We start from the raw sequence: 57,671 nt of genomic DNA, 5'->3' as shown, positions 1-57,671 counted from the left end.
ATTCAGCCTGCAAGCCAGTGAGTTCGATCGCGATACGGTTGAGTTGACGCTGCTCAGCGCGGTTGCCAGCACCTACGCGCAAGCGTTGTCATTGCAGGAACAGCACCGTATCGCGCAGCTCAATCTGGCGAATGCGCAGAAGGTTTTGAACCTGGTACAAACCCGCTTCGACTCAGGCTCTGCCACGGCGCTGGAACTGGCCCAGCAAAAAAGCCTGGTGGCCGCGCAACAACGGCAGCTGCCGCTGGTGCAGCAACAAGCCGAAGAAGCGCGGATCACCCTCGCCGCCCTCCTCGGCCGTCCGGTTCAGGAACTGAAGCTCGACGATCAGCGCTTCGACCAGCTCAGTTGGCCGGTCATCGGCGCGGGTGTGCCCAGCGAGTTGCTCAACCGTCGCCCGGACATCGCTCGCGCCGAAGCGCAACTGGCGGCCGCACGCGCCGATGTGACCGTGGCCCGGGCGAAAATGCTGCCCACCGTGACATTGAGTGCCCAGATCGGTTCTGGCGCCGACACCTTCAGCGATGTGCTGCGCAGCCCGTTCTACAACCTCACCGCCGGATTGGTCGCGCCGATTTTCAACAACGGTCGCCTGAGCGCCGAACGCGACAAGGCCACGGCGCGCCAGGAAGAACTGCTGGAAACCTACCGTGGCGCGATCATCAACGGCTTTGCCGACGTGGAAAAAGCCCTGACCGGCATTCGCGGACTGGACGCCCAGCGCCAGTGGCAAAGTGAAGAATTGAATCAGGCGCAAACGGCTTTCGACATTGCGCAAAGCCGCTATCAGGCCGGGGCCGAGGATTTGCTGACGGTGCTGGAGACCCAGCGCACGCTGTATGCCGCGCAGGATTTGAATGTGCAGCTGCGGTTGGCGAGGTTGCAGGCGAGTGTTGCGTTGTACAAGGCGCTTGGGGGTGGGTGGCAGGTGTTGTGATTGTATTGATAGCAATGGCCCCTTCGCGGGCAAGCCTCGCTCCTACAGGTTAAGTGTCATGCCCCAATCATGCGGCACACCTGAATCCTGTAGGAGCGAGGCTTGCCCGCGAAGAACGATAACGCGGTAATCAAACCGGACTCTGTTTAGCCTTCAAATTCCGCGCATACCAAGGCCGTTGCGGCACCTTGCGGAACAGATCCTCCAGCTTCTTCTCGTCTTCACCAAAGGTAATCCGCAGCGCCAGTTTCATGGTTTCCGGGTCCATTTCCACCGACTTGCCCGCCTGCAACCCCGGCGTGGTGTTGCAGCCGTGGGTGCTCGGGCCAAGCCACGGATCGTCGATCTCGACCCAGCGACCGGGCGCAAACCACGGCACACCATTGACCTCCAGCCGCCTGACTTCCCCCGGATGAAAGCGCTCGTGCGCACGGAACCAGTCTTCTAGACGGTCATCGATCCAGCCATGGAAATGCCAGAACACCGGGTTCACATGGGAGGAAAACGGGTCGCCAAGAAAGTCGTTTTCCGCCGCGAACCAACGGGCGGAAAAGTCTGCGGTGTCCCGCGCGAACGGCACTGGCTGACCGTTGGACGGATCACGGGGCACCGACGCCCAGCGCATGTGCAGCCAGTCATGCAGCCCGAGTTCGACCTCGGAACCGAACTGCCCCAAGGTCAATTTCGACAGGTAACGCGGGTCACGGTATCGCGACTCCCAGACCTGAAAATTGCTGTGATAGGTCTCGGCGGTCTTGAGATCGGCGACCCACTGCGAATACTCGTCATCGTCTTCGGCGCGCCAGGCCGGCGGCAAAGCGGTGCCGTCGTGGTTGTCGAAGTAACGGGCAAAGGCCTGGCGATCACGCACCAGCTCCGGTTGCGGCAACGGAAACTGCTGCCACGACGGCAAGTCTTGCAGGGAGCGCGCGGTGCCGAGCATGTGCCGGTGCATGAAGAAAAAGTCGATGCCCGAGCCATTGCGGTCCTTGCGCGGCCCGCGCGCATCGCGCTCCTTGTCCCGCAGCCCCGGCTGCCAGCCGATACCGCGCAAGGCGTTGCGCTTGTCTTCGGACAAGGTGTGCCATTTGTCGCGGGAGGCGTGCCAGAGCTGATGGAACAAGCGGTGCTCGGGCGAAATCAGCCACGCCAGCAACGCCGGCCCCAGGCCCGTGCGCTCACGCGCTTCAGGGAACACCTGTTTGACTGCGACGAAACGGTTGTCCTGGGCGGTCAAGGCCAACGGACGATCCAGGCGCAGTACACGCCCACTCAAAGTGCCGCTGCCGGCATTGCCGAACGCGGCCCAGACCTCGTCCAGCTTGAAGGTGAATTCGTAGTCCGGCGTCCCCGTTGGGGATCGGGAATCGATCAGGCGCCAGCTCAGCTCTTTGTTATCTACACCTGTCAGATCGCCGAGGACGCGATAGCGCGGTGGCGGTGCGGCACGCAGCGCCTCGAAAGTATCGAGAAAACCGTTGAGCCCACGGCCCTTGTGACCGACGTCGAGCAGCAGTTGCAAGCCCTCGCGAGGCAAGCCGTCGAGCCCCGCGTCACGCCCCTCGAAGCGAATGTCCCAGACGCCCTGCAAGGTGTTGGCCAAACGCTGACCGGCCACATCCGCGACGTCGAATGACGCTTCGCCGGGGGTAATGGTCGGGTCCGGTTTTGTCAGTTCGCGATGCCCGTAATACGCCGCAGGCAGGGCGGCACCGGTCAGTGCCAGCCCCGCCAGGAACCATCGTCGAGAAATCGTCATTGCCCTACCTGTGTCAGCCATGGAGCAGGCTTTATCCAAGCTAGAACGTTTGTTGCCTCGACAAATTTAAGAGCTTCGCGGGCAAGCCTCGCTCCTACAGAGGCAGCGCAGGACCTGTAGGAGCGAGGCTTGCCCGCGAAGGGGCCATCAGCCTCACTAAATTTCCCACTCGGCCACTCGTTCTTCCCAGATAGCAAAGGCCCCCGCGCCTGCACCCTCGACGGCGAACCTGACTGAGATGGCAATGACAAAACCTCGTTCGAAAAAGGCTCTTTTCATTGGCCTGCCCCTGGCGCTGGCCATCGCTGGCGCGGCAGGGTTTGCGGCCTGGGATTACTGGCTCAACGACAACCCCGGCTACCCGGTCGCGGTGATGAAACAGGCCGATGAACTGCAAGAACGCATCCTCTCGTTCGACAGCCACATCACCGTGCCCATGGATTTCGGCACCGCCGAAAACGAGGCCGACAAGGACGGCAGCGGCCAGTTCGACCTGGTCAAGACAGCGCGTGGTCGCCTGTCCGGCGCGGCGCTGACCATTTTCGGCTGGCCCGAAATCTGGAACGGCGACAACGCCCCGCACCGCCCGACCGCCGGGTTCATCGACGAAGCCCGTCACGAGCAGGAGACCCGCTACAAAATCATCACCACCCTGGTGCGCGACTTCCCCAATCAGGTGGCCATTGCCTACACCCCGGACGATTTCCGACGCCTGCACGGCGAGGGCAAGTTCGCCGTGTTCATCAGCATGCTCAACGCCTACCCGCTGGGCAACGACGTCAACGCCCTGGATAAATGGGCCGCACGCGGAATGCGCATGTTCGGTTTCAGTTACGTAGGCAACAACGCCTGGGCCGATTCGTCCCGGCCGCTGCCGTTTTTCAATGATTCCCGTGATGCGCTGGGCGGCCTGTCAGAGCTGGGCAAGCAAGCGGTGCATCGCCTGAACGACCTCGGGGTCATCATCGATGTGTCGCAAATGTCGACCAAAGCGCTTGAGCAAGTCAGCCAATTGAGCCGCGCACCGATGGTCGCCTCGCACTCGGCGCCACGGGCGCTGGTGGACATCCCGCGCAACCTCAGCGACAACGAAATGCAGCTGATCAAGAACAGCGGCGGCGTGGTGCAGATCGTCGGCTTCCCGACCTACATCAAGCCACTGAGCCAGGGCACCCAGGACAAACTCAACGCCCTGCGTGCGCGTTTCGACCTGCAACCGCTGCAAGGCCTGGAGATGGCACTGATGCCGGGCGACCCGGTGATCACCGTGTGGTCGGAACAGCGTTTCGGCGAATACGCCAGTCAGCTCTACGGCATTGTCGATGAAGAACCCAAGGCCACCCTCAAGGATTACGGCGACGCCATCGACTACGCCGTGAAAAAAATCGGCATCGATCACGTCGGCATCAGCTCCGACTTCAACGACGGTGGCGGCCTGAACGGCTGGAAAGACGTCAGCGAGGCACGCAACGTGACCGCCGAACTGATCAGCCGCGGCTACAGCGAAGCCGACATCGCCAAGCTCTGGGGCGGCAATTTCCTGCGCGTCTGGGATCAGGTGCAGAAGTCCTCCAGACCCGTCGCCAAACACTGACATTCACTTTGCCAAGCGAACCGAATTCATGACCAACCGTCGTACATTCCTCAAGCAGGCCGGCATTGTCGCGGCCGCCATTCCCCTGGGTTCAGCGGTCAGCCTGCCGGCACTGGCCGCCACGCCGGCGCCGCTGCCCAAAGACAAATGGGCGCAGTTTCGCCAGCTGTTCAATCAGGATCCCGATTACCTGCATTTCGCCAACTTCCTGGTGACCTCACACCCGCGTCCCGTGCGCGAAGCCATCGAGATGCACCGCGCCAACCTCGACCGCAACCCCGGCCTGGCGATGGACTGGCATCGCGGCGAAACCGAACGCCGTGAAGAAGACGTGCGCGTGTGGGCCGGCCATTACTTGAAGGCCAAGCCTTCGCAGATCGCCCTGACCGGCAGCACCACCGAAGGCCTGGCGATGATTTACGCCGGCATTCACGTGCGTCCGGATCAGGAAATCCTGACCAGCGAACATGAGCACTACGCCGCCAACAGCGTGTTTGAATTCCGTACGCAAAAGGACGGAACCAAGGTCCGTAAAATCAAATTGTTCGAAGACCCGTACAAGGTCTCGACGAAAGAAATACTGGCCTCCATTGCCCGCAACATTCGCCCCGAGACTCGCGTGCTCGGCATGACCTGGGTGCATTCCGGCAGCGGTGTGAAGCTGCCCATCGGCGAGATCGGCAAACTGGTCGCCGAGAAAAACCGCGACCGCCAGGAAAAGGATCGCATCCTGTATGTGGTCGATGGCGTCCACGGCTTCGGCGTGGAAAACCTCGATTTCCCGGACATGCATTGCGACTACTTCATCGCCGGCACCCACAAATGGATGTTCGGCCCACGGGGCACCGGGATCATCTGCGCGCGCTCCGATGACATGAAGGACCTCACACCGACCATCCCGACGTTCTCCGAAGCGACCACGTTTTCGACCGTGATGACCTACGGCGGCTATCACTCGTTTGAACACCGCTGGGCGCTGACCGAAGCCTTCAAGTTGCATCTGGACCTGGGCAAGGCCGAGGTTCAGGCACGCATCCATGAAATCAACAGCTACCTGAAAAAGCGCTTGCAGGAGCATCCGTCGGTGGAGCTCGTCACGCCGTTGTCGCCCGAGTATTCCGCCGGCTTCACGTTCTTCCGGATCAAGAACCGCGACTGCGAAGAAGTCGCCAATTTCCTGATGGACCAGCGCGTGGTCTGCGATGCCGTGGACCGCGATGTCGGCCCGATCATTCGCCTGTCGCCGGGCCTGCTCAACACCGAGGCGCACATCGATCGCGTCATGGCGCTGTTGGCCAGCAAGCTCTGAAACACCGATTTCCTTTAGCGAGAATGCATATGAAAAACATCCTGCACAGACTCGGATTGTCGCTCCCACAACTCGGGGCGCTGACCATCCTGGCATTGCTCGGCACCGCGTTGCCCGGCGCCGCCCAGGCCACCACCGCACCGCTGCCGGGCAAGGTGTTCAAGGATTGCCGCAACTGCCCGGAAATGGTGGTGCTGCCCGCCGGCACCTTCACCATGGGCACGCCGGAGGGTGAAGTCGGTCGCGAACCCGATGAAGGCCCGATGCACGAAGTGACGTTCGACAAGCCGTTCGCCATGAGCCGTTACCAGATCACCGCCGGCGAATGGGACCAGTACCTGAAAGAAACCGGGATCACCATTCCCGACGGCGACACTCGCCCCGGCCGCGAGTGCATCAACAGCAAGCCGCGTTATCCACAGAGCCCGCGCCAACCGGCGGTGTGCATGAACTTTGCCGAGGTCAGCGCGTATGTCGCGTGGCTGTCGCTCAAGACCGGCCAGCACTACCACATCGTCAGCGAGGCCCAGCGCGAATACGCCGCCCGTGCCGGTTCAACGGGGCCGTTCCCGTTCCCGTTCGATGAGGGCACCGAGTACAGCATCGCCACCCATGCCAATACTTACGGGCCAACCGACGGCTACAGCTACACCTCCCCGGCCGGCAGCTACCCGCCGAACGCCTTCGGCATGTACGACATGCACGGCAACGTCTACGAGTGGATCGCCGACTGCGAACACAGCGATTACGTAGGCGCCCCCACCGACGGCAGCGCGTGGGTCGAACCCAACTGCGAAGCCTTGCAGATTCGTGGCAATGACTGGGGCGAAGCGCCGGTGTTCTCGCGTTCCGGCAACCGCAACAACATCTACCCGCAAACCCGTGGCGACTGGATCGGTTTCCGCGTCGTGCGCGATCTGCCTTCCAAAGGCTGACACCCCTTCCCCCCGGCCGCCGCCAGTCGGCGGCCGTCTAAATTAAACGCCTGGCCACACGTTCTTCTGGGTATCTGCCTCACGACCCAAGAGACCTTCCTCACATGCATCTTCCCAAGACCCAGCCTGCGCGCGGTGCAATTCATGAATTGTTCACCCTCCTGAAACCGTTCCGGCTGGTGGTCAGCCTGTCGATCATTCTGGGCATGGTGGGCGGTCTGAGCGTGACGGTGTTGCTGGCCACGATCAACAATGCCCTGCATTCGGAAAGCGGCCTGACTCAAGGCGTGGTCGCACTGTTCGGCGGCCTTTGCCTGTTGGCGCTGGCGAGTTCGATCTGCTCGGACATCGGCACCAACTACGTCGGCCAGCACATCATCGCCAAGCTGCGCAAAGAGCTGGGGGAAAAGGTGCTGTCGGCGCCCATCGAACAGATCGAACGCTATCGCAGCCACCGTTTGATCCCGGTGCTGACCCATGACGTCGACACCATCAGCGACTTCGCGTTTGCCTTCGCGCCGCTGGCCATCTCCCTGACCGTGACCCTCGGCTGCATGGGCTACCTGGCGATGCTGTCGTGGCCGATGTTCCTGATGATGGTGCTGGCGATTGCCATCGGCACCGGCATCCAGTTCTACGCACAGGGCAAGGGCATCAAGGGCTTCATGGCCGCCCGTGACGCCGAAGACGAATTGCAAAAGCACTACAACGCCATCGCCGGCGGCGCCAAGGAACTGCGCATTCACCGTCCGCGCCGCCAGCGCATGTTCACCTCGGGCATTCAGGGCACGGCGGATTTCATCTGCAACACCCAGGTGCGTTCGATCAATACCTTCGTGATCGCCAAGACGCTGGGGTCGATGCTGTTCTTCGTGGTCATCGGCCTCGCGCTGGCCCTGCAATCGTTCTGGCCCAGCGCCGACAAGTCGGTGATGAGCGGCTTCGTCCTGGTGCTGCTGTACATGAAAGGCCCTATCGAGCATCTGGTCGGCACCTTGCCGGTGGTCAGCCGGGCGCGGATTGCCTTCCGCCGCATCGCTGAACTGTCGAGCCGGTTTTCCTCGCCCGAGCCGCACCTGCTGCTCAACGACACCGGCAAAAAACCGGCCGTGGTCAACAGCCTGCAACTGGACAACGTCAGCTATGCCTTCCCGGCTGCACCGGGCAGCGAAGCCTTCCGCCTGGGGCCGGTGAACCTGACCATCGAACAGGGCGACATCATTTTCATCGTCGGCGAAAACGGCTGCGGCAAGACCACGCTGATCAAGTTGTTGCTGGGGCTTTATGCGCCGCAACAAGGCGCAATCCTGCTCAACGGCGAAGGTGTCGATGCGCAGAGCCGTGACGACTACCGCCAACTGTTCACCACGATTTTTGCCGACTACTACCTGTTCGATGACGTGGTGCAGGGCGATCAGCACATTCCCGAAGACGCCAACAAATACCTGCAACGCCTGGAAATCGCGCACAAGGTCAGCGTCAAGGACGGCAGTTTCACCACCACCGACCTGTCCACCGGCCAGCGTAAACGCCTGGCACTGGTCAATGCCTGGCTGGAAGAACGCCCGGTGCTGGTGTTTGACGAATGGGCGGCCGACCAGGACCCGACCTTCCGCCGGATCTTCTACACCGAGCTGCTTCCGGACCTGAAGCGCCTGGGCAAAACCATCATCGTCATCTCCCACGACGACCGCTATTTCGACATGGCCGATCAGTTGGTTCGCATGGAATCGGGCCGTGTGGTGACGGAGCGGGCGACCGCCTGAGCAGCGTTGAATCCATATACCTCGACGATTTTCGGAGTTTGTTTTCCGGTTTCGTCGGGGTGATGCGTCTAATAATAATTATCATTAACTAAAAAAATCTGCACACCTTAGGAGCGATTTGAGCAATGCAAAGCCCTACCCTGTCCCGCGCGCCGTTGGCACTGGCCATCGCGCCGCAAAAGAAATTCCGAACAGTCGTACCGGGTGCGTTGCTGACCCTGTTGCTGCTGGGCACCTCTCAGGTCCAGGCCGCGCCGGTGAACATCAACGTGCCTGCGCAATCGCTGGCCAGCGCGCTGCAGCAACTGGGTCAACAGACCGACCTGCAGATTCTGTACAGCCAGGACATGGTCAACGGCCTCAAGTCCACGGCGGTTTCCGGCAATCTGGAGCCGGAACAGGCATTGAATACGTTGCTGCTGGGGAGCGGCATTACGTTTCAACTGACTGGCAACACCGTTTCGCTGATTCCGGTCGCGGGTAACTCCAGCGCGCTGCAACTGGGCGCGACCGCCATTTCCGGCGTGGCGCCGGGGCCTACCACTGAAGGCACGCATTCCTACACCACCGATCAAGTCAGCATCGGCAAGGGCAACATCAAGCTCAAGGACATCCCGCAGTCAGTGTCCGTCGTCACGCGCCAGCGCATGGACGACCAGAACATGAACAGCCTGCAAGACGCAATGCGCCAGGTCACCGGCGTCACCATCAAGACGTACAACTCCGGCTCCAGCCTGAACGACGTCTACATGCGCGGCTTCCTCGTCGACCAGGTGCAGGTTGACGGCGTATCGCAACCGACCGGCCAGGGCGACATGGGCACCAGCTTCGACCTCGCGATGTACGATCGCGTCGAAGTGTTGCGCGGCCCATCCGGCCTGTATCAAGGCGCTGGCGAACCCGGCGGCACCATCAACGTGGTGCGCAAGCGCGCCCTGAACAAATTCGCCCTCGGCGGCGAGCTGGGCGCAGGCTCCTATGACCACTACCGCTCGATGGTGGACGTCACCGGTCCGTTGAACGATCAAGGCACCGTGCGCGGTCGCTTCATCACCGCTTACGAAAACAACAAATCCTACGTCGACTCTGCCCAGAACGAACGCCCGATGGTGTACGGTCGCCTGGAATTCGACCTCGCCCCATCCACCACCCTGTCGGTGGGCGGCGCCTACCAGCAAAACCACTCCACCCCGGCGTTCGGCTTGCCGGCCTTTGCCGACGGCAAGTTGCTGGACGTGCCGCGCTCGACGTTCGTCGATGCCAAGTGGAACACCCTGAACGAGAAAGTCTGGGAGTCCTTTGCCGAGGTCGATCACGCGCTGGACAACGGCGGTCAGTTCAAGACCACCGTCACCTACCGCGACGCAGAAACGCCACAGCGTAACTTCACCTGGGCCGACGGTGCCGTCGATCCGGCTACCGGCGACAGCTCGGCCGTGGCGTACGACTACTACACCCACATCAAAACCATCGGCGTCGACAGCTTCGTCACCACGCCGTTCGAATTCGCGGATCGCAGACACGAGTTCACCGTGGGTGCCGAGTACCAGCACCTCGACAAAGACTTTGAATACGGTGGCGGCGAGTACTTCCCGATCAACGTCTACAACCCGGGCAGTATCGATATTCCCAAGAACGACTACGAGCGCAACAACGGTAACTGGTCCAAATCCGACCAGTACGGCCTCTATACCCGCGCCAAGTTCAACGTCACCGACTGGCTCGACGTGATCGGCGGCAGCCGCGTGACCTGGTACGAAAGCGACGCGAAGAACGCCAACGCCTTCTTCAACAGCTTCGGCGAAGCCCACACCAGCATCAACCGCAAAGTCGTGCCTTATGGCGCCATCATCGCCAAGCTGACCCCGGAACTGTCGGCCTACGCCAGCTACACCGGCGTGTTCAAGCCACAAAGCGAGCTCGACAGCGACAACTCGCCCATCGGACCGCGTAAAGGCAAGCAATATGAAGTCGGCCTCAAGCGCGAGTTCTACGACGGCCGCCTGAACGCCAGCATCGCGATGTTCCGCATCTACGATGAAAACCGTGCTCAATTCAACGCCGACACCGGTGGAAACGAAGCACAAGGCAAGGCGCGCAGCCAGGGCTGGGAAACCGAGTTGAGCGGTAACCTGACCGACAACTGGAGCATCGTCACCGGCTACGCCTTCACCACCACCAAATTGTTGAAATCTGACGACGCGACCGAAGGCAGCACCTTCAGCACCATCACGCCGAAGCACAACTTCAACCTGTGGACCAAATACGAATTCGCTGACGGCCCGCTCAAAGACTTCAGTGTCGGCGGCGGCGTGCGCGTAGTCAGCAAGACCTGGTACCAGCGTGAAGTACGCTTCGAACAAAGCGGCTACGGCATCGCCACCGCGCAGGTTGGCTACAAGTTCAACGAGAACCTGTCGGCGACACTGACTGGCAACAACCTGTTTGATAAAAAGTACTACGATCGCGTGGATGCTTCGTGGGGGACAAACTTCTATGGCGATCCGCGTAATCTGACGTTGACGTTGCGGGCTAATTATTGATTGCTGTGTACGTTAAATGTTGAACAACACCGGGCCGCTTGCGGCCCGGTGGTGTTTTTAAGGTGAGCGGGAGTGGAGCAAATGCATGTAGATAGGCGAGAAGTAACCGGCCATCATCATTCGCTTTGCCCCTGGCTGAAAATCTAGCCGACAAGAACTTTTCGAAACGAGTCTCGACTACCCGAACCATCACATACCAATGGCCCTTATGGCCATCATGCAGAGATGTCATTTTGATTTTCATTGGACATCACCTTCGATTTTGTCTTAACTGCTTTCATTACCATCCTTGAGCCACATCAGCATGAGACCGATACGAATGGAAGCTATCGCACGTTCAATGCTAGTTACTGCACTGACTTTTTTAACGGCTTGCAGCGCCGCCCTTGTAGCGCCTGTAGATGAACCGCCACCAGAACCAGTTCCCGCTGTATCTGTTGAGGAGCCCCCACCGTCTTCCATTGATGAGACTCATAATGAGTTCGTCGATAAAATGACCGGAATCGTCACTGTTTTTTTTGCCAGTAATCGAAACATAATTTCCGATTATGGCTGCGTAGATTCTTTAGGTAAAAAACGAGGCAAGTCTCTAGTTTATGGATATTGCCATGTAAAAATCCCCTTCAACCATAAAACAGGAATTATCGAGTCCCCCTCATGGTTTAAACTTGAATGGACAGAAGATCCCGAGAAGCATGTATCTATTGTAGGTGGAGGCGTTGTTACCAAGGCAGAATTTGAAAAGCTTATTAGTCATCGACTAAAAGAAAACGGAACAACTTTCATTTACGTGCACGGATATAATGTTTCGTTCGAGGACGCCGCGAAACGCACAGCCCAGATGGCATACGATCTGGATTTCAAGGGGGTACCGGCTTTCTACAGTTGGCCTTCGGCTGGAAACCCGAAAAACTATGTACCTGACGAGGCAGCTGCAGAAGCGGCGAAGACAAAATACTATAATTTTTTGGTCGACTACCTCAAAAACCCCAACGTCAAAGGGGTGTATTTGATTGCTCATAGCATGGGTAACCGGGCAGTTGCAGCTGGCCTTGTCACCCTTAACGTTCAACACCCAGAGCTCAGGGCTAAAATAAAAGAAGTGATACTGGCAGCTCCTGATATAGATTCTGACGTATTTGCGGATGAAATTGTTCCTGGTATTGAGTCAGCAAAATGGCCTGTCACGATGTATGCCTCAGATAAAGACATGGCTTTACTCGCATCCAAGACATATCACAACTACCCGCGAGCCGGGTATATCTCAGACAATCTTATTGTAATGCCAGGTATTGACACCGTCGATGCCAGCCTGATTAAAACAGATTTTCTCAGCCACTCTTATTACGGCGACTCAACCACGTTAATTTATGACATCTACAACATAATAAACACGGGGGCACGAGCAGATAAGCGTCGAAATCTTTCCAAGATCAATGACACTAACGGAATCTATTGGCGTTTTACTCCTTAAGTGTCTTTACTTGCTTTTTCAAGACATGGCAACCTCAAGATTCTGGCTGGCTGATCGTAAAGCGGATTGGCGGAATATATGAACCGCACAACCACCCATTCATGCTGTTTGGCGTCATGGATTGGGCCGTTGGCATCGAGAATCGATAATCAAAGTGCCGACGACAGCAACCGATCCAGAGCACAACCGTTGGCCATTTGCGACGGCTTGGCTTGAATGACTCGGCCCCCGATATCCAGATTAAAGATGCTGAGTTTGCAGCCGCCGATTTCATCCGGGCCGTCGGCGATGCCGCCCTTGATCACGTAGTGGGCCCCCGGTGTGAACTCGGTGACGAAATCGACTGTGCACCGTCGATTGCCACTGGCCCAGCCCTGCAAAACCAGGTGCAGCGGTTTGCCCGCTTCGATAGCGCGAAACCTTCGGGGCGGGTTGCCATGTTATCGACTGAGAACAATTGACTCCCAGGTGTCACCGCCACCGACCTCCCGAACTTGCAATCCATAGCTGGGGCTTGCGAAAGAACCGCGCCGTTACGACGGTTGTTGGTCACGTCCATTTCACTGCGGATCAGCGCTTGGGGGACGTTGGCGGGGACCACGTACTGCGGGGTCTGCACGCAGCCTGCGACCAGTAATAGAAGGGAGCATGCGTAAAGCGGTTTCATGATCGTCTTTGTCCGTTTCAGCGATTTTTTATGGGGAAGATGGAATGCAGTCTGCGCTTCGTAACCTTCACTCAACCGGCATCGCGCTTGTTGTGCTTTGATTCGATGAGCGCTCACATATGCGCCATCACCCAATCATGGGGGATATTCATCAAGGGAAGATTGTGACCTCCGGTATTGATGATCGCCAATCAAATCGAATGGGATTGCTGTCGTTGCAGGGGCGTGCCCCACGCACCAGCAAGGTCAGCACAATTTAAGAGATCTCCGCTTCGATTACGTAGACCGGAACCTTTTTTTCAGCGTACAGCGTGTTGGCACCCATTGTTGCTACCATTTTGCTTCCGGCCAACTTGCGACTTAAAAAGCGTAGCTCGGCGCCTTCCGCAAAAACCACTTCCTTCTCGTGCCCCAAATCTCCGTCCGGACCATAGAGATAAGCTTCAGTTTCAGCCCCCGTAACCCTTACAACCATCAAATCAATATGGCCCACATCGTAAGCTTTCCCAGACCAACTAGCGTTTCCCAGCGCTATCTGCGGGCAGAAGCTTGTAGAAAACGGTCGATCTGTCACAAACACATCACGCTCGGTTGGCCAGCATCCGCCATGAAACAGAAATTGCCCTTCACCCAGAATCACGCCGTGAGCCCGTATCTCCCTATCTACTTCCAAAGGATCATATTTTGGATAATCAGACTGGTAACGTGCCAATGCCGGAGGAGTTGAATTTGGCATTAGACGCCTGATACCTGCCAAAGCAGGGTTATCGTTTAGAACGCTGTGGATATGATCTTCCAGGCGATTGTCCAAAGCCTCTGCTACATGCAGGGCCGCCAGTCGTGCCGAATTGATTTCTTTGACAAATTTGTCTGGGGGACTGGCTCGGCAGCCATGCAAGCGAAGGTAGGAAAGTTCCTCCTCCATCGTTAGCTTTTGCTGGGACCTTACTTCATACGGAGACCTGAATACGTCGACGACTGGCACTCGGTTGGTTCGCATAAAAATCCATTTTTTGACTGGAAGTTAAGCGCGAATAATGCCTATTGGAAGACATGAAACACAACAATTGACGGTAGTAACTCGTAGAAACACGCTACTACTCCAACATCAGCTCCATGATGATCGTGCGCTCGGCACCTTGAAATTCGTCTCGGACTTTCTTGAATCCAAGCGATGCGTAAAAGCCTTCTGCGGTTATTGAAGAAGGAACGCGCAGTCGTTTGACGCCCCTACTGACAGCGGTTGACTGGATCATCGTCATCAACTGCTTTCCGAAGCCCTGCCCTTGATGGAGTGGATCGACGAATACGCTTCGAACAACGTCCTGATCAAGGCTGGCGGTTGCAACGACATGATCGTCGATTGTTGCCACGTAGACCTGACGCTGAGTCAGCAAGCAAAGGATGGCTTGCGGGGAGAAGCTTTGCTCCACCTGTTCAATGACTGCTGGCGTGTAGTCACGGGCATTGGTTTCACGTAGTGCGCCAATCACGACCCGGCTTATGGCGATTGCATCTTCGCGTGTGGCGATTCGGATCAGGCAGTCCATTTGAGTAAAATCCTTCCGCATGGTCGGCTGATCGTAAAGGGATGCATCCGGCCTACCTAGTAGAAGTCATAGTAAAGCACCCACTCCCCCGTACTTTTGCTCTTCCAGAACATCAGGCTCCCGCAATCCACCACGTTCAGGTTGATTTTCGTGTCGGAGGAAATCTGGAACACGAATTCAAAATCATCACCGAGGTCCACGCCGGACTGGCAGAATGAGGGGTAGCCGCCAATCTTGTGTTCGTAGGTGTGAGTCACGAGGTCTGAGTAGCTTTCTATCTCGCCCGTCCGCTGAAGGCTGCAAATTTCCTCTTCAAGGTCCGCCGGTGCGCCACCGCCATCCCACAGTGGAAAGTCCTCTGCGACCCGTTCGGCCAGCAACGGAAAGGGCTTGAGGTATGAGCCTGCAACCGGCAGCTCTTTGCGGACAAGTACATCGTCAAATCCGTACTCCCTGATCAGCCAGTTGTTCCCCATCGGGTCCAGCGCTTCCGGCAAGGGACTGGAAACAAACAAGGTAAGGACGCGAACGCCGTCCAGCGCCGGACTGTTAAACGGCAGGCTGGTGAGGTGGAATTGTGCAAAGGGATGCAGTTCAGCTCCGGCGTCGTTTCTCGGGACGCATTCATCCGGGCGAAACAGGAATACGTTTCCAAGCCAGCTTTCGTCATCCGTATGGGTGGGACGAAATCCGCCGGCGATGAATTTTGTGGCGGGTCTGGCCAAGCGTCTTTTGATTTCCTGGATGTTCATACCGGTACATCACTCCATTGCCAACTGCAGGGAGCCACAACGCTATACGTCGGACGTCCGAGCGCCAACCCTAAAAAGATGTCGGAAATTTCCCCGGAATTTTCGCGTTTTACCTCGGGTGTAGGAAGCCGGTGAATGGCGCGGTAGGCGGTCAGTCAGACCGCGTTATCGTTTATCGCCAGCAAGCCGGCTCCTACAGGCGATCCGGGCGACACGGTTTGTCTGGTTCACCGCGGCGGGGCCATCGCCGGCAAGCCGGCTCCTACAGGAATTGCGTAGGTTGTAGGAGCCGGCTTGCTGGCGATGCAGGCGACACGGTTTGTCTGGTTCACCGCGGTGATGCCATCGCCGGCAAGCCGGCTCCTACAGGAATTGCGTAGGTTGTAGGAGCCGGCTTGCTGGCGATGCAGGCGACACGGTTTGTCTGGTTCACCGCGGCGGGGCCATCGCCGGCAAGCCGGCTCCTACATCTCACGCATCAACCCAGGCTTTCAGTGATCTGCGCCGCCAGTTGCTCCAGCATCGCCGGTACTTCCTGGACCATCTCCCCCATCCGTGCGAAGTCGTGGGTCATTCCGGCTTTCACGTCCAGCACTACGGGTTGTCCGGCGGCACGCAATTTTTCGGCCCAGGCCAGGCCTTCATCCAGCAACGGATCGTATTCGGCCAGCCACAGTACGGTCGGTGTCAGCCCTTGCAGGGTCTCGGCGAACAACGGGGAAAAGCGCCAGTCGCGGCGATCATCAATGCTGCGTTGATACTGCTGATAGAACCATTCCAGCGTGGTCGCTTCCAGCAGGTAGCCTTCGGCGAAACGTGCAAGCGACGGACGTTTTTCCACGGCGTCGATCACCGGGTACAACAGCACTTGCAGCCGTGGCGTGAGCAGCCAGGCCTGTGGGTCCTGGGCGATAGCAATTGACAAGGAAGCCACCAGGCTGCCGCCGACGCTGTCTCCCGCCAATGCGATACGTGCAGGGTCCAGCCCGAGGGCACCGGCGCCGGTGGTGGCGAGCCAGTGCGTCACGTCTTCGGCATCCTCGTAGGCGACAGGAAAACGGTGTTCCGGGGCCAGTCGATAATCCGCCGACAGCACCGCAAAACCACCCGTCAGCGCCAGTCGGCGGCACAGGGTGTCATGGGAGTCGAGGCTGCCGACCACGTAACCGCCGCCATGAAAGTACAGCAGCACCGGGCGCTCCTGCGTGCCCAGTGATGGTCGAGCATAGAGGCGCGCATTGAGCAGATGACCGTCGCGGGCCGGAATGCTGACCGCAGTCACGGTCAGCGCGCCCATCGGTGCGGCGTCGAGCAGCTGCGAGGTTTGTTCGAATTGCTGGCGCGCTTCGGTCGGGTCCAGCTCGTGCATGGGCAGGCTTTTGCCGGTGAGGCGGCCGAACTCGGCCAGCTCTAGAAAACCTTCGATGTCCGGGTGCAGTGCCATGGGCGGTGGTCTCCAAAAAATAAAAAAGCTCGCCCTATAAACGAACCGTGAGGGCCGTTCATTAGGGCGAGCTTGTTTTGGCGCGGTAAAACCTTAGTCCTGCACCACCACCTCGCGACCAAGTGCCGTCACCACGGCGCTCAGGCATTCATCCCGTTGCAGGATATCGAAGTGGCTGGCGGCGACGGTTTGCACTTTGCGCAGCCGTGGTTGCTGACGCTCCAGCGTCGCGCGTTCGGCCGTCGGGTTGCCATCGGCCCACCAGCAGCACAGTTCGGCGCGCGGCAGCGGCAAGGTCTCGACCTGCCGCGACAGCGCCTTCAAGCGCATGCTGACCATGAACGTCTGCGCCAACTCATCGGCCCCCAGCAATGCGTAACCGCTGGCCTGTTCGCCTTCGGTGTCGATCACCGTGCGAATGATCCGCGCGACAGCGTCCTGATCACCCGTGGTTTCGGCACTCAATGCCTGGGCAATGGCTTCGCTGTCCATGCTCAAGGTTGCACCGAGGAACTCGCGCAGGTCCGCCCGCCACTCATCAACACTGGCGACAGCGTTGGCCTGGGTAGGCACAAAGCTGTCCACCAGGCCGACGAATGCCACACGCTGGCCCTGTTGTTCAAGCAGGTCGCCGACCATCAACGCCAACGCCCCGCCCAACGACCAGCCCAGCAAGTGATACGGGCCTTGCGGTTGCTTGCGGCGGATCGCCTCGACGTAGTCCGCAGCCATTTGCTGCAGCGAAGTGTCGTGCCACTGGCGGTCGAGCAACATGCGGCATTGCACGCCATACACCGTGCGCTGGCCTTCCAGTCGACGGGCCAGCGGTTCGTAGTCGAACACCGTGCCGAACCCGGCGTGCAGGCAGAACAGCACCGGTTGATCGTCCACTGGCTGGTTCAACAGCAGCAGCGGTTCCGGGCTCTGTTTGAGCGGTTGCTCATCGACACCGGACAACCCGGCGATGGTCGGTTTGGCCATCATGTCGCGCAGTTTCAACTGGAATCCCGGCTCATTCAGCGCCCGCACCTTCGAGATCACTTTGAGGGTGCGCAGCGAGTCGCCGCCCAATTCGAAGAAGTTGTCGGTGATGCCGACTTTGTCGACGCCCAGCACTTGCTGCCAGATCTCGACCAGCGCCCATTCCAGCGGTGTGCGCGGGGCCACGTAGTCGCGGCCCTCGAAGGTCGGGTCGGGCAAGGCCTTGCGGTCGAGCTTGCCGTTCGGTGTCAGCGGGAAACGCGGCAACACCACGACCTGCGTCGGCACCATGTAATCCGGCAGGCTTTCACGCAGGGCCGCCTGGCAACGCAGGCCCAGGCCGTCGTCTTCAACCGCGACCACATAGCCGATCAGTTGCGGCCCCTGCCCGCCGTCACGCACCACCACCAGCGCGTCATTGACCCCGACTTGCTCACGCAGACGAGCTTCGATTTCCCCCAGTTCGATGCGGAAGCCGCGCACTTTGACCTGATGGTCGATGCGCCCCACGTAATCGAACACGCCATCCTCGCGGCGGCGCACCAGGTCACCGGTGCGGTACAAACGGCCGCCGTCACTGCTGAACGGATCGGCGACGAAACGCTCGGCGGTTTGCCACGGGTGACGATGGTAGCCACGCGCAACGCCACGACCGCCGATGTACAGTTCGCCGACCATGCCCACCGGCAACGGATTGAGGTCCATGTCCAGCACATGCAGGCTGCGGGTGCCGACGCGGCGGCCAATCGGCGCATACATCGCCTCGCAGTGACCGTCGGCAGCGATTTTCCACAGCAGCGGCGTAACCACGGTTTCCGTCGGGCCGTAACCGTTCACCAGGTATTGCGGCTTGAGCGTGTGCTTGACCCGTTCGAACGTGGCGTCCGGCACCGCATCGCCACCGAAGCAATAGATGCGCACCGGCGGTGGGTTACCGCCCTGCAACTCGGCGTGTTCGGCCAGTTGCAGTAAGTACGCCGGCGGGAAGCAGGCGACGCTGATGCGCTGACGGTGCAACACCGCCAGGGTCTGTTCGGCGGTCCACAAGGTGTTGTCACGCACCACCAGGGTCGAGCCGCTGATCAGCGCGGTGATCCAGCGTTCATGGGCACCGTCGAAGGCGAACGACATGAAATGCAGTTCGCGATTGCCCGGGTCCATTTCGTACAGCTCGGCAATCGCCTGCACGTGCATGCTCAACGGCCCGTGAGCCACGGCTACGCTTTTCGGCTTGCCGGTCGAGCCCGAGGTGTAAATCAGGTACGCCAGTTGCTCCGCGTGCACATTTAGCAGTGGCGCCGACACCTCGACGTCGAGGTTCAAGCGATCCACGGCGACCATCGGCGTGCCCGGATTAAGCTGCGCGGTGTCACGCAAACGCTCCTGGGTCAGCAGCAAACACATGTCGCTGTCGGCCATCATGTAACGCAGGCGTTCCTGCGGGTATTGCGGGTCCAGCGGCACGTACGCGGCGCCGCACTTCATCACCGCCAGCAGCGAAACCACCAGTTCCAGCGAGCGCTCCATGAACACGCCGATCACGTCTTCGGCCTGCACGCCCTGCTCCAGCAGGTGCACCGCAAGTGCGTCGGAACGACGATCCAGCTCGGCATAACTCAGGTGTTCAGCATCGCGGTCGGCGTAGCTGAGCACCAACGCGGTGTGCTCCGGTTGCAGCCGCGCTCGCTCACGGATCAGCTCGTGCACCGGCCGTTCGTGGTCGTCGGCCAGCGTCGGCAGCTCGCCGTCCAGTTGCCGACCTTGGTCCAGCGTCAGCAAACCGATCTCGCCCACGGCGCGCCCGGCGTTGTCGCACAGACGCTGCATCAGGCTTTCCATGTGGCTGCGCAGCACTTCAACGGTGGCGAGGTCGAACTGATCGCGCTGGTGCATGTACTCGATGCGCAACCCTTCATCGAGGCTGACCATCAAGTCCATCGCAAAGCTGGTCAGGCCGAAGTCGGAGACATCTTCGAAACGCAGGGAATCGCCGTTCCACTCGCGCAACGTGCGGTCCACCGGCTGGTTTTCGAAAACGATGATGCTGTCGAACAGCGACTGCCCGCCCTGCCCGGCCCAGCGTTGAATGTCGCTGAGCGGGGTTTGCTGGAAGTCGCGGATGTCGAGGTTGTAGGCCTGGATCTCGCGCAGCCAGTCACCGACGCTCGCTTCGGTCGGCACGCTGTTGACCACCGGCAAGGTGTTGATGAACAGCCCGAGCATGTTCTCCGAACCGTTGAGGGTTTCCGGTCGGCCCGACACCGTGGCGCCGAACGTCACCGTGCGCTGGCCGGTATAACGCTGCAACAGCAGCAGCCACGCGGCTTGCACCAGGGTGTTGAGCGTGACTTGCTGTTGCTGGGCAAACGCCTGCAAACGTGCGGTCTGCTGCGCATTCAGGTGCGTGTAAATCGCGTGATAACCCGCTTGCGGCGCCTTCACCGGTAATGCGCGGGCCAGGTGCGTGGCACCTTCGAGGGCATTGAGTTTGTCTTTCCAGAACGCTTCGCTGGCCTCGGCGACTTGCTGGCCGAGCCAGTCGATGTAGTCGCGATAGGCGGCCACCGGTTCCTGTGCGTCGCCACTGTAATGACGCAGCACTTCACCGATCAGGCGCGACACACTCCAGCCGTCCATGAGGATGTGGTGATAGGTCCAGATCAGGCGATAACGGTCGTCTTCCAGACGCACCAGCAGCAGGCGCAGCAACGGCGCACGGTTCAGCAAGAAGCCACGTTCACGTTCATCGGCGGCCAATTGGCGCACACGCTCGACCTGGTTATCCAGACCGCGCCAGTCCAGCTCGGTCAGCAGCGCCGGCGCATTGCGCAACACCACTTGCAGCGGCTCCTTGTCGCCCTCCCACAGGAACGCGGTGCGCAGGATCGCGTGACGCTGCGCGGCGTCGGCCCAGGCTTCACGGAAACGCGGACCGTCAACGCCACGCACGCCCACTTCGATCTGGTTGACGTACAGCCCCGAGTCGCCGTCCTGCACCGAGTGGAACAGCATGCCCTGCTGCATCGGCGACAGTGGATAAACGTCGTCCACCTCATCTGCCGTCAATGCCAGCGCCTGATATTGCGCTTCGCTCAGCTCGATCTTCAGCGCCGGTGCAGCAACTACCGGCGCGGCTTCCTCGGCGTCCACAGCCTGGGCGACGGTCGCCAGTTCAGCGATGGTCGGGTGACTGAACACGTGCTTCGGCGAAATGCTCAGGCCGGCCTTGCGCGCACGGCTGACCGCCTGGATCGACACGATGGAGTCGCCACCCAGCTCGAAGAAGTTGTCCTGAATCCCGACCGGCACTTCGAACAGCGCCTTCCAGACCTCTTGCAATGTCGCCTCCACGGCATTGCGCGGCGCGATGTATTCACGAACCTGCTGATCGGGTTGCGGCAACGCGCGGCGATCCAGTTTGCCGTTCGGCGTCACCGGCAGTTGCTCCAGCAACATCACATGACTCGGTTGCATGTGCTCGGGCAACGCGTTGCGCAGGTGCTGTTTGAGCCCGTCGAGCACCAACGACTGGCCGACCACGTAAGCCACCAGTTGCTTGGACTTGCCGACATCCAGCGCGATCACCACCGCCTCGCGCACCTGCGGATATTCCAACAGGCAGGCTTCGATTTCACCCAGTTCGATACGCAAGCCACGGATCTTCACTTGATGGTCGATGCGGCCGACGTATTCGATCACGCCGTCATCGCGATAACGCGCCAGGTCGCCGGTGCGATACAGCCGCTCGCCCCGTGTACTGAACGGGCTGGCAACAAAACGCTCAGCCGTCAGGTCCGGACGGCGATGGTAACCCCGCGCCAGACCGATGCCGCCCAAGTACAGCTCACCGACGCAGCCCGCCACTTGCGGTTGCAGGCTGTCGTCGAGAATGTAGGTCACCAGGTTGGCAATCGGGTAGCCGATCGGCACGCTGATCGAGCCGTCATCGACGCACGTCCAGTGGGTCACGTCGATGGCCGCTTCGGTCGGCCCGTACAGGTTGTACAAACCAACGCAGGGCAGCACGCGGAACAGGCTGTTCTGCAAATCCGCCGACAGCGCTTCACCGCTGCACATGATCTGCCGCAGGCTGGCGCAACGCTCAAAGCCCTCGCCCTGAACAAATGCCTGCAACATCGACGGCACGAAATGCAGGGTGCTGACCTGATATTGCTCGATCAAACGCACCAGCTGCGCCGGGTCGCGATGGGCGCCCGGTTCGGCGACCGCAAGGCGCGCGCCAACCATCAGCGGCCAGAAGAACTCCCACACCGACACGTCAAAACTGAACGGTGTCTTTTGCAGTACGGTGTCGCGACCGTCCAGCGGGTATGCGCCCTGCATCCACTCAATGCGGTTGAACAACGCATCGTGACGGTTGGCCGCGCCCTTCGGTTTACCGGTGGAGCCGGAGGTGTAAATCATGTAGGCCAGCGATTGCAGCTCGACCACGCACGGCAGGTTTTCGTCGCTCAAGCCTTCGACCAGCTGAGCGCTGTCGTCCAGGCAGATCGCCGTGGTCCCGGCCGGAATCGGCAATTGCGCCAGCAGATGATGCTGGGTCAACAACACGTGCACGCCGCTGTCCTCGAACATGTGGTCCAGGCGCTCGCGCGGGTAATCCGGGTCCAGCGGCACGTAGGCGCCACCGGCCTTCATGATCGCGAGCAAACCGATCACCAGTTCCAGCGAACGCTCGGCGGCAATCCCCACCAGCACTTCGGCGCCGACCCCTTGGGCGCGCAGGTAGTGCGCCAGTCGGTTGGCCTGCTGGTTGAGTTGGCGATACGTCAGGCTCTGCCCGGCAAACACCAACGCCTGGGCGTCCGGGGTTTTCAGCACCTGGGCTTCGAAGCACAGGTGGACCGGGCGCACGTCGGGCCAGGTCACGGCGGTGTCGTTGAAGCCTTGCACTTGTTGCTCGGTCTGCGCGGCGTCGAGCAGGCTCAGGCGGCCCAAGGCTTGTTGCGGTTCGCGCACCATGGCATCGAGCAACGCCACCAGACGCTTGCTCAGGCCGTCGATGGCCTCGGCGGTAAACAGCGCGGTGTCGTAATTGAAACGCAGGTCCAGGCACTCGCCAAGCTCGGCGGCGATGGCCAGCGGGAAACTGGTTTGATCATGATTGCTGATACCCGAGAACTTCAGCGCACTCGGATTACCGCCCTCCAGCGCCTCGGCGACCGGGTAGTTTTCGAACACCAGCAGCGTGTCGAACAATGCCTCGCCGGAATGCCCGGCCCAACGCTGCACATCCGCCAGCGACGTGTATTCGACATCGCGCAGTTTGAGGTTCAGCGCCTGCACCTCGTCCACCCATTGGCTGACCGTGCGCTCAGGATGTGGCGTGGCGATCACCGGCAAGGTGTTGATGAACAGGCCGACTTGCTGCTCGATCCCCTGCAACTCGCTCGGACGACCCGACACCGTGGCGCCGAACGCGACGGTGCGCTGGCCGGTGTAGCGCTGCAACAGCAACAGCCACGCCGCTTGCAGCAAGGTGTTCGGCGTCACGCGGGCCTGACGGGCAAAGCCGCTCAGGCGTTCGCTGGCCGCCCGGTCCAGGCTCAGGTGAACGGTGCGATGACCGTCGCCCTGCCCTGCGACCGGTCCCGGCATCGCGCCGGCCAAACGGGTCGGCTCGTTGAACGCCTGCAACTGCTCCAGCCAGAACGCTTCGCACGCGGCCCGATCACGCCCGCCCAGCCACGTCATGTAATCACGATAACGACCGCCGCTCGCCACCGGCATCACGCCGGAGTAACGCTGCAACACTTCGCCGAACAGCTGCGAGGTGCTCCAGCCGTCCAGCAGAATGTGGTGGTTGGTGAAAATCAGGTGATGGGTGTCGTGCGCGGTCTGCACCAGGGTCAGGCGCAGCAACGGCGCGGCTGTCAGGTCGAAACCGCGCAGGCGATCGTCTTCGGCCAGACGGTCCAGGGCGTGTGCCTGATCCGCTTCACTGCGCCAATCAAGCACGGTCACCGGCAACGTGGCGTTGGCCAGAATCACTTGCAGCGGGCGCGAGCCATTGCTCTCGCTGAAGAACGCGGCGCGCAACACTTCATGGTTTTCCAGCGTCTGCTGCCAGGCGCTGCGGAACGCTTCGACGTCGATGCCCTGCACGTCCACGCGCATCTGCGGGATGTAGGCGCCGGCATCCGGAGCGAACAGGCTGTGGAACAACATGCCTTCCTGCATCGGCGACAGCGGGAAGATGTTTTCGATCTCACGCGCCGCCAGCGGCAGTGCATCGAGCTGCGCCTGATCGACGCGGACCAGCGGCACGTCACTCGGCGTCAGGCCACCGGCACCGCTGAGGCAATGTTCGATCAGTCGTTGCAGCTCAGCGGCATAGGCGTCGGCCAGGCGCTGCACGGTGTGCTCGGCAAACACGTCGCGGCTGAAGGTCCAGCTCAGGCGCAATTGCCCGGCGTAAACCTGACCGTTAATGCTCAGGCCACGGTCCAGCGCGGCCGAAGCGCCCTGCTCGGCGCCACCGCTTTCACGGGCCGGGCGCCACGGTGCCTGCTCATCGAAACTGGCATCGAACTGGCCCATGTAGTTGAACGTGACTTGCGGTTGCGGCAGATCCTCAAGACCGGCCTGCGCCAGATACCGCAGGATGCCGAAACCAATGCCTTTGTCCGGCACGGCGCGCAGCTGTTCCTTGACCGCCTTGATACTCCCGGCCAGATCACTGGCCGGGGTCAACTTGACCGGGAAAATCGAGGTGAACCAGCCCACGGTGCGGGTCAGGTCGATGTCGTCGAACAGGTCTTCACGACCATGACCTTCCAGTTTGACCAGGGTCGATGGCTGGCCGGTCCAGTTGCCCAACACCCGCGACAACGCCGTCAGCAACAGGTCGTTGACCTGCGTGCGGTACGCCGCTGGGGCGTCTTGCAGCAGTTGGCGGGTGAAGGTGCTGTCGAGCACGGTTTCCACGCTCACGGCGTGTTGGCTGGCGAGGCTGCCTTGCGGATTATCGGCGGGCAGGTCCACCACCACGTCGTGGTATTGGCGCTGCCAGTAAGCCGCTTGGCTCGCCAGTTCGGGACTTTGCGCATGGGTTTGCAAACGTGCCGCCCACGCTTGATAGGCGCTGGATTTGGCCGGCAGGCGCACAGGTTGAGCCTGAAGCGCCTGGTCGTAGGCCGTTTGCAAATCTTCGAGCAACAGACGCCAGGACACACCGTCCACCGCCAAATGATGCACCACCAGCAGCAAGCGCTGACTGGCCGCGCCCATGTCCACCAGCAAGGCGCGCAACAATGGGCCATCGTGCAAATTCAGGCTGGCCTGTGCGGCGTTGCAGTGCTCAAGCAGCTCGTCGGCGTTCGCGGCCTGACGCTGCCACAACAATTCGGCGCTGCTCCAGTGCTCGGCCTGAGCCTGTTGCCACACGCCATTCACTTGACTCAATCGCAGGCGCAATGCGTCGTGATGTTCCAGCAACGCGGCCAATGCCTGTTGCAGGCACGCGCTGTCGAGCGGCTCGCGAAGTTCCAGCAGCACCGATTGGTTCCAGTGGTCCCGGGCCTCGATGGCCTGCTCGAAAAACCAGTGCTGGATCGGTGTCAGCAGCACATCACCGCGCACCGGGCCCTGATCGATGAGCAGACCGGCGCTGCGCTGCGCGACCTTCGCCAGACTCTGCACGGTCTGGTGTTGAAACAGGTCACGCGGGGTGATGCGAATCCCGGCCTGACGCGCACGGCTGACCACCTGAATCGAGATAATCGAATCACCGCCCAGTTCGAAGAAGTTGTCGTCGATCCCCACGCGCTCAAGCTTGAGCACGTCTTGCCAGATCGCCGCCAACTCGGCTTGCAGGTCGTCCACCGGCGCCGTGTAAACCTGCTGCGCCAAGGCAGCATCAGGCTTGGGCAACGCGTTGCGGTCGAGCTTGCCGTTGCTGGTCAGCGGCCACTGATCAAGCTTGAGCAAATGCGCCGGCACCATGTAATCCGGCAGCCCCGCTTGCAAATGTTCACGCAGCGCCTGACGCAAATCGGCGACGTCCTGGGTGACGGTGAACCAGGCGACCAGTTGCTGACTGCCATTGATCTCGGGCGCCAGCACCAGCGCCTGTTCAATGGCCGGGTGACTTTGCAGGCGGTCCTGAATTTCCCCCAGCTCAATGCGGAAGCCACGAATCTTCACTTGATGGTCGATGCGTCCGGCGTACTCGATACTGCCATCGGCGCAATAGCGCGCCAGATCGCCGGTGCGATACAGGCGTGCACCCGCCTCGGCGGCGAACAGGTCCGGGACAAACCGCGTGGAGGTCAGATCGGCGCGCTGGTGATAACCCCGCGCCAGACCGGCACCGCCGACGTACAGCTCGCCGACGCAACCCTTGGCCACCGGGTTCAAGCGTGGGTCGAGCACGTACCAGCGCAGGTCGGCAATCGGCTCGCCCAGCGGCGAGCTGTTGGCACCGTCGAGGTCGGCGCGGGACAACGGCCGGTAGGTCACGTGCACCGTGGTTTCGGTGATGCCGTACATGTTGATCAGCAACGGCTGCTGCTCGTCGAACGCGTCGTACCACGGACGCAGGCTCGCGACGTCCAGCGCCTCGCCGCCGAACACCACATAACGCAGGGCCATGCCCTGGGCATTGGCGCAGGCAAACGGCATCAGTTGACGGAACGCAGACGGGGTCTGGTTGAGCACCGTGACCCGCTCATCACACAGCAGGCGGGCGAACTCTTCCGGGGAACGGCTGATGGCGTGCGGCACCACCACCAGCTTGCCGCCGTAGAGCAGCGCACCAAAGATTTCCCATACCGAGAAGTCGAAGGCGTAGGAATGGAACAGGCTCCAGACATCGTTCGCGTTGAAACCGAACCAGTGTTCGGTGGCGCTGAACAGGCGGGTCAGGTTGCTGTGCGGCAACAAGGTGCCTTTGGGTTTGCCGGTGGACCCGGAGGTGTAGATGACGTACGCGAGGTTTTCCGGGCGGGTCAGGTTCGGCAGATTCTCGACGGACGCTTCATTCAGCCAGTCGCTGGCGTGGTCGAGGCAAATCACTTCGATGCCTTCGGACAACGGCAGGCGCGGCAGCAGCGCGGAATCGGTCAGCAGCCAGCGCGTGCCGCTGTCGGCGAGCATGTAGGCCAGACGATCCTGCGGGTATTCCGGGTCCAGCGGCACGTAGGCGCCGCCGGCCTTGAGGATCGCCAGCACGCTGACGATCATTTCCAGCGATCGCTCCAGCGCGATCCCCACCAACACATCCGGCCCGACGCCGCGTTCGCGCAGACGCTGGGCGATGCGGTTGGCCTGTTGGTTCAGTTGCGCGTAGCTGAGGGTCGCGCCATCGCAGGTCACCGCGATGTTGTGCGGGTGCGCGGCGGCCTGGGCTTCGATCAGTTGATGCGCGCACAGCGTGTTCGTGGCTTGCGAAGCGGCGCTGCGGTTCCAGTCTAGCAACGTGGCGTGCTGCTCGGTTGCGGCGAGCATGTTCAGGTCGGCCAAGGCGACCGAGCCATCGGCGCAGATGGCTTGCAACAGATTCAGCCAATGCTGGCCGAGACGCTCGATGGTCGAAGCGTCGAACAATTCGGTGGCGTACACGAACGAGGCGTGGATGCCGTCGTCGCTCTCCACGGTGTCGAGCATCAGCTCGAACTTGGTGGTCTTTTCATCCCAGATCAACGGCTCGACGCTCAGGCCCGGCAAGTCCCAGCGCTGTTCGCCGCCGGCATCGCGCTGGTGGTTGAACATCACCTGGAACAACGGCGTGTGGCTCAGGCTGCGCTCAACATCCAGGCCATCGACCAACTGTTCAAAAGGCAAATCCTGATGCGCCTGCGCGCCCAGTGCCGCCGTCTTGACCTCGGCCAGCAACTGCAAAAATGGCTGATCGGCATGGGGTTGGGTCCGCAGCACCTGGGTGTTGACGAAAAAGCCCAGCAGGTTTTCCACGTCTTGGCGGGTACGGTTGGCAATCGGCACGCCGACGCGAATGTCCCGTTCGCCGCTGTAGCGATGCAACAGGGCTTGCAACGACGCCATCAGCACCATGAACAGCGTGCAGCCTTCGCGACGGGCGAGATCTTTCAGAGCCGACGCCAGGGCCGCCGGCACATTCAGCTCGACGCTGGCGCCCTGCTGGCTCGGGATCGCCGGGCGACGACGGTCGGCCGGCAGGTTCAGTGGCGGGTGCTCGCGACCCAATTGTTCACGCCAGTAAGCAAGCTGACGCTCGGCCTCGCCGGCCTCCAGCCACAGGCGCTGCCAACGGGCGAAATCGGCGTACTGAATGCCCAGCTCCGGTAGCTGCGGCGCTTGCCCGGCACTGAGTTGCGCGTAGAGCTGGGTGAATTCCTGCAACAGAATCGGCAGCGAACCGCCGTCGGTGACGATGTGATGGAACGTCAGCACCAGCACATGCTGCTGCGCGTCGAGGCGGATCAACCGGCACCGCATCAGCGGACCGTTCTGCAAATCGAATGGCTGCTCGGCGTTGAGGCCGACCTGGCGATGCAGTTCGGCCTCGTCGGCGGCGTTTGCCTCGACCAGCGGCGCGTCCATCTGCGGGTGGATTTTTTGCAGCACCTGCTGCTCATCGAACACGAAGGTGGTGCGCAGCACTTCATGACGTTGCACCAGCGCGGCGAGGGTTTGCGCCAGCGCGGCGCGGTTCAGCTCACCGCTGAGGCGAAAGGCACCGGTCAGGTTGTACGCGGTCGCCTGTGGCTGCATCTGCCACAAAAACCACAAGCGCTGCTGCGCGTACGATGCCGGCAGCGTGTCGACCGCCGGGTCCCTTGGCGGGATCGGCAGCAGCTCAAGGGTCAGGCCTTGCGCGTGCATCTTTTCTTGCAAGGCACGCCGCGCGTCCAGGCTCAAGCCGCAGAAACGCTGGGCCAGGGTCATCATTCTGTCCGGTGCAACACTCATCGCGTGTGTTCCTCATCCACTTCGTCGAACAACGCTTCCAGCGCGTCTACATCGTTTTCTTTGTGTTCACTGTGCTGACGGAACTGCTCGATTTCCGCCGCCAGGCGTTCCAGGGTGTCGCCCTCGAAGAACAGCTTCAGCGGGATCGCCAGGTTCAGTTCTTCCTGAATCCGCGCACGAATCCGCGTTGCCAACAGCGAGTGGCCGCCGAGCTCGAAGAAGCTGTCGTGCACGCCGACCCGCTCCACGTGCAGCGCTTCGGCCCAGATCGCCGCCAGGACTTTTTCCAGATCGGTGCGCGGGGCGACGAAGGCACTGCGGCGCACGTCGAGGTCGAGCAAGGCCTGGCGGTTGAGTTTGCCGTTGGGCATCAGCGGGAAACGTTCCAGCACCTGCAAGCGCGCAGGTTGCATGTGCTCCGGCAGCGCTTCGCTGAGGTGGCTGCGCAATTCGTTGAGGCGGATGTCGGCGGTGTCGGCCGGGGAAATCACGAAGCCCAGCAGTTGCGGACCGGTCGGCGTTTCACGGGCGATGACGGCGGCGCCTTCGATGCCGGGGGCGCTGCGCATCGCGGATTCGATCTCACCCAGTTCGATGCGGAAGCCACGGATTTTCACTTGATGATCGACCCGGCCGAGGTACTCCAGCACACCATCGGCGCGGTAGCGTGCGAGGTCGCCGGTGCGGTACAGGCGTTGACCGGTGTGCTTCGCAAACAGGTCGGGCACAAAACGTTCGGCGGTCAGCGTGGCACGCTTGAGATAGCCACGGGCAATGCCGGCGCCGCCGACATACAGCTCACCTTCGACGCCCACGGCCACTGGCATCAGGTCCGGGCCCAGCACGTGAATGCGCATCCCCGGAATCGGCTGGCCAATCGGGATGGTGTCGTCGTCCTGACCGAGCGGCAGTTCCCACGCCGAGCACCAGACCGTGCCTTCGGTCGGGCCGTATTCGTTGACCAGCGCCACTTGCGGCAAGGCCTCGCGATGTCGTGCGACCAAGGCGTTGCTGCACGCTTCGCCGGCCACGATCACGCACGCCAGGGCATGGCTGTCGAGGTGCTCCAGAATCTGTGCGTGGTAAGACGGCAAGGTCAGGTAGTGGGAAACCTCTTCACGCTGGATCAGCGCCGCCAGCAGCGCCGGGTCCTTGTAGCTGTCTTCGTCCGGCAGGCACAGGGTCGCGCCCTGCCCCAACGCCCAGAAAACCCCGGCCACCGAGCTGTCGAAGGAGAACGAAGAAAGCATCAGGAACGCGCGTAACGGCTGACGATAGAACGCACTGCGTGCCAGGGTCGAGGCCACCGCGTTGGCGTGACTGATCATCACGCCCTTGGGCTTGCCGGTGGAGCCGGAGGTGTAAATCACGTACGCGAGATTGGCGCTGTCGCCCAGCGGCGATGGCTGCTCTTGTGAGGCGAACCAGACTTCGGCCTGCGGCATCAGCGAAATCACCCGCTCGCCATGCAACGCTTCCGGCAGCGGCTGACAGGCCAGCACCTGACGTGCAGCGGCGTCTTGCAACATGAACGCCAGACGCTCGATCGGGTAGTTCGGATCGAGCGGCAGGTAAGCGGCGCCGGCCTTGAGCGTGCCCAGCAGCGCAATAACGATTTCCAGCGAACGCTGACCGTAGACCGCAACGATTTCATCCGGTGCCACGCCTTGGGCGCGCAGGGTATTGGCGACCTGGTTGGAGCGTGCATCCAGTTCGGCGTAGCTCAGGCGTTGGCCATTGACGCTGACGGCGATGCGCTGCGGATGCAGGCGTGCCTGTTCGGTGAACAGGTCTTGCAGGTAACGATGAGGCAGTACTTGCTCGGCGGCCAGCGGGTTGAAGTCTTCGATCAAGCGGGTCAGTTGCACCGCGTTGACCTGAGTGGCCTGGCCCAGGGTCAGCTCTTGCGAGGTCAGCAACTGGCGGCTGAATTCGACAAACTGTTCCAGCCACGCTGCCAGCATCGACTCGGGCACCGCGCCGGCCAGGCACGACAGCTGCAACTGTTCGCCTTGAACCCGCAGGCGCAGGACTTCCGGGTTGGCATCGTCCACTTCAATGTTCGCGTCGGCATCGGCCTGATACACCAGGCCATAACGCAGCGGCGTCGCGACTTCAGCGCTCAGTTCGAACTCGTTGAGGCAGTCGAGCCAGGACAGCGATTGCTCGACGTTGCCAGCAAACGAGGCCAGCGCTTGCGCCAGGGTTTCGTGGCTGCGGTGATCGAACGCCACTGGCAAACGACGGGCGAAACGCCCCAAGGTCGCTTCGGTCTGCTCGTTGCGCCCGGCCACTTCCCAGCCCATCAGCAACTTTTCCTGATTGCCGATGCGCGCCACGAACGCGCTCCACAACAGCAACGCCACGCGCTGCGCTTCGACGCCCTGAGCGGCGGCCAGCCGTTGCACATCAGCCAGCCATGCCGCGTCATCAAGCGTCGCCTGATGGCGAGCCAGCGTCACTTCAACAGCCTTTTCAAAAGGCAGATGATGGGCCTGCGCGAACTGCTGTTGCAGGTTGCGCCAGAACGCGGCGCCTTGATGGCCGATGTCTTCTTCGCGCAGTTCTTCCTGCCACGCGGTGTAATCCAGGTACTGCAAGTCTTCCTGATTGTCGGCCAGTGTTTCGCCGCGCAACAGGCTCGCCAGCTCCGCCGACAGCACCCGCAGCGATGCTTCATCGAGGCTGCTGGCCAGCGCCAGCAAGGTGACGAAATGCTGACCGTCCGTGGTGTCCACTGGCGCCACCACCAGCACCCGATCCGGCGCCTCAGCCAGGGTTTCGCGGCTGCGACTCAGCGCTTCATCCAGGGAAGACACGCGCCCCAACAACGCGACCGGCAACTCGTCGCACAGGCTCTGTACCGGCCATTTCATCCCCGGCAAACGGCGATAGACCGTGCGCAGGGTTTCATGGCGCTGGCCCAGTTCATCCAGTGCCGCGCGCAATGCCTGCGGCTCCACAGCCTGGGCGACCGGCACGGTCAGGGCGGCGAACAGCGGCTGTCCGCCCAGCTCCTGAGCGCGCAAATAAAAGGCCTGCTGAGCCGAAGTCTGGAAAACGTCTACCGAAGGTTCGAGGGCGGTGGTGTTCATGTCGAGGGTCCTTATTCCTGATCCAGGTCGGCGCTTTTCTGCGCGATGGCCATGGCCGTGAGGATTTTTCTGTAGCCAGTGAATTCGTTGCGCGCATGCACGCTGAGGATGTTGTCCAGCAGGACCACGTCGCCCTTCTCCCAGGCGAACTCGACCATCACGTCGCGATAGATGCCTTGCAGGTGGCGGATGACGTCGTCGGGGATGGCCGAGCCGTCGCCGAAGAAGGTGTTTTGCGGCAGGTCCAGCGGGCCGAATTCACGCAGCAGGTTGTCGCGGATGCTGTCCGGCAGGGTCAGCGCGTTGAAGAAGGTGCCGTGGTTGAACCAGATGCGCTCGCCCGTCAGCGGATGGCGCACGATGGCCGGGCCGTTTTGCCGGGTGCGCAGGCGATTGCCGGACTTCCACTCGGCCTGAATGCCGATCTTGGCGCAGTAGGCTTCGACTTCGCCGCGATCTTCGCTCTGGAACACGGTTTGCCATGGCAGCCCCATGCCGTCGCCGTAGTTGCGCACGTACATGATGCGTTTACGCTGAAACTCCTCGCGCACGGCCGGGTCGATCCGCGCGAGGATTTCGCGGGTGTCGCCGAACGGTGTTTCGCCGCCGGTGGTCGAGGGCGTGTCGCAGTAGAAGTACAGGTGACGCGGGAACACCGGCGAATAGGAATGCTCGTTGTGCGGGAAGATTTTCTCCGCCGCCGGGTAATCGGTGGAGCTGTAGATCTTGAACTGACCGGTGATCTGGGTCCGTGGCGAGGCGCGGAACAGGTACTCCAGGGCGCCGTCGGAAATCGCCGCCACGCAGCGGTTGAATTCGGCGATGTCGGCCACCTGGAAGCCACGGAACAGAATCACCGCGTGATCAAGCAGCTTGCTTTCGATCAGGGCGCGATTCTCCGTCGCCCATTCCACCAGGCTCACACCAGGCACTGCCGGGCGGCACACCAGCGGCATGCTGGCACCGTCGAACATCGGCGCAAAACTCACCAGCCGGGTCGGGTCGGTGGACAGGCTCTTGCGCGCACCGCGGCCGATTTTGGGAATGGACTTGGTGGTTGAAACAGTCATAAACCCCTCCAGAAAATGATGACGGCGGCGCCCGGTTGGCGCCGCCGCAATGAATCAGTCCGCCGCGCTTTGCGTCGCCGGCGTGCCGCGACGACGCTTGATCGCCATGGGCCCGCCCAACAACGCCTTGCGCTGCTCGTTCAATCGCGCATCGGCACGGCGCTGCACCTCGGTGGCCAGTTCCAGCAGATCGCTGACCGTCAGCTCGTCGGCGCGCAACAACGCTTGCAGTACCGCCTCGATTTGTTCGAACAGGCTTTGCAGCGTGCTCGGCAAGTACTGCCCGGCGGGTGTTTCGAAACTCAGGTGAATGTGTTCGGCCTCGTTGTAGAACGCAGCGACCATGCCGATCTCGGCGGCTTGCCGGCCCGACGGGAAGTCCTCGACCAACAAGCCGTCCATGGAGGGCAAGCGACCGACGCCTTCCTGATAGATCAACTTGATGTCGAACAACGGCGAACGCCCGGCCCGACGCGGCAAGCGCAACGCTTCCACCAATCGCTCGAACGGCAGGTCCTGATGGTCCGAAGCCTCCAGAACCGCACGGCGACAGGCTTGCAAAAGTTGCCCGGCAGCCTGGTCGGCATCGACCTCCACTTGCAGCACTAATTGGTTAACGAAGAAGCCGACCATTTGTTCAAGCTCAACTTGATTTCGGTTGGCGATATCGGTGCCGATGCGCACGCGGCTGACCTCGGTGCGCTGGCGCAACACCAGGGTGAAGCCGGCCAATAGCACCATGAACAGCGACAATCCACGCTGTTGGGCGAAGTCGCGCAACTGCTGACTCAAGGTCGAATTCAAGGTGAAATGTTGGCTGGCGCCCTCCTGCGCCTGACGCTGATCGCCGTCGCCCGGCAGCTCCAGCACGGCTTGCGGCTGACTGAGGCGCGCCTGCCAGTAATCGAGCTGACGTTGCAGCTCGCCGTCCTGCTCCAGCCACTGACGCTGCCATTTTGCGAAGTCGGCGTATTGCACGACCTGCTCCGGCAACTGCGCGACGCCGCCCCGGTTGAGGGTCGGGTACAGCGTGACGAATTCATTGATCAGAATCCGGAACGACCAGTCATCTGCCGCGATGTGGTGCACCGTCAGCAGCAGCACATGCTCCTGATCCGCAACCTGCAACACCCGCACCCGCAGCAACGGCCCGTTGCGCAGATCGAACGGCCGGGCGACTTCTTCACGGGCCCGTTGCTCGGCTTCGACGTCCGGGGCCGGCAAATGCCGTAGATCGCTGATGGCGAAATCCAGCGGCAGTTCGGCGTGTACCCGCTGCCAGGCCTGGCCGTCTTCCTCATAGAACGTGGTGCGCAACACGGCGTGGCGTTGCACCAGGGTTTCGAAGGTTTGCTGCAACGCCGACAGGTTCAACGCGCCGCGCAACCGCAGGGCGCCGGGCATGTTGTACATCGAGCTGTCGGGTTCGAGGTTCCACAGGAACCACAACCGCTGCTGGGCAAAGGACAACGGCTGGCGTTCGCCGGAGTGGTCCGCCACCAGCGCCGGGCGTTCGCAGACATTGGCGGCGTGCCGCAGGCCTTGCACCTGCGCCGCGAAATCCTGCAGGCGCGGGTGCTCGAACAGGCTGCGCAAACTCACCGACAGGCCCAGGCGCTGACGAATCTGCGAGACGATCTGCGTGGCCAGCAACGAATGGCCGCCCAATTCGAAGAAGCTGTTTTCGCGATCGACACGGGCAACTTGCAACACCTGCTGCCAGATCTGCGCCAGCTCGACTTCCAGCTCACCTTGCGGTGCGGTGCCGGCCACGGCGTCCCAGACTTCGGGTGCGGGCAGCGCCGCACGGTCAAGTTTGCCGTTGCGGTTGAGCGGCAATGCGCTCATCACCACCAGTTGCGCCGGGAGCATGTAGTCCGGCAGACGCTCGCCCAACGCCTGGCGCACGGTTTCAGTGAGTTGACGGGAATCGGCGTTCGGCAACACCGGCACTACATAACCGATAAGTTGCTTGCCACCGACGCCTTCGTGCACCAGCACTGCGGCTTCGCTGATCATCGGCAAGCCTTGCAGGTGTGCTTCCAGTTCACCGAGTTCAACGCGGAAACCGCGAATTTTCACCTGATGGTCGATGCGCCCCAGGTATTCCAGCGCGCCGTCTTCGCGATACCGCGCCAGGTCACCGCTGCGGTACAAACGTGCGCCCGGCGTGGTGGAAAACGGATCGGCGATAAAGCGTTCGGCACTCAAACCCGGACGCTGGTGATAGTGCTGGGCAATGCCGGCATCACCGCCGATGCACAACTCGCCCACGCAACCGGTTGGCAGCAGATGGCCCTCGGTGTCCAGCACGTACAACGCCCGGCCGGGCAAGGCGCGGCCAATCGGCACGCCGATCAGGTTTTGCGTATCGGCCAAGGTGCACAGGTGGGTGCTGGAAACCACCGTGGCTTCGGTCGGCCCGTAGGTGTTGAGCAGACGTACGTCGCCGAGACCGGCGGCATGCCAGAGCTTCAAGCCCTCCAGCGACATGGCTTCGCCACCGACGTGAACCTGCCGCAACCGACCTTTGTCGCGCTGAGGCTGCGCGGCCCATTCCTGGGCCAGCAAATACCAGTAGGCCGCCGGCAAGTCCGCCAGGGTCACGCCCTGTTCGATGATCTGCCGGTACAAGGTGTCGGTGTCCCACAGCTCATCGCCGCGCAACACCAGCGCGGCGCCCATGCACAGCGGCGGGTAGCACTGCTCGACAAAGCCGTCGAAGCTGAACGTGGCGAATTGCAGCACGCGGTCGTCGGCACTGAGTTGCGAATAGTCCGCCGCAATCACGCAAAACTCGCGCAACGCCGCGTGGGCCAGACACACGCCTTTCGGCCGTCCGGTGGAGCCGGAGGTGTAAATCAGGTAGGCGAGGTCTTCGGCGCAGGTGAGATTGTCCGGGTTGGCCGTGGAATAGCCGGCCAGCGATGCCGTCGTCAGCGCCAGGCGCGGCAAGCCTTCGGGCAGCGCGACATCGGTCAGCAACTCGGGTTGCGCCAGCAGCAGGTCCATGCCGCTGTCTTCGATCATGTAGGCCAGGCGTTCGGCCGGGTAGTCCGGGTCCAGCGGCACGTAACCGGCGCCGGACTTGAGGATGGCCATGAGGCTGACGATCATCTGCGCATTGCGCCGCACCGACAGGCCGACCCGTTGTCCCGGCGCCACGCCGTGTTCGCGCAGGCGATGGGCGAGCTGGTTGGCCTGAGCGTTGAGCTGTGCATAAGTCAGGCGCTCGTCGCCGGCGATCACCGCCCATGCGTCGGGCGTGCGGGCCGCTTGCTGCTCGAAACGCTGATGCGCCAACAGCGGACTGTCCAGCTGCGGCGCGTCGGGACGCGATCCCAGCAAGACCTGCGCTGTTTGCTTCGCGTCCAGCAGGCTGACGGCGCCCAACACCTGCTGCGGCTGCGCAACGAATTGCTCCAGCACATGCAGCAGGTTCGCACTCAGACGATCGATCTGCGCGGCGCTGAACAACGCCCGGTCGAAACTGAATTCCAGACGCAGGCTGGCGCCGACTTCGATGCCGAGGGTCAGCGGGTAGCTGGTGATTTCGTGATTGCGCAATGCGCCGAAGGTCAGTCCCGCCGGTGCCCCCTGCTTCAGCGCTTCGGCCACCGGGAAGTTTTCGAACACCAGCAAACTGTCGAACAGCGCGTTGCCCTGCTGCCCGGCCCAGCCCTGAATGTCGTAGAGCGGCACATGCTCGAACTCGCGCAGGCTCAGGTTCAGCGCTTGCAGTTCATTGAGCCATTGGCTGACCGGTTGCGCGGACGAAGGCGTGGCAATGATCGGCAAGGTATTGATGAACAGCCCCAACTGTTGCTCGATACCCGGCAACGGTGCGGATCGCCCGGCAATCGTCGCGCCGAAGGCCACGCACGATTGGCCGGTGTAGCGCTGCAACAGCAGGCCCCATGCGCCCTGCAACAGGGTGTTGAGGGTGATTTTCTGCTGCCGGGCAAACTCTGCCAGACACTGCATGGCGGCGCTTTCAAGCGTCAGGTGATGCTCGCCCATGCCGCGCCCTTCGACCGGCGTCGGCAAGGCGTGCGCCAGCAAGGTCGGGGTTTCGAGCGCGGCCAGCGCCTGTTTCCAGAATTGTTCGCCCGCCGCCGGTGGCTGCTGCTGAATCCAGCCGAGGTAGTCGCGGTATTGCCCCAAAGGCTTGGCCAGTGTTTGCCCGGCGTAATGCTGAATCACCTCGCCGAGCAACTGCGCGTTGCTCCAGCCGTCCATGAGGATGTGATGACTGGTGTAGATCAGGTGCCAGGCGTCGCTGCTCTGGCGCACCAGCATCAGGCGGAACAGCGGCGCGGCACTGAGTTCGAAACCACGGCTGCGCTCTTCGGCGGCCAGTGCATCGAGGTCGATATCGGCCGCTTCGATCACCTGCAATTGCAGGTCGATCTGGCGATGAATCACCTGATGCGCAGCTTCCAGGCCCAACCAGTGGAAGCTGCTGCGCAGAATGTCGTGACGGTTGATCGCCGCCTGCCACGCCCGACCGAAGGCCGCCAGTTCCAGCCCCTGAATATCCAGGCGCAGTTGGTTGATATAGGCCTCGGCCTGCGGCTCATACAAGGTGTGGAACAGCATGCCCTGCTGCATCGGCGTCAACGGATAAATGTCTTCGATGGCCGGGGCTGCGACGGGCAAGGCGTCCAGCTGCGCCTGATTGATCCGTGCCAGCGGGAAGTCCGACGGCGTGACCTGGCCCGCCGGCGTTACGCAGCAGTGTTCGATCAGTGCGGTGAGTTCTTCGGTGTAGGCGTCGGCCAGTTTTTGAACGGTGCTGTCGGCGAACATGTCGCGACTGAAGCCCCATTGCAGGAAGAGTTGACCGCCATAGACCTGGCTTTCCAGCGTCAGCCAGTTGGCCAACGGCGCATCATCACCCTGGGCCTGACCGCCGCTTTCCAGCGCCGGCACGAACAGCGCGTCTTCATCGAACTGGCGGTCGAACTGGCCGAGGTAGTTGAAGGTAATGCGCGGTGCCGGCAATCCTTGCAACGCTTCACGCTGGGCCGGTTCGCCGAGGTAACGCAGCAGGCCATACCCCAGGCCTTTGTCGGGGATGGCGCGCAGTTGCTCCTTGATCGCCTTGATCGTGTTCGCCGTTTGCGCGTGAGGTTGCAGACGCACCGGGAACAGGCTGGTGAACCAACCCACGGTGCGCGTCAGGTCGAGGTCGTCGAACAGGTCTTCACGGCCATGGCCTTCGAGCTGGATCAGCGTCGAGTTGTGCCCGGTCCAGCGGCAGATCACCCGGGCCAGCGCGGTCAGCAGGAGGTCGTTGACCTGAGTGCGATAGGCCGCCGGCGCCGTTTGCAACAACTGCCGCGTCAACCCGGCGTCGAGCTTCGATTCGATTTTTTGGCCATGGCGATGCTGCAAGCTGCCCAGCGGATTTTCACACGGCAAGTCGCGGGCATCGGCGTGTTGTGCCTGCCAGTACGGCAGTTGCTGATCCAGCGTGCGGGCATGCGCTTGCAGGTGTTTGGCCCAGTGTTGATAAGCGCTGGTTTTGTCCGGCAACGTCGCGGCGCTGCCACCCGCCAATTGCGCGTAGGCCTGCTGCAGGTCTTCGAGCAGCACCCGCCAGGACACACCGTCCACCGCCAAATGGTGGACCGCCAGCAGCAGGCGTTGCGTGCCATCGTCGAGACTGACCAGCAGCGCGCGCAGCAACGGCCCTTCGGCCAGATCGAGGCTGCGTTGCGCTTCGTCGCACAGGGCCGTCAACGCCTCGGTCGACGCCGCGTGCCGCTGCCACAATCCGGCCGTTTCGACCTGTGGTCCATGAGACTGCTGCCAGCCATCGACACTCGCGGCAAACCGCAGGCGCAAGGCATCGTGATGGTTAATCAGCGCAACCAGCGCGGCTTCCAGTGCTTGCGGGTTCAGCGCCTCGCGCGGCGTCAACAGCAAGGACTGGTTCCAGTGTTGCGGTTGCGCGATGGCCTGTTCGAAGAAGTAGTGTTGCGCCGGGGTCAGCAGCACCTCACCGCTGACCGGCCCTTGGTCGATGGCACTGCGATTGTCGAACGTCGCCACCAGCGCCAGGCTGCGCACGGTCTGGTACTGAAACAGGTCGCGCGGGCTGAGACGGATGCCGGCCTGACGGGCGCGGCTGACCACTTGAATGGAGATGATCGAGTCACCGCCCAGCTCGAAGAAGTTGTCTTCGAGGCCCACACGTTCCAGGCCCAGGACGTCCTGCCAGATCTGCGCCAATGCCATCTGCATCGCATCTTGCGGCGCGACGAACGCCTGTTGTGGCGCCGCGTCCGGTTGCGGCAGGGCCTTGCGGTCGAGTTTGCCGTTGGCGGTAACTGGCAACGCGTCCAGTGGCATCAGGTAAGTGGGCACCATGTATTCCGGCAGGCTATTGAGCAGCCAGCCCTTGAGGGTTTCCGGCCACTGCGCCTCGGCGTTTTCCAGCACCAGGTACGCCACCAGATGTTTGCCGCCCTGCACCAGGACCACCGCCTCGCGCACCAGCGGATGCTGCATCAGACGGGTTTCGATTTCCCCCAGTTCGATACGCAGGCCGCGCAGTTTCACTTGATGGTCGAGGCGGCCGAGGTACTCGATCACCCCGTCGGCACGCTGGCGCACGCGGTCGCCGGTGCGGTACAAGCGTGCGCCGTCATGGAACGGGCACGGCACAAACCGCTCGGCCGTCAGCCCCGGACGCCGGTGATAACTGCGCGCCAGGCCGGCGCCGCCCAGGTACAACTCCCCCGCTACGCCCGCCGGCACCGGCAGCAACTGCGCGTCCAGAACGTGGGTGCGCAGGTTGGCAATCGGCCGGCCGATGGGCACGCTGTCGGCGCCCTCGTCAACGCAGGTCCAGTGGGTCACGTCGATGGCCGCTTCGGTCGGTCCGTACAGATTGAACAATCCGGCGCCCGGCAGCTTGGCGAACACTTGAAGCTGGGCATCCAGCGGCAGGGCTTCACCGCTGCACGCGATGCGTTTGAGGCTGGTGCAGGCTTCTACGCCCGGTTCGTGGATAAACGCCTGAAGCATCGACGGCACGAAGTGCAAGGTGCTGATGCCGAACTCGCCGATGAGGCCGATCAACCGCGCCGGTTCGCGATGCGCACCCGGCGGCGCCACCACCAGACGGGCACCGGTCATCAACGGCCAGAAGAATTCCCAGACCGACACGTCAAAACTGAACGGGGTTTTCTGCAATACCGAGTCGCTGCCGTCCAGCCCGTACGCCTGTTGCATCCAGCACAAACGGTTGACCAGCGCCGCATGGCTGTTGCCGGCGCCCTTGGGTTTGCCGGTGGAACCGGAGGTGTAAATCACATAGGCCAGGTTCAGCGGATTTACCGACACCTGCGGGCAATTTTCGCTGTAACCGGCCAGCCAGTCCTCGTCCTGATCCAGTGCGATGACCTTGATGCCCTCGGTCGGCAGCGTGTCAACCAAGGAGCTTTGGGTCAGCAACACGCCAATTGCACTGTCTTCGATCATGTAGGCCAGACGCTCCGCCGGGTATTCCGGATCGAGCGGCACGTAAGCGCCGCCGGCCTTGAGAATCGCCAACAGACCAATGACCATTTCCAGCGAACGCTCGACGGCAATCCCCACCAGCACATCGGGGCCGACACCCTGCTCGCGCAGGTAATGCGCCAATTGATTGGTGCGCGCATCGAGCTGTGCATAAGTCAGCTGACGGTCGCCAAACACCAGCGCCGGCGCCTCGGGTGTGCGCAGGGCCTGAGCGTGGATCAGTTCATGAATGCATTGCTCGACGGGATAGGTTTCGGCGGTGCGGTTCCAGTCATGCACCAGCACCTGTTGTTCATCCGCCGCCAGCATCGGCAGCTCGCCGACCCGCTGATGTGTGTCGATCACCATTGCCTGCAACAGCCGCGTCCAGTGCTGCGCCATGCGCGTGATGGTCGGTGCGTCGAACAGGTCGCTGGCGTAGGTCAGCGCGGCGTGCAGCTTGCCGCTCTTTTCATAGGTGTCGAGGGTCAGGTCGAACTGCGTGGTGCGCCCTTCCCACTCGATCGCGCCCAGCACCAGGCCGGACGCGGTGCTGATGCTGGACATGTCCGCGACCTGCGGCTGGTGGTTGTACATCACCTGGAACAGCGGCGTGTGGCTGAGACTGCGCTCCAGTTTCAGCGCTTCGACCAGACGCTCGAACGGCAAATCCTGATGGGCCTGGGCACCGAGCGCGGTCTCCTTGATGGCGCGCAGCAGATCGTCAACGCGGGTGTGGCCATCGAGCCGGGTGCGCAGCACTTGGGTGTTGACGAAGAAGCCGATCAGGCCTTCGATTTCCGCACGGTTGCGGTTGGCAATCGGCACGCCGACACGGATATCGGTCTGTCCGGTGTAGCGATGCAACAATGCGTTGAACGCCCCGAGCAACAGCATGAACAGGGTGATGTTGTGTTTCTGCGCGGTGGTGCGCAGTTGCTCGGCCAGTTGCGTGTCGACGGCGAATTCGTAGCGTGTGCCGCGATAGCTCGGCATCGCCGGGCGCGAGTGGTCGGTCGGCAATTCGAGCACCGGGTGCTCATCGCCGAGTTGCGCTTGCCAGTAATCGAGTTGGCGCGCTTGCTCGCCCGCCTCCAGCCAGCGGCGTTGCCACAAGGCGTAGTCGCTGTACTGGATCGGCAGCGGCGCGAGTTGCGGTTGTACACCGGCCTCGAAGGCGTCGTAGCAGCGGATGAACTCGTCGATCAGCACGTTCATCGACCAGCCGTCGGAGACGATGTGGTGCAGGGTCAGCAGCAGGACGTGTTCCTGCTCGGCGAGTTTGAGCAAGGTCACCCGCAGCAGCGGGCCGACGGACAAATCGAAGGGCAGCACCGATTGCTGTTCGGCCGCTTGGGCGACGGCACGTTCGCGCTCCGTTTCCGGCAAGGCGCTGAAGTCCACGTGTTTGATGATCAGCGGCGCGCTGACCGGCACTTGCAGCAAGGTGTCGTCGGCCTGGCGCTGGAACACCGTGCGCAAGGTTTCGTGACGTTCCACGAGGCTGACGAAGGCTTGCTCCAGCGCCGACAGGTTCAACGCACCAGTCAAACGCACCGCGCCCGGCAGGTTGTAGGCGCCACTTTGCGCGTCCAGTTGCCAGAGAAACCACATGCGTTGCTGGGCATACGACAGCGCCTGGCGATCCTCGGCCTCGACGCCGGCGGGAATGGGGAACCGGGCGAAATCAATGCCTTCCTTCTGCAAGGCCGCAAGGAACATCTGGCGCTTTTCCAGGGGCAACCCGATAAACCGGCGAGCAAGTTTCAAGGAGTCATCAGCATTCATTTCTAAGCATCCGGATCAGTGGCGGGAAGCACAAAGGCACGTCGTCCCTATAAAACGAATGCAGACCGGAAAAATTAGCGAATGAGAATAAGTGTCAGGAGGGAGGTATATCGCCGGATGTGAAGCGCCACAAAACAATGTGGGAGCGGGCTTGCTCGCGAAAGCGTTGGGTCAGCCAACATCAATGTTGAATGATGAACCGCTTTCGCGAGCAAGCCCGCTCCCACATTTGACCGGGTCAGGCAGTCGCGGCCATGGCGTGCCGGCGATGGTGGACGTCGAGCTGGTCCTTGATCACGCGCAGCACCTTGGCTTCGTGTTCATGGATGAAGAAGTGACCGCCGGCCAGCATGTCCACGGAAAAACTGCCGTGGGTTTCCTTGCTCCAGCCGATCAGCTGTTCGGTGGTTGCGCGATCCTCTTTGCCGCCGAGCACGTGCACCGGGCATTTCAGCAGCGGACGCTGGATCGGCTCGAAACGGCCACACAGCAGGAAATCCGCGCGCAGGATCGGCAGTGTCAGGCTCATCAGTTCTTCATTGGCCAGCACTTCTTCGCTGGTGCCATTGAGGGTGCGCAGTTGCTCGATCAGCTCGGCATCGGTTTTCGGGTCGGCGAAACCCTGATCGTAATCAGCCCGCATCGTCGGTGCAGCGGTGCCCGAGGCGAACAGCGCCACCGGTTCCGGGCAACCCAGCGAGCGCAAGGCATGGGCCATTTCACAGGCCAGCAACGCGCCAAGACTGTGGCCGAACAGCGCGTACGGCGCCTTGAGCGTGGCTTTCTGTTCCTGGGCGAGTTGCAGCGCCAGGCGCCGCATGTCGGTGTGCAACGGTTCGCCGAACCGCGCGCCACGGCCCGGCAGTTCCACCGGCTGCAGCTTGAGCCACTCCGGCAGCTTGCGCCGCCAGCGGCTGTAAACCATGGCGCTCGCGCCTGAATAGGGCAGGCACAGCAATGTCAGCTGGGTCACCGGGCTTACCTCGAAAAGTTGTCTGCTAAGAGAACGGACGAGCGCCGCAGGGAATTAGTCGACGGTGATGACGCCTTCGCGGGCAAGCCTCGCTCCTACAGGACGCACTGAAGCCTGTGGGAGCGAGCGGGCGGCGATCCGACTTGCCCGCGAAGAAGACAGCGAGAAGTCACTGAATGAATACTTACCTAAGGTGGCGATAGGTTGGGACCGCGGAACCAAGCACCACCGCCCCCGCCGCAATCGCCACCCAGAACCCGCTACGCGCGCCAAACGCATCCACCAGCCAACCCGAGCTGGCCGCGCCAATCGCCACGCCGATGCTCATCCCCGTCACCAGCCAGGTCAGGCCTTCGGTGAGTTTGGCCGGCGGCACGATGCGTTCCACCAATGCCATAGCGACAATCAGCGTCGGCGCAAAAGACAGACCCGCGACGAACACGGCCAGCGCCAACCCGACAATATTGGTCGCCAGCAGCAACGGCAACGTGGTCACCGCCGTCGCCACCCCGCCGTACAGAAACAGTCGCGGCAGCGGCACTTTCGAGCGCAACGCGCCGAACGCCAAACCGGCCAGGCATGAACCGATGGCATACACCGACAACACAATGCTCGCCGCCGCCGGTTGCCCTTGATGCTGGGCGAAGGCCACGCTGACCACATCCACCACGCCGACAATGGTGCCCATGGCGACCATCAACAGCATCAGCAACTGAATTTCGCTGGAACGAATGATCGAGCCCTGATGGTGTTCTTCATGGGGATGTATCGCCGGTTCGGTGTCCCGTTGCAGAACGAACGCCGTGACGCCAATCGCCAGCATCAACAGTGCCGCCAATGGCCCCGCTTCGGGGAACACCACCACGCACAAGCCCACCGACAGCGGCGGCCCGACAATAAAACAGACTTCGTCGAGCACAGATTCCAGGGCGTACGCGGTTTGCAATTGCGGCTGGCCGCGATAGACCTCGGTCCAGCGCGCCCGCACCATCGCCGACATGCTCGGCATGCAACCGGCCAGCGCGGCGAACACAAACAGCGTCCATTGCGGCGCCTGCAAACGCGTGCACAACAACACCAGCAACAACGCGCCGCCACCGATCAGTGCCGACACCGGCAAGATCCGACGCTGCCCGAAACGGTCCACCAGCCGCGAAACCTGCGGCGCGCAAAACGCCGTGGCCAAGGCAAACGTCGCTGCCACCGCACCGGCCAATCCGTAGCCGCCCTGCAATTGCGAGAGCATGGTGATCAGGCCGATGCCGGTCATGGAAATCGGCATGCGTGCGATCATCCCGGCCAGCACAAAGGCTCGGCTGCCCGGGGCTTTGAACAGTTCGCGGTAGGGGTTGGCCATGGCTCGGCTCTCGACAAGGGCCTGCAAGTTGCCATAAGGCTGGTTGAGGGGAAAGCGGGTAATTGTTGGTTGAGTGTTAAGGCCCCATCGCCGGCAAGCCGGCTCCTACAGTGAAACGCGGTCAACTGTAGGAGCCGGCTTGCCGGCGATCGAACGTTAACGCGGTCCGCCTGCTAAAACACTAAGGCTCTGTGGCCCACACACCTACAAGCACTAAACAAAACCGCCCCGCCCCCGGAAAATCGTTTGTTGCCACTCATTACATCCCCACCTAACATCCCTCCTCAACGGGTACAGCGGAGCTGTCCAACAAAACCCGAATTCAAGGAACCTGAATGAGCCAGCGCATCTACCGCAGCATCGACACCCCACTCCGATCCGGCCTGAACCGCGATGAACTGTGGGAAGGCCCCGACAAAGGCCTGATCAAATGCTGGGAAATCGGCCGCCAACGCGCCGCCCGTTTTCCCGAAATGGCCCAACAATGCCTGGCCGGTGAACTGCCGGTGCTGGGCTGGAAAGGGGGCGTCAGCCGCAGCCTGAAGAAACTCGAAAAGTACGGATCCCTCAAGTACCTCGCCCAATGGCAAGGTTTGCGCGGGGAAGACCTGGACGTGGACCTGGCTGAAGAGCGGGCATTGACCTGCTCGCGAACCGGGATGGTGGTGACGTTTACGCCGGATCGGGCGAAGTACTTCAATCAGGTCATGGAAACGGAAGCCTGATCTGCCTCGGAACTCACCGAAAACCGCTCGCGATAGGCTTGTGGCGTCACGCCCATCGCCCGCAGGAAGCTGCGCCGCAACGTCTCTTCGCTGCCAAACCCGCACTGCACCGCGACCCGTTTGATCGGCACGCCGGTATCGCTGAGTAACCGCCGCGCCGTTTCGACCCGAATCAGTTCGATGGCCCGTGCGGGCGTCTGGCCGGTGTCGGCGCGGTAGTGACGGACGAAGCTGCGTTCGCTCATGCCAGCCTGCAAGGCGAGGGTCGGAACGCCCAGGTCCATGGTGAGGTTTTCGCTGATCCAGGCGTGAAGATCGTCGAAACGGTTGCCTTCCTTTTGCAACGACAGGGTCACGCTGAACTGTGATTGACCGCCCGGACGCTTCAAAAACACCACCAACTGCTGCGCCACTTCCAGCGCCATGGTGCGACCAAGGTCCTCTTCGACCATGGCCAGTGCGAGGTCGATACCGGCAGTGACCCCGGCCGAGGTCCAGACCGGGCCGTCATTGATGAAGATCGGATTGGGTTCGACACGCAAGCGCGGGTGTTTTTGCGCCAACTGCTCGCAACGGGTCCAGTGAGTGACCACCCGCCGGCCATCGAGCCAACCGCTGGCCGCCAGCAAAAACGCCCCGGTACACACCGATGACACGCGCCGACACCCCGCCGCATGCTCACGCACCCAGGCCACCAGCGCCTCATCCTCCGCCGCCGCATAAACGCCCCAGCCGCCGGCAATGATCAATGTGTCGCTGCCCTGCCCGGGCAACGGCTCGGCCACCAGCGCCAAGCCCGCCGACGACGTCACCGCCCCGCCGCCGCTGGCAATCACCGTCGGCGCGTAAGGCGGCGGCAAGCCTTTCTGGCGGGCAATGTCATTGGCCGAGGCGAACACCTGCAGCGGCCCGGTGACGTCGAGCAGTTGCACGTTGGTGAAGGCGAGCACATGGATAGTCTTGGGCATGCTTGGCGTAATTCGTGGGGTAATTGGCGTATACGCCAAATCCTACGAGCCTACAGTGAAGCCGTCCACCCACTTCACGAGAAAAACACCATGACGTTGCAGATCGGTTTTCTGTTGTTCCCGCAGGTTCAGCAACTGGACCTGACCGGCCCTTACGACGTACTCGCCTCGCTGCCGGACGTGAAGGTGCATTTGATCTGGAAAGACCTGATGCCGGTCACCGCGAGCACCGGCCTGGTGCTCAAGCCCACCACCACTTTCGATGATTGCCCGGCGCTGGATGTGATCTGCGTTCCCGGCGGCAGCGGTGTCGGGCCGTTGATGGAGGATGAGCAGACGTTGGCGTTCATCAAGACGCAGGCGGCCAATGCGCGGTATGTCACCTCGGTGTGCACCGGCGCGCTGGTACTCGGCGCGGCAGGTTTGCTCAAGGGTAAGCGCGCCACCACTCACTGGGCGTATCACGAGTTGCTTGGACCGCTGGGTGCAATCCCGGTGAAGGATCGGGTAGTGCGCGATGGCAATCTGCTGACCGGTGGCGGGATCACCGCCGGGATCGACTTTGCCCTGACCCTGGCGGCTGAATTGTTCGATAAGGACACGGCGCAATTGGTGCAGTTGCAGCTGGAGTACGCGCCGGCGCCGCCGTTTGAATCTGGCAGCCCGGAATCAGCGCCTCAGAGTGTTTTGGCAGAGGCTCATCGGCGTACGGCGCCATCGTTGCAGCAGCGGACGCTGATCACTGAACGGGCCGCAGCAAATCTCGGCTTGTAGGTAATCAATGCGGGCTCAGGTTCGCTCACACTCTGTGTACGACGGGGATGAATTGTAGGAGCCGGCTTGCTGGCGATAGCGGTGGGTCAGTCAACACGTTTATCGCCTGAACACACGCCATCGCCAGCAAGCCGGCTCCTACAGTAGATGTACGTAATGGCTGAGTCACTTTTCTACGGGCGAAAAAAAACCCGCCAGAGGCGGGTTTTTCCCAAGACCATTGTCGACTCCCTGTCGGTAGCGAATCCTTGCTGATGGTCGATCATCCGTGATCCTGAAGCGCTTCCTGTGCTTCAGTTGATGTGGCTAGATTACGCATCGGATCCAATGTGCAATAGACGACATAGCTACCATCGCGTGTAAGACATTCGCTATACCAGCCCTTCCGAAAACCCTTAGACGCCTCAGGTATCGAGCGCTCAAGCCGCGAGTTTCGCGGCCTGCAGCGGAGCTACGACGGGCAGCGCCTGCGCCATGGTGATCATTCTTCCTGTCTCACCCGGGCTTTGGCGGTTTCAGCCAAAAACTGTTCAATGTTGTTCATCTGTTCCTCCCAGCCCCGGCTGTCCATGCGGAAAGCCTTTTCGCGGCGTGTCTGGGGGATGTGATCGAAACCGGACTCGGAGACCTTGAGCAACGTACCTTCAGGGTGGTCCTCCAGTTCGAACTTCACCAGCGTGGTGGGTTCCTGGGAATAGTCGACATCCGCGCGCACCGCGTAGGGGTGCCAGCGAAACGAAAACACCCGCTCTGGCTCGACCCGCTCCACCAGCACATTCCACAAAACGTGCTCATAACCGGGGTACGTGACCTGCCCCTGAGTCCACTCACCGGCGACAAAACGCTTGCCTTCCAATGCCACGCCAAACCATTGCCCGAACGCTTCGGCATGGGCCAGCACACGCCAGACCTGCGAGCGCGGGGCTTTAAGCAGGATCTTCCTTTCGATGCGATCTGATGCTGGGTTCATAAGTCACCTCCTGTACTGAACAGTAGGCCTGTGTGACCACAAGTCCAACCCTAAAGTTGTACCAATCGGGCCTCTCAATCAACCTGCCTGAAATATTCGGCCGCACATCCGGGCCAAAGTTCGGCGCGGAGAACAAGAGTCACCGGGCGGGAGCTGCTACCGTTTGCAGGGACGACATTGACCGGACAAGGAAGATTCATGCAGCCCTCACTCACGGAACGTTATCGCGGCGCCCTGCTGGGCCTGGCCTGCGGTGATGCCGTCGGCACCACGGTCGAGTTTAAGCCACGCGGCTCGTTCAGGCCCCTGACCGACATGGTGGGCGGCGGCCCATTCAACCTGAAACCCGGGCAATGGACCGATGACACCTCAATGGCGTTGTGCCTGGCCGAAAGCCTGCTGAGCAAAAACGGCTTCGATGCCGCCGACCAGATGGGGCGCTACCTCAATTGGTGGCAACAGGGTTACATGAGTTCGACCGGGGAATGCTTCGACATCGGCATGACGGTGAGCGAGGCTTTGGCCCGGTATCAGCAAACCGGCGACCCCTTCGCGGGTTCAACCGATCCCTATACGGCAGGGAACGGTTCGTTGATGCGGCTGGTGCCGGTGGTTCTGTATTACTTCCCCGACCGCGACCGGATCAGGGCGTTTTCCGCAAACAGTTCCCGCACGACCCACGCCGCGCCTGAAGCCGTTGAGTGCTGCCTGTTGTTCGCCGAGCTGACAGGTAACGCGTTACAGGGCGCGGCCAAAGCGGATTTACTCCGCTTGCCGGCCACGACCTTCCTGGAGCCAAAAGTCGCCGCCATCGCACGCGGCGATTATTTCGACAAACCTGAAAGCGCTATCCGTGGCAGCGGTTACTGCGTCGCCTCGCTGGAAGCGGCGCTGTGGTGTTTTCATCACACCGACAGTTTCGAAGCCGCCATCCTGAAGGCCGCCAACCTGGGCGATGACGCCGATACCACCGCAGCCATCGTCGGTCAGTTGGCCGGCGCTTTCTACGGTGTCCAGGCCATTCCCGAACGTTGGCTGGCGAAGTTATACCTGCGCGAAGACATCGAGGTTTGCGCGGATCAATTGCTCAAGGCTTCAGGCGCTGACACCGCAAGTGAATGAGGCTTCGCTACACTGCACCTCTTCTTTTCCTGTCACAGCGAGTTTCCCATGAACCCACGCGTGCTCCTGGCGCTGACGCCATTGCTGTTCACCACCGTTGCCCATGCCGTCGATTGCGACAACGCCACCGACCAGGCCACGATGAATCAATGCGCGGCGCAGCAGAACAAGGCGGCGGACAAGGAGTTGAATGCGCTTTACCAGCAGATCACCGCGCGTTTGAAGGACAGCCCCGAGAGCAAGAAGCAGTTGATTGGCGCGCAACGGGCGTGGATCGGGTTCCGGGATGCCGAGTGCAGGTTTTCGGCGTCCGGGGTTGAGGGCGGGAGTGTTTATCCGTTGATTTACAGCAATTGCATCACGGACCTGACCACGGCTCGGGTGGAGGCTTTCAAAACTTACTTGAAGTGCCAGGAGGGGGATTTGAGTTGCCCGGTGCCGGGGCAGTAAGTTCTCTAGCGTTTTCCATGGCCTCTTCGCGGGCAAGCCTCGCTCCTACAAGGGATCACCGAAACCCGTAGGAGCGAGGCTTGCCCGCGAAGGCGTCCTTTCAGACGCCGCGATTACCGGACGAAAATCTGCGCCGTGGTAATCGCCATATCCCCACCCGGCAACTTGATGCTGCCCACCTGTTTCAGGCTGTCGGCATCAAAAATCGCCACATCGTTAAACGTCCCCGCCAGGTAAATCTTGCTGCCGTCCTTGTTGAAGGAAATGCAGTAGTAGGAATGATCCAGCGTCGCCGCCTGGAGCATTTTCTTTTCCTTGATGTCGTACTTCGCCAGGCGATTGAGCACGCCGAACATCAGGTTCGGGTCCTTCGGCGAGCGCATGCCGCTGAAGTAGATTTCCGTCAGCGGGCCGAAGTCGGTGGTTTCGGTCTTGCCGGTTTTCAGGTCGATGCTGAACAGCCCGTACAGGTACTCGGCGGTCAACGGATCCTGCTTCTTGTCCTTGAACTTTGCCGCGGTGTAGAGCAGCGAGAAGTCATGGCGATAGGTCTGCTGGTTCCACACGTAGAGCACGTCCGGTGCGCTGTAGTTCGCCCGTTTCCAGTGACGGCTGGGGATCAGCACGTCGAACTTGCCGGTTTTCACATCGACCTTGTAGACGTCCGCCCCGGCGACGTAAAGCGTGCCGTCGTCGCCACTCTGCATGATGGTCAGCTGCCGTGGCGCCGGGAAACTGCGCACGGGTTTGGCATCCATGCCGGCGTTGGTGGCGTAGACATCCAGTCGTGGCTGCTGAACTTCGTAGCGGTCATTGAGCATCAACGTCGGGTTGGCAACGGTGAACAGCTCCTTGCCGTCATGACTGAGGGTGAAGGCGAACATCGACTTCGCTTTCTCCCCCGGCTTCTGGGTGATGCTGGCGTGGAACACCTGTTTGCAGCTGTCCAGCTCGACGCCGTAGACATCCGCGTAGTGATTGTTCAGCACGTAAGCGGTCTTGCGATCCGGCGACAGCTGAACAGTGCCCGGACCAAAGGCGTCGGGCATCTTGCAGGTTTTGAACAGCGTGTCCGTGGCCAGGTCGATCACGTGCAGGTTGTTCGGGTAATTGGTGGTCAACATGTACTCGTGACCGTCTTGCAGAGCAGTGTTTTCATCGGCCAGAACAGTGAGCGAACAGGTGCTCAGGACGGCAAACGCGGCCAGGCCGCAGGCTTTGATGCTAGGCATGCTGGAATCCTTCTTGTCTGTCCGATCACTTGTCTTTAGGGAAGACAGTGCCAAGGTTGCGCCAGTTGTCGTTGGACGCCTGGGCATCCTTGTTCCAGTCCGGGTAGGTGCTCATCATGTCCGGCACCTGGGCCGGCCACCAGCAAGGGTCGGAGCAGCCATAAAGGTCGGCTTCCATCGGCTGGCACAGCGACGACACACCGCCAAACGCATCGATTTCCCAGCCCGGGTCGGTGGTCGAGGCGCAGCCCGCGACAGAGCTCATCGCCACCACTTCTTCGATGCGGTTCTCGGCCGCGGCTTCATCGAGTTTCAACGCTTTGTTATTGATTGCCTTGAGATGTTTCATATCAGTGAGCCTTGCGCGGAGTGATGTAGCTGCTGATAAACGCAGGGTTGTTGGCCATGATCCGGGTGTAGACCTCGATGCCGAAGTCGACCCAGTCACGCATCAGTTCGCAGTAGTGATAGGTCGGGTGGGTCGGGTCGCCGTAACGGGCGTAACTCTCGTGGTAGCAGCCGCCGGAGCAGAGGTTGCGGATCTGGCAGTCTTCGCAGCCGGTGTTGGTACGGTCGAGGCGTTGGGACAGGAAGTCGTTCAACTCCACCTGTTTCACACCGCTGTGTACGTTGCCGAAGGTCGGCAAGGACGAGCCGGTAAAGCGGTGGCACAGGTTCAGTTCGCCCTTGTGATCCACCGCCAGCATCTTCAGGCCCGCGCCGCACGGCAGGGCTTTTTTGTGGCCTTCGTGAATGTCGGTGATCAGCTGGTGCAGGTTGGAGAAACCGATGTTGCGGTGTTCCAGCGCCGCTTCCAGATAACGCCGACCGAGCGCCTTCATGTTGGCGAACACCTGAACCAGTTCATCGCTGGTGAGGTTGAAGCTGCTGATGTCGCCGGAAGTCACCGGAGCAAAGCCGACTTCGGCAAAACCCAGTTCGTTGAACAGGTGATCCCAGATGGTTTCGACGTCGGTGACGCCGGTGGTCAACGTCACTCGCGCGCCCACCGGACGGCTGTTGTAGCGCGACAGCAGCATCTCGGCCTTGCGCCGTACCACGTCATAGGTGCCCTGCCCGCCCACGGTGATGCGGTTGCGGTCGTGCACGGTTTTCGGCCCGTCGATACTGACGGAGAGCCCGAAACGGTGGGCGTTGAGGTAGTCCACGGTTTCTTCGGTGAGCAGCGTGGCGTTGGTGGTCATCACGAACTCGACGAACTTGCCGGCTTCGCGAAAACGCTTCTCACAGTAATCGACCATGTACTCGATCAGCTTGCGATTGCTCAACGGTTCGCCGCCGAAGAACACCACGGTGAAACGCTCTTCATCCGGGGATTCGCGCAGCAGCATTTCCACTGAAGCGATGGCCGTTTCAACGTCCATTTTCTTGCCCGCCGACGGCTTGTCGAGGTCTTCCTTGTAGCAGTAAGTGCAGCTCAGGTTGCAGCCGGTGTTGACGTTGAGCACCACGGTATTGATCGCGGTGCGCTCGACCCGTTTGGTGCCAATGTCCGGGGTCAGCGGCGAGCCGTCGCTGACCAGTTCCAGCGAGATCAGTTCGCGCAGGGTCTCGGTGATTTCTTCGCCGTTGAAACGTGCGGCCAGGCGCTGGATCAGGTCGTCCGACGAACAGCCTGGACCGCGCAAGGTGTCGATGATGGTGCCCGTCAGCTCATCGCTGGCGAACAGCGAACTGCTGGGAATGTGGAACAGCATGCGGTCGGCATCGACGTGCACTTCGTGCAGATTCCGCTCGACCAGATTCAAAATAGCGCCCATTGCAACCTCCTGTGCAGACCTCTTTTACGAGGCCTGCGGTCATTCCAAAAAGTGTCTGAAACGGTTAACGGTCAGCCAACTCATGGAATGGGTGGATTGTTCCAGCGTTGCACGGTGACGATCATGTGGCCCTCGCCGGTCAGGGATTTCCCTGCGTCGTCGACGGCGGCGATCACCTTGAGGTTGCCGGCATTGTTGGTGGACATTTTGCGTTGCGGGTTCGGCCCGGCATCGCCCGGTGTGAACACGCCGCTGTCAGCCTGCATGGTGCCGGCGAACTTGACGTCTTCGTCTTCCTTGGCGCGGTCGTCGAAGGCTTCGACTTTCCATTGCGCCGGGAACACGCCGATGCGATACGGTTTGCCGTCAGCGCCCTTGCCCCAGGCTTCGGCGTCAAAACGGCCCTGGACTTTCGGCGTCGAACCACCGCCCTCGCCGATCCGCGCCACCGAGAACTCGGGCACGACTTTGACTTCGGCGATTTTGCTGTAGACCGACAGGGTCGGGCCTTTCAGCGTGCCGACGGTGACGTTGCGCAGCCCCGGCTGGGCATTGGCGGCAGCCTTGAGCTTGACGCGCATACGCTGCGGACTTTGCTCCAGCACTTCGACCACTTCCACACCTTTGCCGAAGCTCGGTTTACCGCTGAGACCGCTGCCGATCAGGGTCACTTCTGACACGCTGCCGGCCTTGAGGTAACCCGGCTGCACCGCGAGCAAACGACTGCTGCCTTGCTTGGCCGCGACGAAGTCCAGCCCCCGTTCATCGTGCTCGGCCTCGAACATCCGGCCTTGCATCGCATTGCCCTGGGCGGCGAACACCTGGCGCATGGTCACGCCGTCGATGGTCACGTTGCCGCGCCATTCGTAGCCGGTGTAGAGAATCGCGCTGCCGTCGCCATTGAACGGCGTACCGTCGGCGTATTGGCCTTTGACGCTGACCTTGAAGGTGTCGTCGCCAGCGGCGGTCACGCTCATCACCCCGGCCAGTTCACCTTTGCCCGGCAAGTGGCCGCTGAAGCTCCAGTCACCGGCAAACGCTTCGGCTTTGGGTGCTGCGCTCAGCCATTTTTTCCAGGCCGGGTTGTCCAGCGGATAACGCTTGGCCAACAGCGGCACCATGTCTTTGCGGGCAATGTCGAACCAGTCGCGGTCGCGGGCCAACGCCTGGTATTCGAGGGACGGCCATTGACCGAGGTGGAAATTCACCAGGCGCTCCCATTCCTGGGCCGGACGCCGTTGCAAGGCGACCCGCGCACCGGAGTGGCAGCGACCGCACATCTGGCTGGTCTGGTCGTCGAACTTCTCGACGGTATTGAGTCGACGCTCCAGCGCGTAACGCACGCCGTCCGTCTCGCTCGGCGCCAGGCCCTGGGTGTCGGCCAGGTATTTGACCAGGGTACGGCGGTCGTCATCGCTGATCTGCAAACCATGCATGGTCTGCATCCGGGCGATGCTCATCAGCCAGCCTTCCGGGGTCTTGCGCTGGTGGCTGATGCGGCTCAGGGTGTTTTCGGCTTCAGGGGTGTGACAGCCCTGACAGGTTTCCTTGAGGATGGTCTGGGCGTCGCGGGCTGCCAGGCTGTCAGGCGAATGCAGCGCCACACACGCGGCCACGGCCAGCAGACTGACGCTCAGGCCTGATCGGAGTTTTCTCTTCATCAACGTCGAACCTCGCACGGTGCTTTCTTATTTTTGTGGCTTATCGTTTTTATGGTTTCTGCCGCCGGCGGCGCACCGCAGACGGAGGCAAGAGAAACGTCTGCGATGAGCAATACACGGAGCGTGCCAGCTTGCCGATTACCTTTTTTATCAAGCGTTTGCGTGAAGTTGAATGCGATTGGCCATGCTTGATCGAGAGCGCGTGCGTCTAATATCGCGACAGTTGTTGCAGTCTGAGACAAGCATAGATGCCTTAACCGGGACAGCTCATCGCCCGGCGATTGACGACAGTCCCGTGCGGGGGCGAAATGGTTGTTCACCAATTGCCGTTCAGGGGATAACGAAATGGCAAACATCACTGTCCTGGCGGGGGACTTTCTGCAGGGTGACGGAGAGTACAGAGACGGCGTTTTCACCTTGAGAACGTCGCTTCACCCGTGGCCCGGCATCACCCTGCCACTCTCCTCGTTCAAAAGCGTGGAAGTCGCCAACGAAGAGTCGATCAACAACATCAAGGACGCCATCGGCTTTGGCGTCGCCGGCGCCATGCTGCTGGGGCCCATCGGCGCGATTGCCGGTTTCATGCTGGCCGGAAAAGAAACCGAAGTGACCTTTCTGGCAACGCTGAAAGACGACAAAAAGCTGCTGGCTGCTGTTGATAGCAACACGTTCGACGAGATTTCCCGGAAAATAGCAGCTTGATTGCCTGACGCGAGCCGCACCGGCCTTCAACGGTGCGGCTTGTCGCCGGTTCAGATGGAATAGGTGGGATGAATGCTCTTGTGCGCCTCGATTTCCTGGCGCATGTCCGCCACCAGCGTGGCGATGGCATGGGGACTGTCCAGTGTCCACACCGGAACATGGGTGGCGATCAGGTCCACTTTGCCCGTCATGCAGTCACAGACCCGGATCGTCATGGACTGGTCCGCTTCCATGTTGCAGGTGCAGACGGCGGGTAGAAAACTGTGTTCGATGATGCTTTGAATTTCCAGGGTTGAAAGGAACATCGCAACCTCCCTTACGCCAGATGTATAGCAGGGGAAATGCTCCGTCATTTCACCACCGAGCCTGAAAATTCTATTCCCCAAAGGTGGGGGGCTCAAGGGCGCAACCCGGTTGCTCGTCGTCTCGACGGGTGGTCATCGGCGCTCAAGGTATCGCGCTTTGCGCCGATAACCTGCTACACCAAACGTTAAGGGAATGACGACATGGCAATTTCTTTAAATGCAGCCTTGATCCAGCCATCGGCCGCTCAGCTCAGCCAGTCCAGCCAACCACTGACCGCGAAAACGCTGACTGAAGACCTGCAGAAAACAGCGGTCAACATCAATCCGGCAGCGATTTACCATCCAGGCGATGAAACCCCGGCACCCAGCCCGACCATGGAATCGATCGAGACCTGGATCGGCCGATCCCAGTCACCTGACTTCCCGCAGGTTGCCGAGCGGCACAAAAATGCCCATCAATCGCTGAAATACTCCTTCGAAGAGTTCCAGTCAGCGTTGGCCCACGCCTATCCGGATCTCGCCGACAAAAAATTCGGCTTCACCATTCAAGCGGATGGAAGCCTCAAAGCCCTCAACAGTTCAGGCCAGCTCAGTTCTTCCGATATGAACCGGCTGAACAATCTGCTGAATGCTTCCAGTTCGCTGAAATCGGCAGCGAGCAGTTACCGCGACGCCTCCATCGACCTGGTGGCCGCCGACTCCGTATGGGGCGGCAGCTACGTGGGCGGGTACAACCTGAACAAGGAAAACTTCGCCAACACCATCGATCTGGGCGCTCTGTTCTTGAAGAAAGGCTCGGTGCCAAACGCTGAAACCCTGAACGGCTTCTTCTCTTCCCAGTTGTGGAGTAAAGGCGAGCGGATGACGCGGGAGACGGAAACGGTGATGTTGGCCGAGCGCAATAAGATCGACGTGACGGCCTGATTCCGACAACAGGCGCGGAGTGCCCGAATCAGCTCAGGCCGCATCGCTGGCCTGAGCTGAAAAAACCGTCTCTTGAATCTCAGCTGCCGTCGCGATTTGCGACAACACAGCGGAACCCGACGGCCCCGAATTTCATCCCACGCCCGCCGCCAAAGGGCTATCCGGCCCTTCCGGACAGTTGGCACAGCCATTGCGAAAGCCTCGTTCTCACGAACAACAAGAGGCCTCGCCATGACGCTCCCCTACCTGCTTCCCGCCACCTCGGCGTTCATCCAGCGCGCCCCGCGCATGCTTATCGGCGGCGACTGGGTCGAGGCTGCCGACGGCCAGACCATGCCACTGCACAACCCGGCCACCGGCGATGTGCTGTGCGTGGTGCCGCGGGCCACGCCCGAAGACGTTGACCGTGCGGTACTCGCGGCGCGTCAGGCGTTCGATGATTCCGCCTGGACCCGCACCCGCCCCCGCGAGCGGCAGAATTTGCTGTGGAAACTCGCCGATCTGATGGAACGCGACGCCGAACTGCTGGCGCAGCTGGAATGCCTGAACAACGGCAAGAGCGCGGCGGTGGCTCAGGTGATGGACGTACAACTGTCCATCGACTTCCTGCGTTACATGGCCGGTTGGGCGACCAAGATCGAAGGCTCCAGCGTGGAAGTGTCGTTGCCGCTGATGCCAAACGATCAGTTCCACAGTTTCATTCGTCGCGAAGCGGTGGGCGTGGTCGGCGCCATCGTCGCCTGGAACTTCCCGCTGCTGCTGGCCTGCTGGAAACTCGGCCCGGCCCTGGCCACCGGTTGCACCGTGGTGCTCAAGCCCGCCGACGAAACCCCGCTGACTGCCTTGAAACTTGCTGAACTGGTGCTGGAAGCCGGTTATCCCGAAGGCGTGTTCAATGTGGTCACCGGCACCGGCATCACCGCCGGTTCGGCGCTGACCCACAACCCGCTGGTGGACAAGCTGACCTTCACCGGCTCCACCGCCGTCGGCAAGCAGATCGGCAAGATCGCCATGGATTCCATGACCCGCGTTACCCTGGAACTGGGCGGCAAATCGCCGACCATCGTCATGGCCGACGCCGACCTGAAGACCGCCGCCGCAGGCGCTGCCAGCGCGATTTTCTTCAACCAGGGCCAGGTCTGCTGTGCCGGTTCGAGGCTGTATGTGCAGCGCAAGCATTTCGACAATGTGGTGGCGGACATCGCCGACATTGCCAATGCCATGAAGCTCGGCAACGGGCTGGACCCGAGTGTCGAGATGGGGCCGCTGATCTCGGCGCGCCAGCAGGAACGGGTTTACGGGTACATCGAAAAAGGTCGGGAAAGCGGTGCGACGATTGCCTGCGGCGGTGAACAATTCGGGCCGGGATTCTTCGTCAAACCGACAGTGATCGTTGATGTCGACCAGAAGCACTCGCTGGTGCAGGAAGAGATCTTCGGGCCGGTGCTGGTGGCGATCCCGTTTGATGATGAGGCCGATGCGTTGCGCATGGCCAACGACAGTCCCTATGGGCTCGGCGCGAGCATCTGGTCGAATGATCTGGCGGCGGTGCACCGGATGATTCCGCGGATCAAATCCGGTTCGGTGTGGGTCAATTGCCACAGCGCCCTGGACCCGGCGCTGCCGTTTGGCGGGTACAAGAT

The 57,671-nt window shown here is 61.4% G+C and carries 34 protein-coding genes (1 of these 34 running past the window's edge); 14 read left to right on the top strand and 20 right to left on the bottom strand.

Features of this window, described 5'->3' with window-relative positions; genetic code table 11:
- Positions 1-937: the 3' portion of an efflux transporter outer membrane subunit gene (locus KGB25_RS14025; RefSeq protein WP_223435307.1), read on the top strand. Its footprint begins 458 nt before the window's first position; the window shows 937 of its 1,395 coding nt (coding positions 459-1,395); its start codon lies beyond the left edge, outside the window; its stop codon occupies positions 935-937.
- Between the two features lie 130 nt (positions 938-1,067).
- Here KGB25_RS14025 and KGB25_RS14020 read toward each other — a convergent pair whose 3' ends face one another.
- Positions 1,068-2,696: a PvdJ/PvdD/PvdP-like protein gene (locus KGB25_RS14020; RefSeq protein WP_223435305.1), complete on the bottom strand. Its 1,629-nt coding sequence runs from the start codon at positions 2,694-2,696 to the stop codon at positions 1,068-1,070.
- Positions 2,697-2,940: 244 nt separating this feature from the next.
- Between KGB25_RS14020 and pvdM the strand changes: the two genes are divergently transcribed.
- From pvdM to KGB25_RS13995, 5 genes are all read left to right on the top strand, one after another.
- Entirely contained in the window at positions 2,941-4,290 is a 1,350-nt protein-coding gene (pvdM, locus tag KGB25_RS14015) for a pyoverdine-tailoring dipeptidase-like protein PvdM (protein WP_192418054.1), read from the top strand.
- A gap of 28 nt (positions 4,291-4,318) precedes the next feature.
- Positions 4,319-5,599 carry an aminotransferase class V-fold PLP-dependent enzyme gene (locus KGB25_RS14010; protein ID WP_223435304.1) on the top strand — a complete coding sequence of 427 codons (1,281 nt, stop codon included), beginning with the start codon at positions 4,319-4,321 and terminating at the stop codon, positions 5,597-5,599.
- 29 nt (positions 5,600-5,628) lie between these two features.
- The gene (locus KGB25_RS14005) at positions 5,629-6,534 is read left to right on the top strand and encodes a formylglycine-generating enzyme family protein (RefSeq protein ID WP_008032321.1); all 906 of its coding nucleotides are present in this window, start codon (positions 5,629-5,631) and stop codon (positions 6,532-6,534) included.
- A 104-nt stretch (positions 6,535-6,638) separates the two neighbouring features.
- The gene (locus KGB25_RS14000) at positions 6,639-8,300 is read left to right on the top strand and encodes a cyclic peptide export ABC transporter (RefSeq protein WP_223435302.1); all 1,662 of its coding nucleotides are present in this window, start codon (positions 6,639-6,641) and stop codon (positions 8,298-8,300) included.
- A gap of 125 nt (positions 8,301-8,425) precedes the next feature.
- Entirely contained in the window at positions 8,426-10,843 is a 2,418-nt protein-coding gene (locus KGB25_RS13995; RefSeq protein ID WP_223435299.1) for a TonB-dependent siderophore receptor, read from the top strand.
- Here the strand turns inward: KGB25_RS13995 and KGB25_RS13990 are convergent.
- Positions 10,833-11,087 carry a hypothetical protein gene (locus KGB25_RS13990; protein ID WP_223435297.1) on the bottom strand — a complete coding sequence of 85 codons (255 nt, stop codon included), beginning with the start codon at positions 11,085-11,087 and terminating at the stop codon, positions 10,833-10,835. The two genes, KGB25_RS13995 and KGB25_RS13990, sit on opposite strands and share 11 nt — an antisense overlap.
- A gap of 75 nt (positions 11,088-11,162) precedes the next feature.
- Between KGB25_RS13990 and KGB25_RS13985 the strand changes: the two genes are divergently transcribed.
- Complete coding sequence (locus tag KGB25_RS13985; RefSeq protein WP_223435296.1) at positions 11,163-12,317, top strand: alpha/beta hydrolase; 1,155 nt, start codon at positions 11,163-11,165, stop codon at positions 12,315-12,317.
- 149 nt (positions 12,318-12,466) lie between these two features.
- Here KGB25_RS13985 and KGB25_RS13980 read toward each other — a convergent pair whose 3' ends face one another.
- From KGB25_RS13980 to KGB25_RS13930, 11 genes are all read right to left on the bottom strand, one after another.
- Entirely contained in the window at positions 12,467-12,622 is a 156-nt protein-coding gene (locus KGB25_RS13980) for a hypothetical protein (protein WP_223435294.1), read from the bottom strand.
- 618 nt (positions 12,623-13,240) lie between these two features.
- Positions 13,241-13,909 (bottom strand): hypothetical protein, encoded by a 669-nt coding sequence (locus tag KGB25_RS13975; protein WP_223435292.1) that lies wholly within the window; start codon positions 13,907-13,909, stop codon positions 13,241-13,243.
- 172 nt (positions 13,910-14,081) lie between these two features.
- Positions 14,082-14,534 carry a GNAT family N-acetyltransferase gene (locus tag KGB25_RS13970; protein WP_207286023.1) on the bottom strand — a complete coding sequence of 151 codons (453 nt, stop codon included), beginning with the start codon at positions 14,532-14,534 and terminating at the stop codon, positions 14,082-14,084.
- Positions 14,535-14,590: 56 nt separating this feature from the next.
- Positions 14,591-15,286 carry a DUF1963 domain-containing protein gene (locus KGB25_RS13965; protein ID WP_223435290.1) on the bottom strand — a complete coding sequence of 232 codons (696 nt, stop codon included), beginning with the start codon at positions 15,284-15,286 and terminating at the stop codon, positions 14,591-14,593.
- 478 nt (positions 15,287-15,764) lie between these two features.
- Positions 15,765-16,730 (bottom strand): alpha/beta hydrolase, encoded by a 966-nt coding sequence (locus KGB25_RS13960; protein WP_223435289.1) that lies wholly within the window; start codon positions 16,728-16,730, stop codon positions 15,765-15,767.
- Between the two features lie 93 nt (positions 16,731-16,823).
- Positions 16,824-28,622 carry an amino acid adenylation domain-containing protein gene (locus KGB25_RS13955; RefSeq protein ID WP_223435288.1) on the bottom strand — a complete coding sequence of 3,933 codons (11,799 nt, stop codon included), beginning with the start codon at positions 28,620-28,622 and terminating at the stop codon, positions 16,824-16,826.
- The gene (locus tag KGB25_RS13950; RefSeq protein ID WP_223435284.1) at positions 28,619-31,717 is read right to left on the bottom strand and encodes a non-ribosomal peptide synthetase; all 3,099 of its coding nucleotides are present in this window, start codon (positions 31,715-31,717) and stop codon (positions 28,619-28,621) included. Before KGB25_RS13950 ends, KGB25_RS13955 begins: the two co-directional genes overlap by 4 nt.
- A gap of 11 nt (positions 31,718-31,728) precedes the next feature.
- Positions 31,729-32,787 carry a TauD/TfdA family dioxygenase gene (locus tag KGB25_RS13945; RefSeq protein WP_008032309.1) on the bottom strand — a complete coding sequence of 353 codons (1,059 nt, stop codon included), beginning with the start codon at positions 32,785-32,787 and terminating at the stop codon, positions 31,729-31,731.
- Between the two features lie 54 nt (positions 32,788-32,841).
- Complete coding sequence (locus KGB25_RS13940; protein ID WP_223435282.1) at positions 32,842-42,084, bottom strand: non-ribosomal peptide synthetase; 9,243 nt, start codon at positions 42,082-42,084, stop codon at positions 32,842-32,844.
- Positions 42,085-42,322: 238 nt separating this feature from the next.
- Positions 42,323-43,057 (bottom strand): thioesterase II family protein, encoded by a 735-nt coding sequence (locus tag KGB25_RS13935; RefSeq protein ID WP_008032305.1) that lies wholly within the window; start codon positions 43,055-43,057, stop codon positions 42,323-42,325.
- A gap of 184 nt (positions 43,058-43,241) precedes the next feature.
- The gene (locus KGB25_RS13930) at positions 43,242-44,414 is read right to left on the bottom strand and encodes an MFS transporter (RefSeq protein ID WP_008039951.1); all 1,173 of its coding nucleotides are present in this window, start codon (positions 44,412-44,414) and stop codon (positions 43,242-43,244) included.
- A gap of 335 nt (positions 44,415-44,749) precedes the next feature.
- On the opposite strand from KGB25_RS13930, the gene KGB25_RS13925 reads away from it, so the two are divergent.
- On the top strand, positions 44,750-45,139 hold the full coding sequence (locus tag KGB25_RS13925) for a hypothetical protein (protein ID WP_223435280.1): 390 nt from the start codon (positions 44,750-44,752) through the stop codon (positions 45,137-45,139).
- Here the strand turns inward: KGB25_RS13925 and KGB25_RS13920 are convergent.
- A complete protein-coding gene (locus tag KGB25_RS13920; RefSeq protein WP_223435279.1) occupies positions 45,115-46,107 on the bottom strand; it encodes a GlxA family transcriptional regulator in 993 nt (330 codons plus the stop codon). The genes KGB25_RS13925 and KGB25_RS13920 overlap by 25 nt on opposite strands.
- 90 nt (positions 46,108-46,197) lie before the next feature.
- On the opposite strand from KGB25_RS13920, the gene inhA reads away from it, so the two are divergent.
- Entirely contained in the window at positions 46,198-46,881 is a 684-nt protein-coding gene (gene inhA / locus KGB25_RS13915) for an isonitrile hydratase (RefSeq protein ID WP_223435278.1), read from the top strand.
- A gap of 481 nt (positions 46,882-47,362) precedes the next feature.
- Here the strand turns inward: inhA and KGB25_RS13910 are convergent, their stop codons facing one another.
- Complete coding sequence (locus tag KGB25_RS13910; RefSeq protein ID WP_008039944.1) at positions 47,363-47,851, bottom strand: SRPBCC family protein; 489 nt, start codon at positions 47,849-47,851, stop codon at positions 47,363-47,365.
- A gap of 198 nt (positions 47,852-48,049) precedes the next feature.
- On the opposite strand from KGB25_RS13910, the gene KGB25_RS13905 reads away from it, so the two are divergent.
- Together KGB25_RS13905 and KGB25_RS13900 are read left to right on the top strand one after the other, a co-directional pair.
- Positions 48,050-48,973, top strand: a complete 924-nt coding sequence (locus KGB25_RS13905) for an ADP-ribosylglycohydrolase family protein (RefSeq protein WP_223435277.1) — start codon at positions 48,050-48,052, stop codon at positions 48,971-48,973.
- A gap of 48 nt (positions 48,974-49,021) precedes the next feature.
- A complete protein-coding gene (locus tag KGB25_RS13900; protein WP_223435270.1) occupies positions 49,022-49,423 on the top strand; it encodes a lysozyme inhibitor LprI family protein in 402 nt (133 codons plus the stop codon).
- Between the two features lie 113 nt (positions 49,424-49,536).
- On the opposite strand, the gene peaD is transcribed toward KGB25_RS13900, so the two are convergent.
- The 4 genes from peaD to peaA form a co-directional block, all read right to left on the bottom strand.
- On the bottom strand, positions 49,537-50,655 hold the full coding sequence (gene peaD / locus KGB25_RS13895; RefSeq protein ID WP_223435267.1) for a quinohemoprotein amine dehydrogenase subunit beta: 1,119 nt from the start codon (positions 50,653-50,655) through the stop codon (positions 49,537-49,539).
- A 25-nt stretch (positions 50,656-50,680) separates the two neighbouring features.
- Entirely contained in the window at positions 50,681-51,004 is a 324-nt protein-coding gene (gene qhpC, locus KGB25_RS13890) for a quinohemoprotein amine dehydrogenase subunit gamma (protein ID WP_008027961.1), read from the bottom strand.
- Position 51,005: 1 nt separating this feature from the next.
- Positions 51,006-52,436, bottom strand: a complete 1,431-nt coding sequence (gene peaB / locus KGB25_RS13885; protein ID WP_008027964.1) for a quinohemoprotein amine dehydrogenase maturation protein — start codon at positions 52,434-52,436, stop codon at positions 51,006-51,008.
- Between the two features lie 80 nt (positions 52,437-52,516).
- On the bottom strand, positions 52,517-54,097 hold the full coding sequence (peaA, locus tag KGB25_RS13880; protein ID WP_008039923.1) for a quinohemoprotein amine dehydrogenase subunit alpha: 1,581 nt from the start codon (positions 54,095-54,097) through the stop codon (positions 52,517-52,519).
- 345 nt (positions 54,098-54,442) lie between these two features.
- Here peaA and KGB25_RS13875 point away from each other — a divergent pair, with 345 nt between their 5' ends.
- Positions 54,443-54,799 (top strand): hypothetical protein, encoded by a 357-nt coding sequence (locus KGB25_RS13875; protein ID WP_008039921.1) that lies wholly within the window; start codon positions 54,443-54,445, stop codon positions 54,797-54,799.
- 50 nt (positions 54,800-54,849) lie between these two features.
- Here KGB25_RS13875 and KGB25_RS13870 read toward each other — a convergent pair whose 3' ends face one another.
- Positions 54,850-55,104, bottom strand: a complete 255-nt coding sequence (locus tag KGB25_RS13870; RefSeq protein ID WP_008027970.1) for a DUF1652 domain-containing protein — start codon at positions 55,102-55,104, stop codon at positions 54,850-54,852.
- A 201-nt stretch (positions 55,105-55,305) separates the two neighbouring features.
- Here KGB25_RS13870 and KGB25_RS13865 point away from each other — a divergent pair, with 201 nt between their 5' ends.
- Complete coding sequence (locus KGB25_RS13865; protein WP_223435261.1) at positions 55,306-56,028, top strand: hypothetical protein; 723 nt, start codon at positions 55,306-55,308, stop codon at positions 56,026-56,028.
- Between the two features lie 231 nt (positions 56,029-56,259).
- The coding region (locus tag KGB25_RS13860) for an aldehyde dehydrogenase family protein (RefSeq protein ID WP_223435259.1) at positions 56,260-57,671 on the top strand (1,412 nt) is incomplete at its 3' end.

The sequence above is a fragment of the Pseudomonas sp. BF-RE-21 genome, from assembly GCF_019947305.1.
In the GTDB taxonomy this organism is placed as follows: domain Bacteria; phylum Pseudomonadota; class Gammaproteobacteria; order Pseudomonadales; family Pseudomonadaceae; genus Aquipseudomonas; species Aquipseudomonas migulae.
The sequence above is the reverse complement of the archived record's forward strand: the minus strand, read 5'-3'. Positions and strand labels throughout refer to the sequence as shown.

What these genes read in the sequence shown, in the direction of transcription:
- inhA (WP_223435278.1), top strand. Translation starts at nt 46,198, where the DNA reads ATGACGTTGCAGATCGGTTTTCTGTTGTTCCCGCAGGTTCAGCAACTG.
- KGB25_RS13925 (WP_223435280.1), top strand. Translation starts at nt 44,750, where the DNA reads ATGAGCCAGCGCATCTACCGCAGCATCGACACCCCACTCCGATCCGGC.
- KGB25_RS14005 (WP_008032321.1), top strand. Translation starts at nt 5,629, where the DNA reads ATGAAAAACATCCTGCACAGACTCGGATTGTCGCTCCCACAACTCGGG.
- KGB25_RS13990 (WP_223435297.1), bottom strand. Translation starts at nt 11,087, where the DNA reads ATGAAAATCAAAATGACATCTCTGCATGATGGCCATAAGGGCCATTGG.
- KGB25_RS13905 (WP_223435277.1), top strand. Translation starts at nt 48,050, where the DNA reads ATGCAGCCCTCACTCACGGAACGTTATCGCGGCGCCCTGCTGGGCCTG.
- KGB25_RS13960 (WP_223435289.1), bottom strand. Translation starts at nt 16,730, where the DNA reads ATGGCACTGCACCCGGACATCGAAGGTTTTCTAGAGCTGGCCGAGTTC.
- KGB25_RS13910 (WP_008039944.1), bottom strand. Translation starts at nt 47,851, where the DNA reads ATGAACCCAGCATCAGATCGCATCGAAAGGAAGATCCTGCTTAAAGCC.
- KGB25_RS13955 (WP_223435288.1), bottom strand. Translation starts at nt 28,622, where the DNA reads ATGAGTGTTGCACCGGACAGAATGATGACCCTGGCCCAGCGTTTCTGC.
- pvdM (WP_192418054.1), top strand. Translation starts at nt 2,941, where the DNA reads ATGACAAAACCTCGTTCGAAAAAGGCTCTTTTCATTGGCCTGCCCCTG.
- qhpC (WP_008027961.1), bottom strand. Translation starts at nt 51,004, where the DNA reads ATGAAACATCTCAAGGCAATCAATAACAAAGCGTTGAAACTCGATGAA.
- KGB25_RS13985 (WP_223435296.1), top strand. Translation starts at nt 11,163, where the DNA reads ATGGAAGCTATCGCACGTTCAATGCTAGTTACTGCACTGACTTTTTTA.
- KGB25_RS13945 (WP_008032309.1), bottom strand. Translation starts at nt 32,787, where the DNA reads ATGACTGTTTCAACCACCAAGTCCATTCCCAAAATCGGCCGCGGTGCG.
- peaA (WP_008039923.1), bottom strand. Translation starts at nt 54,097, where the DNA reads ATGAAGAGAAAACTCCGATCAGGCCTGAGCGTCAGTCTGCTGGCCGTG.
- peaD (WP_223435267.1), bottom strand. Translation starts at nt 50,655, where the DNA reads ATGCCTAGCATCAAAGCCTGCGGCCTGGCCGCGTTTGCCGTCCTGAGC.
- KGB25_RS13950 (WP_223435284.1), bottom strand. Translation starts at nt 31,717, where the DNA reads ATGAACACCACCGCCCTCGAACCTTCGGTAGACGTTTTCCAGACTTCG.
- KGB25_RS13875 (WP_008039921.1), top strand. Translation starts at nt 54,443, where the DNA reads ATGGCAAACATCACTGTCCTGGCGGGGGACTTTCTGCAGGGTGACGGA.
- KGB25_RS14000 (WP_223435302.1), top strand. Translation starts at nt 6,639, where the DNA reads ATGCATCTTCCCAAGACCCAGCCTGCGCGCGGTGCAATTCATGAATTG.
- KGB25_RS13965 (WP_223435290.1), bottom strand. Translation starts at nt 15,286, where the DNA reads ATGAACATCCAGGAAATCAAAAGACGCTTGGCCAGACCCGCCACAAAA.
- KGB25_RS14020 (WP_223435305.1), bottom strand. Translation starts at nt 2,696, where the DNA reads ATGACGATTTCTCGACGATGGTTCCTGGCGGGGCTGGCACTGACCGGT.
- KGB25_RS13865 (WP_223435261.1), top strand. Translation starts at nt 55,306, where the DNA reads ATGGCAATTTCTTTAAATGCAGCCTTGATCCAGCCATCGGCCGCTCAG.
- KGB25_RS13940 (WP_223435282.1), bottom strand. Translation starts at nt 42,084, where the DNA reads ATGAATGCTGATGACTCCTTGAAACTTGCTCGCCGGTTTATCGGGTTG.
- KGB25_RS13870 (WP_008027970.1), bottom strand. Translation starts at nt 55,104, where the DNA reads ATGTTCCTTTCAACCCTGGAAATTCAAAGCATCATCGAACACAGTTTT.
- KGB25_RS13975 (WP_223435292.1), bottom strand. Translation starts at nt 13,909, where the DNA reads ATGGAGGAGGAACTTTCCTACCTTCGCTTGCATGGCTGCCGAGCCAGT.
- KGB25_RS13930 (WP_008039951.1), bottom strand. Translation starts at nt 44,414, where the DNA reads ATGGCCAACCCCTACCGCGAACTGTTCAAAGCCCCGGGCAGCCGAGCC.
- KGB25_RS13900 (WP_223435270.1), top strand. Translation starts at nt 49,022, where the DNA reads ATGAACCCACGCGTGCTCCTGGCGCTGACGCCATTGCTGTTCACCACC.
- KGB25_RS13995 (WP_223435299.1), top strand. Translation starts at nt 8,426, where the DNA reads ATGCAAAGCCCTACCCTGTCCCGCGCGCCGTTGGCACTGGCCATCGCG.
- KGB25_RS13920 (WP_223435279.1), bottom strand. Translation starts at nt 46,107, where the DNA reads ATGCCCAAGACTATCCATGTGCTCGCCTTCACCAACGTGCAACTGCTC.
- KGB25_RS14010 (WP_223435304.1), top strand. Translation starts at nt 4,319, where the DNA reads ATGACCAACCGTCGTACATTCCTCAAGCAGGCCGGCATTGTCGCGGCC.
- KGB25_RS13970 (WP_207286023.1), bottom strand. Translation starts at nt 14,534, where the DNA reads ATGGACTGCCTGATCCGAATCGCCACACGCGAAGATGCAATCGCCATA.
- peaB (WP_008027964.1), bottom strand. Translation starts at nt 52,436, where the DNA reads ATGGGCGCTATTTTGAATCTGGTCGAGCGGAATCTGCACGAAGTGCAC.